This window comes from uncultured Actinomyces sp. (assembly GCF_963526355.1).
GTDB lineage: Bacteria > Actinomycetota > Actinomycetes > Actinomycetales > Actinomycetaceae > Actinomyces.
The window spans coordinates 1-45,221 of the sequence record NZ_CAUROW010000018.1; the positions used below are offsets into that span (position 1 = coordinate 1).

At 69.9% G+C, this 45,221-nt stretch carries 39 protein-coding genes; 19 read left to right on the plus strand and 20 right to left on the minus strand.

The features are described 5' to 3' along the window. Nucleotides 1-1,334: MalY/PatB family protein (locus RWR81_RS05920; protein ID WP_314455845.1), on the minus strand; the 1,334-nt coding region annotated here is incomplete at its 3' end. Nucleotides 1,335-1,767: 433 nt separating this feature from the next. Continuing rightward, on the minus strand, nucleotides 1,768-2,406 hold the full coding sequence (locus tag RWR81_RS05925) for a hypothetical protein (RefSeq protein WP_314455847.1): 639 nt from the start codon (nucleotides 2,404-2,406) through the stop codon (nucleotides 1,768-1,770). Between the two features lie 292 nt (nucleotides 2,407-2,698). Here RWR81_RS05925 and RWR81_RS05930 point away from each other — a divergent pair, with 292 nt between their 5' ends. After that, on the plus strand, nucleotides 2,699-3,703 hold the full coding sequence (locus RWR81_RS05930) for an alpha/beta hydrolase-fold protein (protein ID WP_314455849.1): 1,005 nt from the start codon (nucleotides 2,699-2,701) through the stop codon (nucleotides 3,701-3,703). A 147-nt stretch (nucleotides 3,704-3,850) separates the two neighbouring features. Here the strand turns inward: RWR81_RS05930 and RWR81_RS05935 are convergent, their stop codons facing one another. The 3 genes from RWR81_RS05935 to RWR81_RS05945 all read right to left on the minus strand — a co-directional run bounded on the left by RWR81_RS05935 (nucleotide 3,851) and on the right by RWR81_RS05945 (nucleotide 7,396). Continuing rightward, nucleotides 3,851-6,706 (minus strand): heavy metal translocating P-type ATPase, encoded by a 2,856-nt coding sequence (locus RWR81_RS05935; protein WP_314455852.1) that lies wholly within the window; start codon nucleotides 6,704-6,706, stop codon nucleotides 3,851-3,853. Nucleotides 6,707-6,760: 54 nt separating this feature from the next. Continuing rightward, nucleotides 6,761-7,030, minus strand: coding sequence for a heavy-metal-associated domain-containing protein (locus RWR81_RS05940; protein ID WP_314455854.1), 270 nt, complete (start codon nucleotides 7,028-7,030; stop codon nucleotides 6,761-6,763). 84 nt (nucleotides 7,031-7,114) lie between these two features. Further along, a complete protein-coding gene (locus RWR81_RS05945) occupies nucleotides 7,115-7,396 on the minus strand; it encodes a metal-sensitive transcriptional regulator (RefSeq protein WP_010612815.1) in 282 nt (93 codons plus the stop codon). A gap of 146 nt (nucleotides 7,397-7,542) precedes the next feature. Here RWR81_RS05945 and RWR81_RS05950 point away from each other — a divergent pair, with 146 nt between their 5' ends. Further along, nucleotides 7,543-8,574 (plus strand): hypothetical protein, encoded by a 1,032-nt coding sequence (locus RWR81_RS05950; protein ID WP_314455856.1) that lies wholly within the window; start codon nucleotides 7,543-7,545, stop codon nucleotides 8,572-8,574. A gap of 287 nt (nucleotides 8,575-8,861) precedes the next feature. Further along, complete coding sequence (locus RWR81_RS05955) at nucleotides 8,862-9,863, plus strand: IS481 family transposase (RefSeq protein WP_314455858.1); 1,002 nt, start codon at nucleotides 8,862-8,864, stop codon at nucleotides 9,861-9,863. On the opposite strand, the gene RWR81_RS05960 is transcribed toward RWR81_RS05955, so the two are convergent. Further along, nucleotides 9,860-10,618 (minus strand): response regulator transcription factor, encoded by a 759-nt coding sequence (locus RWR81_RS05960; RefSeq protein ID WP_314455860.1) that lies wholly within the window; start codon nucleotides 10,616-10,618, stop codon nucleotides 9,860-9,862. The genes RWR81_RS05955 and RWR81_RS05960 overlap by 4 nt on opposite strands. 265 nt (nucleotides 10,619-10,883) lie before the next feature. Between RWR81_RS05960 and RWR81_RS05965 the strand changes: the two genes are divergently transcribed. From RWR81_RS05965 to RWR81_RS06000, 8 genes are all read left to right on the plus strand, one after another. Continuing rightward, complete coding sequence (locus tag RWR81_RS05965; RefSeq protein ID WP_314455862.1) at nucleotides 10,884-12,239, plus strand: YcaO-like family protein; 1,356 nt, start codon at nucleotides 10,884-10,886, stop codon at nucleotides 12,237-12,239. Nucleotides 12,240-12,305: 66 nt separating this feature from the next. Beyond that, entirely contained in the window at nucleotides 12,306-13,034 is a 729-nt protein-coding gene (locus RWR81_RS05970; protein ID WP_314455864.1) for a cyclodehydratase, read from the plus strand. A 1-nt stretch (nucleotide 13,035) separates the two neighbouring features. Further along, a complete protein-coding gene (locus tag RWR81_RS05975) occupies nucleotides 13,036-14,835 on the plus strand; it encodes a TOMM precursor leader peptide-binding protein (protein ID WP_314455865.1) in 1,800 nt (599 codons plus the stop codon). Beyond that, on the plus strand, nucleotides 14,825-15,565 hold the full coding sequence (locus RWR81_RS05980; protein ID WP_314455867.1) for a hypothetical protein: 741 nt from the start codon (nucleotides 14,825-14,827) through the stop codon (nucleotides 15,563-15,565). The genes RWR81_RS05975 and RWR81_RS05980 overlap by 11 nt, the downstream gene beginning before the upstream one ends. Nucleotides 15,566-15,759: 194 nt before the next feature. Continuing rightward, a complete protein-coding gene (locus RWR81_RS05985) occupies nucleotides 15,760-15,936 on the plus strand; it encodes a thiocillin family RiPP (protein ID WP_314455869.1) in 177 nt (58 codons plus the stop codon). Nucleotides 15,937-16,138: 202 nt separating this feature from the next. After that, nucleotides 16,139-17,320 (plus strand): PqqD family protein, encoded by a 1,182-nt coding sequence (locus tag RWR81_RS05990; RefSeq protein WP_314455871.1) that lies wholly within the window; start codon nucleotides 16,139-16,141, stop codon nucleotides 17,318-17,320. Then, nucleotides 17,317-19,965: a lantibiotic dehydratase gene (locus RWR81_RS05995; protein ID WP_314455873.1), complete on the plus strand. Its 2,649-nt coding sequence runs from the start codon at nucleotides 17,317-17,319 to the stop codon at nucleotides 19,963-19,965. The genes RWR81_RS05990 and RWR81_RS05995 overlap by 4 nt, the downstream gene beginning before the upstream one ends. Then, the gene (locus RWR81_RS06000) at nucleotides 19,962-21,107 is read left to right on the plus strand and encodes a thiopeptide-type bacteriocin biosynthesis protein (protein WP_314455874.1); all 1,146 of its coding nucleotides are present in this window, start codon (nucleotides 19,962-19,964) and stop codon (nucleotides 21,105-21,107) included. The genes RWR81_RS05995 and RWR81_RS06000 overlap by 4 nt, the downstream gene beginning before the upstream one ends. A 56-nt stretch (nucleotides 21,108-21,163) precedes the next feature. On the opposite strand, the gene purB is transcribed toward RWR81_RS06000, so the two are convergent. Together purB and RWR81_RS06010 are read right to left on the minus strand one after the other, a co-directional pair. Next, nucleotides 21,164-22,609, minus strand: coding sequence for an adenylosuccinate lyase (gene purB, locus RWR81_RS06005; protein ID WP_314455915.1), 1,446 nt, complete (start codon nucleotides 22,607-22,609; stop codon nucleotides 21,164-21,166). A gap of 1,075 nt (nucleotides 22,610-23,684) precedes the next feature. Continuing rightward, nucleotides 23,685-24,149: a hypothetical protein gene (locus tag RWR81_RS06010; protein WP_314455917.1), complete on the minus strand. Its 465-nt coding sequence runs from the start codon at nucleotides 24,147-24,149 to the stop codon at nucleotides 23,685-23,687. 2 nt (nucleotides 24,150-24,151) lie between these two features. On the opposite strand from RWR81_RS06010, the gene RWR81_RS06015 reads away from it, so the two are divergent. Then, nucleotides 24,152-24,442 (plus strand): GNAT family N-acetyltransferase, encoded by a 291-nt coding sequence (locus RWR81_RS06015; RefSeq protein WP_314455876.1) that lies wholly within the window; start codon nucleotides 24,152-24,154, stop codon nucleotides 24,440-24,442. Nucleotides 24,443-24,740: 298 nt separating this feature from the next. Here RWR81_RS06015 and RWR81_RS06020 read toward each other — a convergent pair whose 3' ends face one another. After that, the gene (locus tag RWR81_RS06020; RefSeq protein WP_314455878.1) at nucleotides 24,741-25,154 is read right to left on the minus strand and encodes a MerR family transcriptional regulator; all 414 of its coding nucleotides are present in this window, start codon (nucleotides 25,152-25,154) and stop codon (nucleotides 24,741-24,743) included. A gap of 102 nt (nucleotides 25,155-25,256) precedes the next feature. Between RWR81_RS06020 and RWR81_RS06025 the strand changes: the two genes are divergently transcribed. After that, on the plus strand, nucleotides 25,257-26,492 hold the full coding sequence (locus RWR81_RS06025) for an MFS transporter (RefSeq protein ID WP_314455880.1): 1,236 nt from the start codon (nucleotides 25,257-25,259) through the stop codon (nucleotides 26,490-26,492). Here RWR81_RS06025 and RWR81_RS06030 read toward each other — a convergent pair. Together RWR81_RS06030 and RWR81_RS06035 are read right to left on the minus strand one after the other, a co-directional pair. Beyond that, nucleotides 26,481-27,239 (minus strand): SIP domain-containing protein, encoded by a 759-nt coding sequence (locus RWR81_RS06030; protein WP_314455882.1) that lies wholly within the window; start codon nucleotides 27,237-27,239, stop codon nucleotides 26,481-26,483. The two genes, RWR81_RS06025 and RWR81_RS06030, sit on opposite strands and share 12 nt — an antisense overlap. A gap of 141 nt (nucleotides 27,240-27,380) precedes the next feature. Next, on the minus strand, nucleotides 27,381-28,721 hold the full coding sequence (locus RWR81_RS06035) for a DUF418 domain-containing protein (protein ID WP_314455919.1): 1,341 nt from the start codon (nucleotides 28,719-28,721) through the stop codon (nucleotides 27,381-27,383). A 303-nt stretch (nucleotides 28,722-29,024) separates the two neighbouring features. On the opposite strand from RWR81_RS06035, the gene RWR81_RS06040 reads away from it, so the two are divergent. The 3 genes from RWR81_RS06040 (at nucleotide 29,025) to RWR81_RS06050 (ending at nucleotide 32,686) form a co-directional block, all read left to right on the plus strand. Next, entirely contained in the window at nucleotides 29,025-29,732 is a 708-nt protein-coding gene (locus RWR81_RS06040) for a class I SAM-dependent methyltransferase (protein ID WP_314455884.1), read from the plus strand. A 540-nt stretch (nucleotides 29,733-30,272) separates the two neighbouring features. Beyond that, nucleotides 30,273-30,500: a hypothetical protein gene (locus RWR81_RS06045; RefSeq protein ID WP_314455886.1), complete on the plus strand. Its 228-nt coding sequence runs from the start codon at nucleotides 30,273-30,275 to the stop codon at nucleotides 30,498-30,500. Between the two features lie 269 nt (nucleotides 30,501-30,769). Next, nucleotides 30,770-32,686, plus strand: coding sequence for a hypothetical protein (locus tag RWR81_RS06050; protein WP_399498110.1), 1,917 nt, complete (start codon nucleotides 30,770-30,772; stop codon nucleotides 32,684-32,686). Between the two features lie 117 nt (nucleotides 32,687-32,803). Here the strand turns inward: RWR81_RS06050 and RWR81_RS06055 are convergent, their stop codons facing one another. Next, nucleotides 32,804-33,211 carry a phage holin family protein gene (locus tag RWR81_RS06055; protein ID WP_314455890.1) on the minus strand — a complete coding sequence of 136 codons (408 nt, stop codon included), beginning with the start codon at nucleotides 33,209-33,211 and terminating at the stop codon, nucleotides 32,804-32,806. 47 nt (nucleotides 33,212-33,258) lie between these two features. Here RWR81_RS06055 and hisC point away from each other — a divergent pair, with 47 nt between their 5' ends. Further along, nucleotides 33,259-34,503 carry a histidinol-phosphate transaminase gene (hisC, locus tag RWR81_RS06060; RefSeq protein WP_314455894.1) on the plus strand — a complete coding sequence of 415 codons (1,245 nt, stop codon included), beginning with the start codon at nucleotides 33,259-33,261 and terminating at the stop codon, nucleotides 34,501-34,503. A gap of 162 nt (nucleotides 34,504-34,665) precedes the next feature. Here the strand turns inward: hisC and RWR81_RS06065 are convergent, their stop codons facing one another. The 5 genes from RWR81_RS06065 to RWR81_RS06085 form a co-directional block, all read right to left on the minus strand. Next, complete coding sequence (locus tag RWR81_RS06065; protein ID WP_314455896.1) at nucleotides 34,666-35,823, minus strand: YwiC-like family protein; 1,158 nt, start codon at nucleotides 35,821-35,823, stop codon at nucleotides 34,666-34,668. Between the two features lie 158 nt (nucleotides 35,824-35,981). Continuing rightward, nucleotides 35,982-36,632 carry a hypothetical protein gene (locus tag RWR81_RS06070; protein WP_314455898.1) on the minus strand — a complete coding sequence of 217 codons (651 nt, stop codon included), beginning with the start codon at nucleotides 36,630-36,632 and terminating at the stop codon, nucleotides 35,982-35,984. Between the two features lie 296 nt (nucleotides 36,633-36,928). Beyond that, nucleotides 36,929-38,611 carry a phosphoglucomutase (alpha-D-glucose-1,6-bisphosphate-dependent) gene (gene pgm, locus RWR81_RS06075; RefSeq protein WP_314455900.1) on the minus strand — a complete coding sequence of 561 codons (1,683 nt, stop codon included), beginning with the start codon at nucleotides 38,609-38,611 and terminating at the stop codon, nucleotides 36,929-36,931. A gap of 266 nt (nucleotides 38,612-38,877) precedes the next feature. Next, a complete protein-coding gene (locus tag RWR81_RS06080; protein ID WP_314455902.1) occupies nucleotides 38,878-39,864 on the minus strand; it encodes a hypothetical protein in 987 nt (328 codons plus the stop codon). 168 nt (nucleotides 39,865-40,032) lie between these two features. After that, nucleotides 40,033-40,791, minus strand: coding sequence for a hypothetical protein (locus RWR81_RS06085; RefSeq protein ID WP_314455904.1), 759 nt, complete (start codon nucleotides 40,789-40,791; stop codon nucleotides 40,033-40,035). A 165-nt stretch (nucleotides 40,792-40,956) separates the two neighbouring features. On the opposite strand from RWR81_RS06085, the gene RWR81_RS06090 reads away from it, so the two are divergent. After that, nucleotides 40,957-41,355 (plus strand): RidA family protein, encoded by a 399-nt coding sequence (locus RWR81_RS06090; protein ID WP_314455905.1) that lies wholly within the window; start codon nucleotides 40,957-40,959, stop codon nucleotides 41,353-41,355. A gap of 154 nt (nucleotides 41,356-41,509) precedes the next feature. Then, on the plus strand, nucleotides 41,510-42,406 hold the full coding sequence (locus tag RWR81_RS06095) for a DUF5926 family protein (RefSeq protein WP_314455907.1): 897 nt from the start codon (nucleotides 41,510-41,512) through the stop codon (nucleotides 42,404-42,406). Nucleotides 42,407-42,516: 110 nt separating this feature from the next. Here the strand turns inward: RWR81_RS06095 and RWR81_RS06100 are convergent, their stop codons facing one another. From RWR81_RS06100 to RWR81_RS06110, 3 genes are read right to left on the minus strand one after another with little or no spacing between them, the layout of a single operon-like run. Next, entirely contained in the window at nucleotides 42,517-43,272 is a 756-nt protein-coding gene (locus RWR81_RS06100) for a DNA alkylation repair protein (RefSeq protein ID WP_314455909.1), read from the minus strand. Nucleotides 43,273-43,275: 3 nt separating this feature from the next. Next, a complete protein-coding gene (locus RWR81_RS06105; RefSeq protein ID WP_314455911.1) occupies nucleotides 43,276-43,887 on the minus strand; it encodes an NAD(P)H-dependent oxidoreductase in 612 nt (203 codons plus the stop codon). Continuing rightward, nucleotides 43,887-44,444, minus strand: a complete 558-nt coding sequence (locus tag RWR81_RS06110; protein ID WP_314455913.1) for a TetR/AcrR family transcriptional regulator — start codon at nucleotides 44,442-44,444, stop codon at nucleotides 43,887-43,889. Before RWR81_RS06110 ends, RWR81_RS06105 begins: the two co-directional genes overlap by 1 nt. Nucleotides 44,445-45,221 lie beyond the last annotated feature (777 nt).

Genomic DNA, 45,221 nt, shown 5'->3' on the forward strand with positions numbered 1-45,221 from the left:
GCCTCCAGCCGGTCCAGGGCGGCGTCGAGGGTGACGCGGGGGCAGGCGACGTTGATGCGGGTGAACCCCTCGCCGCCGGCGCCGAAGATCCGACCGTCGTCGAGCCAGAGGCCGGCCTCGTGCAGCATGACGTCGTCGAGCTCGTCGGGCGTGAGCCCGGCGGCCTGAAGGAGGCCCGAACAGTCCAGCCACAGCAGGTAGGTGCCCTCACAGGGCGCCGCCTCGATCCCCTCGATCCGCTCCAGGCGCGCCTCGACGTGCGCCCGGGCGGCCGCGATGTGCTCGCGCAGGGCGTCCAGCCAGGCATCGCCGCCCTCGTAGGCGGCCCGGCAGGCCGTCAGGCCCAGGACATTGGGCTGGGAGTAGCCGGTGGTGGCCAGCTCGCGGCGGAAGGCCTCGCGCAGGTGGGCATCGGTGATGAGGATGTTGGCGACCTGCAGGCCCGCCAGGTTGAAGGACTTCGACGGCGAGGTGCAGGTGATCGTGCGCGCGGCGGTCGCCTCGCCCAGGGAGGCGAAGGGTGTCGTCGTGAAGCCCGGCAGAGCCAGGTCGGCGTGGATCTCATCGGCCACGACAACGACGCCGTGGCGGGCCGCGACCTCGTCCAGGGCGGCGAGCTCGTCCCGGCTCCAGACCCGACCCACCGGGTTGTGCGGGTTGCACAGGAGCAGCAGGCGCGAGCCGGTCGCCTCGATCGTGGCCTCCAGGGCGGCCAGGTCACGGCGGTAGACGCCGTCGGCGTCACGCACCAGCGGGACGGCGGCCACGGTGCGCCCGTTGTCCTCGACGACCTCGCGGAAGGGGTAGTAGACGGGCTCCTCGATGAGGACCGCCTTGCCCGGTGCGGTCAGCGCACGCACCGCCAGGGCCAGGGCCGGGACGACGCCGGGGGTCACGGTGTTCCACTCGGCCTCCACCCGCCAGCCGTAGCGGCGGGAGAACCAGCCGGTCAGGGCCGCGTTGTAGGCGTCGTCGGGCTCGGAGTAGCCGAAGATGCCGTGGCGGGTGCGCCACAGCAGGGCGTTGGTGACGGTCGGTGCGGTGGCGTGGTCCATGTCCGCCACCCACAGGGGCAAGACATCCTCGGGACGGCCGCGCTCGGCGGCGAAGTCCCACTTGAGGCTGGCCGTGCCGCGGCGGTCGGGGACGACGTCGAAGGAGGCGGTCTCGACGGCGGGTGTGGTGGAGAAGGGGGAGCGGCCGGCCGAGGCGTAGGTCGCCACGGGGGAGGAGGTGGATGTGGGGGTCTGTGGAGGTTGGAGGCTCGGGTGGATCGGATGGGTGGAACCGGTGGAGTCGCTGGAGCTGCTGACGGGGGTGAGGTGGGCGTGCATGACTGAGATCCTCTCGGGTCCCCGGGCGCGGCCATGCGTGCCAGCGCAGGGTGCGTGGACGCAGCGTGTCGGCGCGGTGCCCCGGGGTGGCCGGCGCGCGGGCCGGCCGAGGTGGCGGATTGCTGGAGGGATGAACACGGGGCCTGTGGGGCCTCCGCGGAGTGCGACGAGTCGGTTTCAAGCGGCTCGGACTCTCACCGTTACGTGTCGGACAGCGACGGCTGGCGCTGTCAGCGCATGCACATTCGACCCTCGCCAAGGGGACGCACCATCATCGTGCGGGCCTGAGGCAGAGGAGTCATCATGGCGTCGAGCATAGCGGCAGTACCGCCAGGGGCGCCACCCCGCCTCGCCCCGACCGACCGGTGAAAGATCGAGGTTGATGTTGTCTCGGACCGCCGCACAGGCGCGGGCGGACTCCGTGCGGAAAGAGTCAGTCGAGGATTTCTCCGGATCCCGGTATGGGGGAGTCCGGGTCGATCTCGAAGGCTTCGGCGCTCGACGCGATCAGCTGTTCAATGAGTCCTCTGGATCCTCCGATGTAGAAGGAGTCATGGTAAATAGGGCATGCCGCGGTGAAGGTGCCGTTGGTCGCATATATGAGTAGGGGGCTGCTACTGCGTAATCCTTGCTGTCTGGCGTGCCGGTTGAGCCAGGATAGGGGCTTCTGGATAAGGGTCGCATGCGTGGGTCTCGCGTCTGGCACGGTCAGTGGCTCGATGGCGGTACGTAGGAGGCCGAGCAGGTCCGGTGGCAGAGCTGGAATGGGAGGCTGCTCCTGAGGCTCTTCTGCGTAGCCCCTCCACAGGGCGAACCAGCACAGTGGGTCTTGTTCCTGCGCCAGAGCATGCGTCAGGAGCTCGGTCGTCTCGGGGTTGAGGCACGCGTAGGGAGGGTCGATGTCCTCGCCGACAAGGTGTCTGATATCCGCCCACGAGGTCTTCGCGGTCAGGCGCGCGCTCGAGATGAGCGTCGACCACGGCATCGCCCGGCCGGAGTCGTCGATGATCGGAAGAAGGAGGCGTGCAGCCGACTCATGTCGACTCCCCACTATGTCGCGAACCGACGTCATGGCGTCGAGCGTAGCGGCGGTGCCGCTACGTGCGCCACCACGCCCGCGAGTCGGCGGACCGGGTTGGTGGGCCGCCGCGTCCGGTCTCGCGAGGCACAGTGAGGATTCCTCGAAAAAGATCTGACCCATATTTTATACCGATAAGTAACGGTAGCATTTGCCGTGGTGGTGGTCGTGAGCGTCATAGCGGGTTTACGACCGCCGTCGCCGCAGCCATGATCCGGTGGAGGCGGTCTGAGAGAGGGCATCCCCTCCTTTGTCAGCACTGACCCAGCAAGGAGCTGTACATCCCATGAATCAGAGACCTGACCTACCGATGACCGAGGCCTCGGCCCGCCCCGCGGGTGGCCGGGCGATCAATCGACGCAGCATGCTCAAGGGGGTCGGCGGGATCGCCGCCCTCACCGCCGTGGGCGCCGGCGGCTCCCTGGCCGCGTCGGCCCCCGCCCAGGCCGCGGGCCTGAGCGTGGTGGAGCACAGTGACGGCGGCCGCATGCAGTACTACCGGTTCTCCACGCCATCCATCGGCTGGAACCCGGCCGTCAACGTGCTCCTGCCCGACGGCTACAACGCCTCACGCCGCTACCCGGTGCTCTACCTGCTTCATGGAGGGGGTCTCAATGCTGACTTCAGGGCCTTCGACAATGAGGGTATTCGGGACGTGACCGCGGGGCGTGAGCTCATCGTCGTCATGCCCGACGGCGGGAAGGCCGGCTGGTACTCCAACCCGGTGTCCTCGAACGTGGGGCCGCGCAACTGGGAGACCTTCCACATGAGTGAGCTCATCCCCTGGGTCGACGCCACGTTCAGCACCATTGCGGAGTTCTCGGGGCGGGCCGTCTCCGGTTTCTCGATGGGCGGTTTCGGGGCTCTGAAGTACACCGCCAAGTACTACGGCCACTTCGCCTCCGTCTCCAGCCACTCGGGACCCGCAGACCTGCGCGGGCCGGACGGCGGCATGGTCACTCACTGGGCGAACCTGTCCTCCTCATTGGCCGAGCTCGGGGGCGGCATGGTCTACGGCGCCCCGTGGGACCAGGCGCGGGTGAGCGCAGACAACCCGATGGAGAACATCGAACGCTATCGGGGCAAGCGCATCTTCCTCGTCTCCGGTACGACTTTCTTTGATCTCAATGAGAAACATGTCCTGCCGACCCAGAGGACCTTCGGTGGGGCCCTGGAGGCCGCCGGCATTCCCCACGAGCGCTATGAGGAGTCGGGCGGCCACTTCGTGCGCCGGGAACGACTGCAGCAGGACATCGACGGCGTCATCGCCCACCTGACCAAGGCGGGTTGAGGGATGCCCCGTGGCTCCGTGGACCCCTGAGGGTGGCGGTCGTACCTTATGGCTCGTTGTTGAGGGGTAGGGGGACGAACGCGCAGGCGCTCGACCACATGGGACTCAGCCGGGAGCCGGCATGCCCTCGCCGCTCCCGGCCCCCGGTCAGCCGGCGCGGCGCAGGCGCAGTGAGTTGGTGACGACGATGACGCTGGAGGCGGCCATAGCAGCCCCGGCGATCATCGGATTGAGCAACCCGGCGGCCGCCAGGGGGATCGCGGCGACGTTGTAGGCGAAGGCCCAGAACAGGTTCTGGCGGATGATCCGCAGGGTCGCCCGCGACACCCGCACCGCCGCCACCGCCGCATCCAGGTCCGGGCGCACCAGGGTGATGTCGGCGGCCTCAATGGCCACGTCCGCCCCCGATCCCATGGCCAAACCCAGCCCCTGGGTGCCGGCCTGAGCCAGGGCGGCGGCGTCGTTGACTCCGTCGCCCACCATGCCCACGACCGCGCCCTCGGCCTGCAGCGCGGCGATGACGTCGCGCTTGTCGGCGGGCAGCACCTCGGCGCGCACGTCAACGGCGTCGATACCCACCTGGGCCGCTACGTGCTCGGCGGCCCGGGTATTGTCCCCGGTCAGCAGCACCGGGCGGATCCCCAGCTCGCGCAGTGCGGTCACGGCCGCACGTGAGGAGGGGCGCACCGTATCGCGCACCACGATGACCGCCACCGCGCGCAGCGGCTGCGTGCCCTCGGTGCCGGAGCTGTCGGCGGCGCTGTCCCCGACGGCGTCAGCACCAGCGGCACGATCCGTGCCAGTAGCACCGGTGGCGCCGTCAGCACTCGGGGCCGCATTGATGACCGCACCGACCGCGACGACGACGGCGGTCGCACCGGAGTCCTGAGCCTCCTCCACGGTGGCACTGAGAGCCTCGGGAACCTCCGCGCCCATCTCACCGGCGAGCCAGCCCGGTCTGCCCACCGCCACCCGGCGGCCCTCCACGGTTCCCGACACACCCCGGCCCTCGTGGTTGGAGAAGCCAGCAGGTGCCGGCAGGTCGCCCAGGCGCTCGCGGGCCGCCGTCGTGATCGCCGCGGCCACCGGGTGCTCCGAGGCCGACTCGACCGCGCCCGCCAGGCGCAGCGCCTCGTCCCCCAACGGGACTGTGCTCATGTCGGCACCTGCGCCTCCGCCGGTGCTGACATCAGCCGTATCCGGGGCATGCGACGACGTCGGATCCGCACTGCCTGCAGCTGTGCCGTCCAGGAGTGCGCCCGCTGTCCCCGCGATCTGCGCGTTCTGATTGAAGGGCGGGTCCTGGAATCCGTCGACCTCACGGCAGGCCTCGGTATCCAGGCTCATGCGGCCCTGGGTGACTGTGCCGGTCTTGTCCATGACCATCGTGTCCAACGCCCGCGTCGACTCCAGCACCTCGGGGCCCTTGATGACCACGCCGAGCTGGGCGGCCCGGCCCGAGCCGACCAGCAGCGCCGTCGGCGTGGCCAGCCCCAGCGCGCAGGGACAGGCGATGACGAGCACGGCCACCGCCGCGGTGAAGGCCGCCTGCGGACTGTTGCCGGTGAGTAACCAGCCTGCCAGCGTCGCGGCCGACAGCACCAGGACAATGGGCACGAACACCCCCGAGATCCGGTCGGCCAGCCGCTGAACCGGGGCCTTGCCCGCCTGTGCGGCCGTGACCATCCGCCCGATCCGGGCCAGCGTCGTCCCCTCGCCCACGGCCGTGGCCCGCACCAGCAACGCGCCGGAGGTGTTGACGGTCGCCCCAGTGACGGTCTGTCCGGCCTCGACCTCGGTGGGTACGGACTCCCCGGTGAGCAGCGAGGCGTCCACGGCCGAGCGGCCCTCGACGACGACGCCGTCGGCGGCGACCTTCTCGCCGGGCCGCACGAGGAACAGGTCCCCGGCCGCCAGGTCCTCGATGCTGATGCGCTCCTCGGTGCGGGTGGCCTCCGCGCGCGGCGAGCCGTCCTCAGTGAGGACGTCGACGGCGTCGCGGCTGCCCGACGGCGAGGTGAGGACGACTCGGGTCACCTCCTTGGCACCCAGTTCCAGCAGGGCGCGCAGGGCGTCGCCGGAACGGTACTTGGCGCGCGCCTCCGCGTAGCGGCCCGCCAGGAGGAAGGTGGTCACCCAGGCGGCCGACTCGAAGTACATGTGGGCGGCATGCCCCTGGGAGCGGGGCAGCAGCTCCATGCTCATCCGCATGCCGATGTGCCCGGCCCCGCCGAGCACCAGCGCCCACAGGCTCCAGCCGGTCGCGGCGATCACCCCGAGGGACACGAGCGTGTCCATCGTGAAGGCCCCGTGGCGCAGCGCCCGGAAGGCCGCCTTGTGGAAGGGCCAGGCCCCCCAGACCGCCACCGGCAGCGCCATGAGCGCCACCGTCCACTGCCAGCCCGGCAGCTGGAGGGCCGGCACCATGGAGATCGCCATGATCGGCACCGACAGGATGAGGCAGTAGATGAGCCGCAGCCGCAGGTCGGCGGCCCGCTCCATATGCGAGGCGCCCAGGGACTTTGCCCCGCTCCCGGAGGCGGAGCGGGGGGAGGTGCCGGCAGGGCTGGCGGGGGCGCCGGGGCGCGTGGCCGGTGTCGCGGCCATGGACAGCGTCGCGCGGCCGCCTGTGCCCTTGGTGCCGCGTCCACCCCCGGCCGAACCGGGAACGGACGGTCCCGACGCCTGAGCCGCCGGCGTCGTTGACTCAGGCTCCCCGGCCGGTGACGCCTCCGATTGCGCCGACTCATCTGGTGAGGCGGTGTCCAGCAGGGCGCCGGTGTAGCCGGCGCGGGCGACCGTGGCCAGGAGGTCATCGACGCTCACCGCGCTCGGGGCGGTGATGCGGGCCGACTCGGTGGCGAGGTTGACCGAGGCGCTCACGCCGTCGAGCTTGTTCAGCTTCTTCTCCACCCGGGCCACGCAGCTGGCGCAGGTCATGCCCCCGATGGAGAGGTTGACGGTGCGCAGCTGCCCGCCGGATTCCTGGCTGGTCGTACTCATGGGAGCCTCCTTGTCTGTTGCAGACGCCGGGCGTCGACGTTGGGGCGTCCGGGCTCAGCGCTCGCGGTCGTCGCGCTCGACGGCGTCGAGGGTGTAGTCCCCGGCCTCGTCGATGGCCTCGGCCAGGGCGGCGTCGTCGAGGCGGATGTCGGAGAGCACGGTGACGGTGGACTGCCCGCCCTTGTTGAGCAGGACGGAGACGTCCTTGACGCCGTCGAGCGTCTCGAGCTCCTCGGTGACGTGGGCGACGCAGTGGCCGCAGGTGAGTCCGGAGACCTTGAGGGTGGTGGTGCGGTCGATACCGTCGGCGGTGAACTCAGTCATCTCTCACTCCTTGGGAAGTGTGTGCGGAAAATGGGTGGATCGGAACGGGAACCAGGTGGTCCGCCGCGAAGCGGGCCGTGGTGCTCAGGACCGCACGAGCCGGGCGATGGCGTCGGAGGCCTCGCGGATCTTGGCGGTGCCCTCCTCGTCGCCGGCCTGGGCGGCGTGCAGGACGCAGTGGCTCATGTGGTCCTCCAGCAGGCCGAGGCTGACGGCCTGGAGGGCCTTGGTGGCGGCGGAGATCTGGGTGAGGACGTCGATGCAGTAGATGTCCTCCTCAACCATGCGGGAGATGCCCCGAACCTGCCCCTCGATGCGGCGCAGGCGCTTGAGGTAGTCCTCCTTGGATCCGGTGTAGCCGGCCATGTCTCCTCCGTTGTCTCGGTCGGCATGGACCATACCCCTAGGGGGTAGGGGTGTCAAATACCCCTGAGGGGTATGTGGTTGCTGGTGCTCGTTCGGATGGGCGCGGATCCGGGACATGGCAGAGAGGGACGTGGGATGCTCGTGCCATGACCGCCGTTGCCCATGCCTCCCCCGGCCCCGCCGACTCCGACGCGGCGCCCCGGACACCAGATGACCCCGATCTCCACCTCGCCCGGGACCCCAGGGCGGGCGCTGGGCGCCTCATGGTGCTGGCCGGCAACCGGCCCGACCTGCGCGGTGTCATTGTGGACAACCCGGGCTGCTCCCCGGAGCTGCGTGCCTGGGTGAGCCGCATGGGGGGAGCTTCCGCCGGCCCTGGTGGCGGTCACGGTGGGCGTGGCGGACCTGAGGCCGCGGTGGCTCGGACGGGCGGCTCTGGCGGCGTCGACGACGCGGATGATGCGGTGTCGCTGGCGCCCACGGGATGGGAGCCCTCCGACATCGGCCTGGGTGAGGACCCCTTCGGCTCCGTCCTGGGTGACCCGCTCATGGGCTCGCCACTCTTCGAGGATGGCGCTCCCGATGACGCCCTCGACGGTGCAGGCGACGTCCGCACCGGTGGTGGCGCAGACGCCGACCGTGAGGCCACCCGACCCGGGGGAGGCGCCCAGCAGCGGTCGTCGAGCCGGCGTGCGACCAGGTCGCGCACTGCCGCCGCCCACAATGCCCCCCGGACGGCCACGGCCCGGACCTCGTCGTCGCGCACCTCATCCCCGCGTACGACAGCGCCGCGTATGGCGCCAGGCCCGCAGGTGTCAGCCCCGGCGTCGGCCGGCCGCCATGTCCAGCTCGGGTACCAGGTGCCGGGGCCCGGTCGGCCCGCCGGGCCCGTTGCCTGGGGTTACGGGGACTATCGTCGCGGCTCTCGCCCCGGGCCTCAGAACAGCCCCGGAGCGCCGGGCGGTGCCCCCGGCTACGGTAGCGTGCCGCCGGCTGCGCCGGCCAAGCCGCCCGCGTCTCCCGCCGCCCCCGACGGGACGGAGAGCGGCGGCGTCTCGCCCTCCCCTCGGTCCGGCGGTGGGTCGACCCCGTCCTCGGACCCCGGCTCGGGCGTGGTCGTCAAGGTGATGGCCTGGGGCCTCTTCCTCCTCTTCATCCTCATACGGATGCTCTCCTGAAGGGGGAGGGCTGGATGCTGGATCGTGTGGCGACAGAAGGGTTGTCGGGGCGATCCCTGGGCCGTGGCGAGATGCTCGGTCCGCCGCGGACGCACCTGAGGCCTCGACGACTGACGCCTCAGGTGCGGTCCACGAACCCTCACGCGTGTCCACGAGCCCTCTGGGCACGCTCGAACGCCACAGGCCTAGCTGTACTTCCTTGGGAGGTTGTGAACAGGGCTGAGGTTGCGTGAAGGCCTCCGGCAGGATGTGGGTTGACACACTCGCATCACTGACCGGAGGCCCTCATGACCCACGCTAACGCACCGCTGACCCCTGAAGGGCGCCGTCGTCTTGCTCATCTGGTGGTGGAAGAAGGCTGGCCCATGCGCCGGGCGGCCGAACGTTTCCAGGTCTCGCCGGCCACCGCCAGCCGGTGGGTGGGCCGGTACCGGGCCGGCCAGCCCATGGAGGACCGTTCCTGCCGTCCCCACCACAGCCCAGGGCGGCTGGCAAGGCGCACTGAGCGGCGCGTCATCGCCTTGAGGCTCAACCGCCGGTGGGGACCCCACCGCATCGCCTACCACCTGGGCCTGGCGCGCTCCACTGTGGGACGCATCCTGGCCCGGTACAACATGCCCCGCCTGACCGAGGTGGATCAGGCCACCGGGCTGGCGGTGCGCCGCCCGCCGCCGGTGCGCTATGAGAAGACCAGTCCCGGGGAGCTGGTCCATCTCGACATCAAGAAGCTCGGCCGCATCCCCGACGGCGGGGGCTGGCGCGCTCACGGACGGGGCTCAGCGCCCGCTCTGGCCGCGGACCGCACCAAGACCCGCACCCGCCGTCGGGGCAGCCCGGTCGGAGGCTATCGGTACATCCACCACGCGATAGACGACTACTCGCGCCTGGTCTACTCCGAGATCCTGGATGATGAGCGCAAGGAGACCGCTGCCGGGTTCTTTCAGCGCGCCAACGCGTTCTTTAAGGACCTGGGCATCACCGTTCAGGCCGTCATGACCGATAACGGGGCCTGCTACCGCTCACGGGCCTTTAACCAGGTCCTGTCCGCAACCGGCGTCAAGCACCGCTACACCCGCCCCTACCGGCCCCAGACCAACGGCAAGGTCGAGCGCTTTAACCGCACTCTGACCCGCGAGTGGGCCTACGCCCACACCTACACCAGCCAGACCCAGCGCGAGGCCGCCTACCAGACCTGGCTCCACCACTACAACCACCACCGACCCCACACCGCCCTGAGCGGCCAAACCCCCGCCAGCCGCGTTCACAACCTCACGGGGAAGTACACCTAGCGCTCGTGTTCGGCGCCTCGGACCTCTGAGGGGCTGGGGCTCGAACTCGGGGTCGGGCCGCCGGGGGCGTCGGTGAGCGGGATCGTGAAGGGGCTGTTGGAGGCGTAACCGTGCTTGAAGGCCCACACCACCATCTCCAGACGCGACGTCGTACCCGTCTTGTGGAACAGGCCGGTGATGTGCGACTTGACCGTCGCCTCGGCGATGGTCAGCAGTGAAGCGATCTTGCGGTTCGAGGCCCCCTCGCACAGCAGGTGGAGCACATCGCGCTCCCTCTCCGAGAGGCTGACGCTCCCATCCGCTCCGCGCACGGAGGCCAGTGCGTAGTCGATGAGGCGCGTCGTCGGTGTGGGGGCCACGACCTTCGCCCCGGAGCGGACCGTGCGCACCGCTGCGATGATCTCCTCAGCCGGGGCGCTCTTGAGCAGGAAGCCGCTGGCTCCCGCCCCCAGCCCCTGAAGGAGGTCCTCGTCGGTGTCGATGGTGGTCAGCAGGATGACCCGGGTCGACGGCGAGACCCCGATCACCTCCCTGGTCATTTCCACACCGTTCATGCTTTCCATATGGATGTCGGTGATGAGGACGTCGACCTGATGTGACTGAAGAAATCTCAGGGCCTCGTGGGGCGAGCGTGTGGCGAGGAGGACGGTGATGTCCTCAACGTCGGAGAAATAGGACTCCAGGTGAGCCAGGGCCATCGCGTCGTCGTCGACCAGAGCGACGCCGACGCAGTCGGGAGAAATCTGGGAAGACATGTGTCTCCTTGGGCAGATGTGTGCCGACCGCAGTAGTTGGGGGCGCGGCCTGCTGGGAACAGTGCACAAACTACCTGAGAAAAGACGCCAACCGTGTAAACGCCACGAAACGCGTGTTGACAAAAGGTCGAGTGAGCCCATCCGAACAGTGGGACCGGCGGTAGATCAAAGACCGATGCGAAGGCCTGGACTCTTCAGGCAGGCTCTTCGCCAACGGCACTTCCCCCAAGTGTGCCTCCTCTGTCGTTCCCAGGAAGGAGGGTCCGTGTACCGTTCTGCGCTTATTGAGGGCGTGACACCATCATTGGCTCGCGCTGCGTCCCTCGAGTCGCCCTTCGGCCTGGTTTCCCGTTCCACCGAGCTGCCCCAAGCGGCCGGAGAGCCGGTCTTTGCGATCTGGACCGGTCTTCTGGGTGATCCCTCTGAGGCGCTGAGGTCACAGCGCAGCTGGAGTCACCGTGCCGAGGCGGGCAACTTCGACGGGGCCGGCGGGGCCATCGACGCCGATCGCGCCAGACACATCGCGATCGTGGAGACGATGGAACGCTACTCCAGCTGCTCATGGACGGAGGAGGAGCTGGTGTGGGACACCCCCGCCGGTCTCGGCGAGGCCGCGATCGGACCGGAGCGCTGGCCGGCGTGCTCGACCACCGAGCTGGCGGACCCCGACTGCGGGCTCATCGCATCGGACCCCCGCATCCCGATGCGATGGGTGCGTGGTTGGTCCCTGACCCGGGGCCGGGGGGTCTTCGTCCCAGCGGTGCTGACATACCTCAACTTCCCGGTGCGCACCCCCTCCGAGCATTTCGTCAATCCCATTTCCACCGGCACTGCCGCGCACTCCGACCTGCGTGAGGCGGTCCTGGGCGGCCTGCTCGAGGTCATCGAGCGCGACTCCATCGCCCTGACCTGGCTGCAGCGCCTGCGCCTGCCGGCGATCGCCGTCGACCCCGCCACCCTGGGTGAGGCGGCCGCCGAGTACCACCGGGTCGGCACCTCCACCGAGTTGGAGACCCACCTGTTCGACGCCACCACCGACTACGGCGTCCCCACCCTCTACGCCGTCCAGACCTCCCAGGTCGACCCCGAGCTGGCCCAGGTGGTGGCCGCCACCTGCGACATCGACCCGCAGCGGGCGCTGGCCAAGATCCACCGCGAGCTCGCCTCCCTGCGCATCGCCCTGCGCAGCCACGCCCGCGGCCCGCGCGCCCAGGAGATCAAGGGGCAGGACCTCACCGTGGTCGGCGGTGCCCTGGCGGACGCCGAGCTGTCCATGCGCCACGTCTTCGACTTCCTCCTGGAAGGCGAGAGGCCCGTTCACGCCCTGGACGACATCGGAACCCTCGGGCTGCCGTCGGCCGACACCGACCCGCTCGCGCGAGTCGTCACCAACCTGGAGCGGGCCGGCGCCGAGGCGATCGTCGTCGACATCACCACCGACGAGGCCCGCCAGGTCGGCATGCACGTCATCAAGGCCCTCATCCCCGAGGCCATGCCCCTGTCCTTCAGCCACCACGCCCGCTACCTGGCCACGCCCCGACTCTACGAGGCGCCCCGGGCGATGGGCCTGACCGTTCACGACGAGGCGGGGATCAACCCCGTCCGCCAGCCCTTCGCCTGAGTCATGTCCCCGACACCACCAGCGGCACCAACGCCTTCGACCACGCCCCAGGAGCCCAGAAGCGCCATGAGCACGACAACGCCCGCACCGGCCGTGCAGCCGATCCCGCAGACCCCCTCGGGGCCGGTGACGGTCTACCTGCCCCAGGGCGAGTTCGCGCGTGCCGTCGTGCGGCGGCTCGCCGGGGAGGGGGACGTCGTCCTACCGGTCGACCACGGGCTTGTCAGTGCCTACGTCCCCTACGCCGACCGTGCCGTCCTCGTGGCCGACCCCGATCAGGCCGGCCTGCGTGAGGACCTCGACGCCCTGTCCTTCACCCGGTCCATGCCCTCCCTCGCCCTGGAGCTCTACCCCACCGAGCTGCGCTGCGGCCCGCTCGTGGTCCCCGGGAGCAGCGCCTGCTACCGCTGCTACGACCGGCGTCGCCGCCAGCACGGATACCGCCCGCCGTCCCCTGAGGCCGCTGCCGAGTTCGGTCCGCTGGAGCAGGCGTACGCCCATCACCACGTGGTCCTGGGGGCCGGACTCGTCTCGCTGGCACTCCAGACCCTCGACCGCCGGGTCCCGACGGTCGGGGCCGGCGGTGTCGACGACGTCGGAAGCGCCGTCGGCGAGGAGCCCTGGGACATCGGTGGCCAGGTGTGGACCATCGACCTCGTCTCAGGGGTCACCACCTGTGCGAGGACCGTGGCCGTGGACCGCTGCGAGACCTGCTCGGGCCGCTACGCGGGCGGACGCGACGGCCTGCCCGCGCTCGCGGCCCTCCTGCCCGAGCGCCGTGAGGAGATGATCTGAGATGGCCGGGAACGCCGGAGAATCGGTGATGCGCGCCGGTGATGTCGGCCGTGCCGCTCGCCGCGACCTGCAGTTCCGCATCCCCCGCAGGCCCGTGGTCCGCCTGGGGCTGCGCGCCCGGCCCGACGAGGGCGGCTGGGTGGTCGACGGCGCCCGCAAGAACCAGGTCCTGGGCGGGGCCTTCGCCCGCGAGCACATGGGGCCCCTGCTTGAGGCCTGCGACGGCACCCGCACTCTCGACGAGATCGGCGAGACCACCGGAATCGGGGCGCAGGCCGCCTTCGAGGCCGTATCCCTGCTGTGGACCGGTGGCATCGTCGAGGAGGGCGACACCGAGCCCGCCCCCGGCGACCCGGCCCCTGAACTGGCCCGGTTCCTCTCACGCCTGGGCGACTCCACCGGTGTCAACGACTCCTGGCAGGACGCCGCCCGCCGCCTGGCAGCCGCGCGCGTCGCCGTCGTCGGGGACAATGAGCTGGCCGGTGAGATGGTCGCTGCCCTGGAGCCCACGCTGCCCGAGGTGCGTCTCGACGGCGCACCCCGCCGGGGGGACACGCTCACCGTCCTCATCGAGACTCTTGATTCCGCCGAACGCTCCAAGGAGGTGGCGAGCCGGTGCCGCGAGGCCGGCATTCCGCTGCTGCGGGTTCGCGCCGAGCAGGAGGCTGTCACGGTCGGTCCCTACGTCGACGAGAGCTTCTCGCCCTGCCTGGCCTGCGCCGGCGCCGACGAGCCCGAACTCGGTCCCCGCCCCGACGCCGCCCGCCGCGACATCGTCATCGGCCTGGCCGCCCGGGCCGTGGCCGCCCTCATCGCCCGCACCACCGTCACCCACCTGCCCGGGGACTCCCGGCGCACGGACCTGGCCACCTTCACCTACTCCGACCATCCGGTCGTCTCCCGCCCCGGCTGCCCCCTATGCTCGGTCGCCGGTCGGGGAGAGTCCCCGGTGCCGGTGGCGCCGTCGGCCCCCGCCGGGGCCCGCTACGAGCAGTCCGTGGCCATCCCGCCTGCGGCCTTCGTGGACTCCAAGGGTCATCAGCAGCACTACAAGCCCTCCAATCTGCGCCTCCAGCGCGAGTTCCGCGACTGGCCGGTCTGCCCGCGCACGCCGCTGCCGCCCGCAGACCTGGGACGCCTGGAGCAGCCCTGGCCCGTCGTGCACCCACTCGCCGACAACGGCTCCGAGCCCGACATCGTCGCCCGCCCCACCCTGGGTGAGCTCGCCACGATCCTGGCGCTGTCGGTCGGCGTGCGTGAGCCGCTCGGCGCCGAGCCCACCGGGCAGGAGCGGGCCGATGCCGCCCAGACCCCGCCGAGTGCCAAGCTGCGCCGCTGGACGGCCGCCGGCGGCAACATCGGCTCGGTGACCGCCTACGTCATTGTCCCGTCGGCCGGGGAGGGAGGAGAGGAACCAGGCAGGCAGCAGCCGGCTCCGGGCACCTACGTCTACATCGAGCGCGACCACGCCCTGGCCCTCATCGGGCCGGCCCCCTCGGGGGCGGATTCGGGGGAAGACGCGGAGACGGGCCTCCTGCCCGACGGCGTCGGCGTCCGGATCGTCCTGACCGGCAACGTGGACAAGGTGGCCCGCAAGTACTTCTCCTTCGCCCTGCGGATCGCGGTCCAGGACTGCGGCTGCTCCTTCGAGGTCATCCGCCTCGTCGCCGACGCCCTGGGAGTGCCCCTGCGTGCTCGGGCCCGCTGGGACGAGCAGCTCATCGCCCGGGAGCTGGGCACTGACCCGGGCCGCGAACCGGCCTGCATCGTCGTCGACCTGGGAGGCAGCCGTGCGCACTGACTTCGAGACGTTACGCGAGCTCATTGCCGGCTTCTCGGCCGGATCGGCCACGCGCCCGGGGGAGCCGACCTCTGACGGCCTGGCAGCGCGCCGCCCGCGCCCGCCGCTGGCCTGCCAGGTGCCGGATGCGCTCGTCCCCGGCCTGCAGGCGGCCTACCCCCACGATCTGCGCCAGACTCTCGAGCGTCGTTCGTCATCGACCGCCTACGGTGCCGAGCCGCTTGAGGCCGAGCCCCTCCTGGCGATGGTTCGTGACGCCCTGGCGGACGACGCGCGCACCTGGGGTGAGGACGCGGCGGCCTGCCCCCTGGAGCCCTTCGTCCTCCTCCTGCGCCCGCGTGGGGCCGAACCGGGCATCTACCGGGTGCGGCTCGACGGCGTCGACCTCGTCCGGCCCCTGCCGGAGACGGAGATCATCGAGGGAATGACGGTGCAGAAGGAATTCGCCCGTGCCGGCGCCATCGTCTCGGTGGCCGCCAACCTCGATCAGGCCGACACGTGGGGCGGGGCTGCCGGCTACCGCTTCACCATGAGCCGCAGCGCGGCCCTCATCTACTCGCTGCACCTGCGCGCCGTCGCCAGTGGGCTGGTGGGGACGGTCTTCGCCGGCTTCGCCACCTCGGCGGTGCGCCACCTGCTGGACTCCGACGGCGTCAGCCGCCACCAGATGTTCGCCGTCACCATCGCCGGCCCGGCCGCCGAGTTCGAGGCGGGATCGACAACCGTTTAGCCCCGGGCCTGACCTGCACGACCACCGGCCCAACCGCGGCCGGACGAACCCAGAACCGCATACCGCACTGGACGAACCCACAGACCGCCCCGTTCGCGGGGTGTGGGGCCCGGCCCCGGCAGGCCGGACCCCCAGGGCCCGATCGGGTCCTGCTCCTGCCCACACGACGTATGAGAGAAGGAGGTGAACAGCATATGACGAACAGCTCGATCGATCTTACCCTCGCCGACAGTGACTTCGGCGTCGAGGAGCTCCCCGAGGGCAACGCCCTGGGTTGCGCCTTCTGCGGAGCCAGCGCGTCCTGCCCGGCCAGCGCCGCCTCGGCCTCGTGCCCGGCCTGCGCGGCCAGCGCGTCGACGACGTCCTGCTGACGACACGACGGTGGCGGGCAGGGGGCCACGGTCCCCTGCCCGCCACTAACAGCCTGCTGCGTGGGTCCGCGTCGGAGGCGCGGTCCTCGCGGCCGTCGACGGTGCGAAGCGCCTCATCCCACTGCCGCAACAGGTCCCAGCGGTACCCCGGCACCCCCACGAACCGACTTGAGGGAGTCACGACCCCACGATGAGCACGGCGATGAGCCCCACGAGCAGTGAAACGAGCCCCATCCCGCGTCTGCGCCGCGGCGTGAGTCTGATCGTCGGAATGGACGACCAGCCGATGCTGTTCGACTCCGACTCGGGCAAGTACCACCGGCTCGGGGCGGCCGCCGCCTTCATCGTCAACCAGTTCGACGGGGTGCGCTCCCTGCCGACCATCATCGAGCAGCTGCCGCAGGACATCGACGAGGCGGGCGCGAGGCGCATCACGAGCCTGGTCGGCAACCTGCGTGACAAGAGCCTCCTGGCGGGCAGTGAGCCCACCCCTGCGGCCCCAGTGGCCCCCACCCGCGTCAGGCGCAGCCACGGGCGGCACACCGCCCAGCCCCGCCAGCCGCGTCACCTCAAGGTCGAGCAGCCCCGACGCAGCGGAGGCTGGTGGCTGCCGCGCATTATCATCGCCCGCAAGTACCACCTGGTCGTCGCCCCGATCGTCTCCCTGCTCCAGCACCTCCCGGCCCGGGCGCTCGGCTGGGTCTTCCTGGCGTTGGCCGCCTGCGGCTACACGGCCGGGGTCATGGCCCTGACCTCCTTGGCCGGAGGGCCCCGCCCCAGCGCGACCGTGGTGGTGACGGCAGTGGCCATTCAGCTGGTGAGCATCCTGGCGCACGAGTCCTGGCACGCCATCGTCGCCGGCTACCTGGGCACCCCCATCCGCGGGCTGGGGGTGGCGCTCATGTTCTGGGTCATCCCGATCGCCTACGTCGACCGCACCGACTCCTACCGGGTGCGCTCCCGGCTCGGGCTGACCATGCTGGCCCTGGCCGGCATCTTCTCCGACGGCGTCGTGTGCGGCCTGGAGGCGGCCGTCGCCTGGGCCTCCGCGGGGATGGTGCGTCAGGTGGCCCTGACCCTGTGCGCCTTCCAGCTCACGATGCTGGTCACCAACCTCAATCCCCTCACCCAGTCCGACGGCGTCGCCGCGGCCGAGGCGGCCACCGGTTCGGTCAACCTGCGCGGGCGCTCCATGCTCGTCCTGCGCTGCGTCGTCACGCGCCGGCCACTGCCGCCGGCCCTGGCCGGGATGCGGCTCGCGGTGCGCTGGGGCTACTTCGTCTACGGACTTCTGTGCGCTCTTCTCGGGCTCCTGGCCTTCGCGATGAGCGTTGTATGGATAGGCTATTGGATATACATCCTCGTGAAAGGTTTCCTCCTATGACGCAGCCGGTCCTTTCCCGTGCCGGTGCCTCCCCATCCCGACAGCCACAGCCGCACTCCGCATCCGCCGTGACCCCCGGGGAGGCCGCTTCATCCGCTCCGCCCTCCGCGGCTCCCGAGCCAGTGGCAGTACCCGCCCCAGCGTCTCCGCCCCTGGCCCACCCGGCCGTGGCGCTGCCGACCCTCGTGCGTCTGGGCGGGCTCCCGGTGCGGGCCGTTCCCGAGACCACCGCCGCCGTGACCGGCATCCTGGAGTACCTGCGCCGGCTCGACGAGGTGCTCGACGGCGCCGCGAACCAGTTGCTCGACCCGCTCTACGAGCTCATCCCCGCCCTGGCCAAGACCGAGCGGCGCCTGGTCCTGCGCGCCAAGCGCCGGGTCTTCCAGGGCCGGGCCACCGGCCTGTCCGCCGAAGTCCTCCAGGGCCTGCCGGGTGAGGTCGGCGCTCTGCTGGAGCGCTGGGACGCCCTGGTCGCCCGCAAGGAGGAGACCCGTGGGCGCCTGGCCGTCGTCGTCGACGCCGACCTGGACCGCAGCCGCGAGCTGCTGGCGGCCGGTCTCGACGAACCCGGTTACCAGGAGGCCCTGGCGATCGCCGCCCCGGCCCTCGTGTCCACCCTGGCCTCCCGCGGCCGCAGGCTCGAGGATCCCCGCGTCCTGCGCACCCTCTACACCCTGGCCACCCGGGCGGCCCTCAAGGCCAGCCCCTTCTCGGGACTGACCACCGTCAACGAGGCGGGCCAGCCCTCCACCGGGCGCAGCCACTGCACGGTGGTGACCCACCTGGCCTACCGCATCCTGAGTGCCACCGCCCAGGACCTGGCGCTCGACGGCTCCCTCCACCTCGAACCCGCTCCCGTATGCAAGGCGGTCGTCGCCTCAGGCGGGAGCTCCGCCGGCGCCCACGACCACTACCAGCCCAGTGAGTCCACCGACTCCGAGGCCCAGGCGCTGACCATCGTCGGCGAGCACGAGTACGGCAACGGCATGGTCTTCCGCCAGGAGACCGTCCAGCCCGCCCGTTGGCTCCGGGAGGCCCACGACGCCCTGACCGGCGACGGCATGCACGCCGTGCTCAGTGTGCGTGAGGCCTGCGAGCGTGTGGGCGGTGCCGACCCGCGCCTACGCCTGGAGCGGCTGCTGGCCTCGGGCGCCGTCGTGCCGCGGGTGCCCTGGTGCCGCGGGGAGAACCCCTTCCCGCTGCTGGCCGCCTCGCTCTCACCGGACCAGCAGCGCCGGTGGGGCGAGGACCTGGCCTGGCTGGCCCGGCTCGACGACGCCGTCGGCGCCGCCGACGGGCCCACACGTGCTGAGCTCCTCAACCGCACGGTGCGCCTGGCCGAGCGCGTCTTCCCCGACGGCGAGCTCGGACTGCGCCCCAGCGGCTTCCTCTACGAGGACCGCGAGTCCGCGCGCGACTGGGCCGACCCCCTCGATGACGCCCCCTTCGCCCAGGACGTGCAGACCCTGGGTGAGCTCGCCGACCCCTGGGTGGCCCGCTCCCACATCTACGACCTCATGGTGACCCGGTTCGTCTCGCTGTTCGGCGACGGTGGGGTGTGCGAGGACCCGCTCGCCTTCTTCATGACCATCGCCCACGCCCCCGACGGTGATGAGGAGATGCTGCGTGCCGCCGGGCTCGACTACGCCGCCGGTCCCGATGCGGAGCGCACCACGCTGTCCGGCGGGGTCTCCGGATCACCGAGGCACCTGGGCGCCTTCCTCCAGCCGGTGGCCCCCGACGCGCAGACCTACGCCGCCGGTGGGGGACTGACCGTCGTCAACGCCTTCACCAACGCCAACGGCTCCCTCCAGGCCCGCTTCCACCGGCTCCTGGGCTCCGGCTACCGGGATCGCCTGGCCGCGCAGATCCGCACCGCCTGGGGCACTGAGCGGGTCCTGGAGATCCAGGCCAGCACCGAGTGCAACACCGGCCAGGCCGTCTCCTGCGGGGTCCTGCCGCCGCTGGGCCTGCCCGGTGAGCCGGGCGCGCCGGACGCGGTTCCCCTCAGCTCCCTGCGGCTCGTCCACGACCCGGCCACGGGCACCCTGTTCCTGGCCGACGACGCCGGGCCTGTGGGGCTGGCCTACCTGGGCCTGACCCCCCAGTACCTCCTGGGCGGCTACCTGTCCTGGCTGGTGCTGCTGAGCGACCCGTGGTCCCGGCTGCCCCCGTTCGCGGACCACTGGACCAGCCGGCGTCGGGACCTGAACGGCCCCCTGCCCGACGAGGTCATGCACTCCGAGCGGGCCGTGACCGGCCGCCTGGTGACCCGCCGCGAGTCCTGGACCTTCCCGGCGGCGCAGATCACCCCGCTCATGGAGCGCGACCTGACGACGATCCTGCTGCACATGGACGACCTGCGCAAGCAGTGGGGTATGCCGACGGAGGTGTTCGTCCACCAGCACATGCCCTCCCAGGGCGCCACCTTCGACCAGCACAAGCCCCGCTATGTGGACCTCACATCGCCGGTCTCGCTGCTGGCGCTGCGGGGTTGGATCGATCCCGACGCCGCCCACATCAGCTTCGTCGAGGCACTCCCGGCCCGCGGCCAGGCCCTGGGGCTCACTCAGGACGGCGAGCCGACGGTGGCCGAGTACCTGGTGGGGCTCCAGTGGCCCAAGAACCTGGAAGGCATGGCATGAACCCGCGCGACGACGCCCAGTCCAACCGGCGCGAGCAGCGCAACCAGCCGGGCCGGCTCACCCGCTCCCGTCGGTTGCGCCGACTCGGCGGGCGCTCCGGGACGGCCGAGCAGCCCAGGCAGTCCGGTCAGGGCGGTGCTGCCCCGCAGGTCGAAGCCTCGATTCCGGGGATCCGGCCCCTGGAGACGGCGGCCGCCGACTTCAGCAGTCTGCGCGCCCAGCGCAGCCCGGCACACCAACGGGGATCGGCGCTGGGCAACCGGGCCGAGGACGTCGGTTGGCTGTACGCGCGGATCTACTGCGCCGGCGGGGACGACACCGACGCCCTGCTGCCCGAGATCGCCCAGTGGTTGGGCCGGGTCCGTGGCCAGTGGGACATCCGCTCGGCTCACTTCCTGCGCTTCGTCGACCTGCGCGGGCACCACGTCCGGTTGCGGCTCAAGGCCGTTCAGGGCGTCCTGGACGAGGCCTACGAGAGCATGCGCGAGCTCGATGCCGTCGCCCGGAGGGCGGAGGTGCGCACGGTCGAGCGTCTCGTCCTCGACCCGATGACCGGGGCAGTCGGTGCCGGCAGGCCCGGGATCGCCTTCGGTGTCTACGGTCCCGAGTACGCCAAGTACGGGGGCGTGGCCGGCGTCGAGGAGGCCGAGCGCCACTTCTACGTCTCCAGCCGTTGGTGCCTGGACCACCAGGTCTGGCAGATCCCCAGACCGGTGCCTCGAGCGGCCCTGGCGGCGCGGTTCCTGGCGCTGGCGGCCCGTTGCGCGCCGTTGCCGGAGGCCGAGCTGCTCTCCGCGCATCTGCGGTTGTGGGGCTCGCGCCTGCCCGCGCACCTGCGTGACGGCAGCGCCTTGGGGCCGATCGTCCAGCAGCTGCTGGAGGTCATCGAGTTCCAGTTCGATGAGATCCCGTCCTGGAGCCAGGCGGCTGCTGCTGTTGGCGAGCTGGCCGACGACGCCGGGCGCGCCATCGAGGTCATGGGGACGGGGAGCGGCGGGCGCCGAGCCCTGGACCTGCTGCACATCGATGTCAACCGGCTCGGGCTCAACCCGGCCGAGGAGTGTGTCGCCGGGCTGTGCGCCCGTCAGCTCCTGGCCGGGGGCGCCGTACCCCCGGCTCAGTCCTCCGCCGCCGTCGGATAGCCGCCCGCTGCCCAGCCGGCGGCTCCGGGCCAGTGCCGGACCCGCTCGCGGGGCGGTCAGTCGTCCAGGTGGGAGACGAGCTCGGCGGCCAGGCCCGTGTAGGTGGCGGGCGTCAGGGCAAGCAGCCGTGCCTCGACGTCGTCGGGCATGCCTAGTTCGGAGATGAACTCGCGCATGCCCTCAGGCGTGACCTTCTTGCCGCGGGTGAGTTCCTTGAGGCGCTCGTAGGGGTCGGCCATGCCGGTGGCCCCGGCGACGGCGGCCGCCCGCATGGCCTGCTGGACGGGCTCGCCGAGCACCTCCCAGGTCGCATCCAGGTCCTCCTCCAGGCGGGCGCGGTCGACGTCGAGCCCGGCCAGGCCGCGGCGGATGTTGTCGACGGCCAGCAGCGAGTGCCCCAGGGCCACACCCACGTTGCGCTGCGTGGTGGAGTCGGTGAGGTCGCGCTGGAGGCGGGAGGTGACGAGCGTGGCGGCCAGCGTGTCCAGCAGCGAGCAGGAGATCTCCAGGTTGGCCTCGCCGTTCTCGAAGCGGATCGGGTTGACCTTGTGCGGCATGGTCGACGAGCCGGTGGAGCCCTGCGCGCTCAGGCGCTGGTGGAAGTAGCCCAGCGAGATGTAGGTCCACACGTCCGTGGCCAGGTTGTGGGCGATCCGGTTGAAGCGGGCGACGTCGGCGTAGAGCTCGGCCTGCCAGTCATGGGACTCGATCTGGGTGGTCAGTGGGTTCCAGGTCAGGCCCAGGTGCTCGACGAAGCCGCGCCCCACGGCCTGCCAGTCGGCGCCGGGCACGGAGACGACGTGCGCGCCGAAGGTGCCGGTGGCGCCGTTGATCTTGCCTAGGTACTCGGTGGCCTCGACGCGGCGCGCCTGACGGCGCAGCCGGTGGGCCAGGACCGCCAGCTCCTTGCCAAGTGTGGTGGGGGTGGCCGGCTGGCCGTGCGTGCGGGCCAGCATGGCGGCGTCGGCGTACTCGTGGGCCATGGCGGCCAGGTCCTCGACCAGTCCGTGAGCTGCCGGCAGCCACACCTGCTCGATGGCGGTCCGGATCGTCAGGGCGTAGGAGAGGTTGTTGATGTCCTCGCTGGTGCAGAAGATGTGGACGATCTCGCCGACCGTGGGCAGCACGGTGGGGCCGCCGTCGGCGCCGACGACGCCGGGGGCCTGGGCGGCCTCGGCCAGGCGCCGCTTGAGGAGGTACTCGACGGCCTTGACGTCGTGGCGGGTCTCGGCCTCGATGGCGCCGAGCTCGGCGATCTCCTGGGCCCCGAACTCCTCGACGACGCCGCGCAGGTAGGCCTTCTCCACCTCGCTCAAACGAGGGGCGCCGGGCAGGACGCCGTTGTCGGTCAGGTGGATGAGCCACTCGACCTCGACCTGCAGGCGGGCCCGATTGAGGGCGGCCTCGGAGAGGTGATTGACCAGTGGGGCGGCGACGGCGCGGTAGCGGCCGTCCAGAGGACCCAGGGCAATGGTGGGGGAGACGGTGGAGAGGTCGACCATGCCGCTCATTGTGGCAGGTTGCCGCCGACCTCTGCGAGCGGGGTCTCCCGGGTCGTGACGAGGACGGGTGGCTCAGAGAACGCGGAGAACCTGCGTGGGGCTCGAAGCGGCCCTGTGCGCCCACACGTGGAGGGTTATTCACAGCCACGACGACCGCTTGCGTTTGCCCGGGTCAGGGACCGCTTGCCTCGCCCTGTGAATACGCCTCGTGGAGTTGAGAGGGCGCTGTCACCTCATTGTTTCCGCCTGCGCTTCCTTCCAGGTCCTATTCGCCAGAATAGGTGGAGGCTTCATTGAGGCGCCTTCGTATACGAACCGCTGCTTCATGTGAGTCGAGTTCCCCACTCGCTTGACGGGGCATCGGGACGTAGTTGGTCACCCATCCTCTGCCTGAGAGAGGCCGCATGATCCAACCCTCATCGACCATGGCGGCAGCCACGTCCTCAATAGTCGACCCAATTACTGGGCCACGGTCCTCAGTCACGCAGTCTTCTCTGTTGAAACGCCATTTGAGCATGTGACACAGCGTGCGTGCTGACTCTGTCTCATTCTTCGGCCCGTTCGTTCGGAATCGAAAAACTTGGATCGGGCGATCCCAAGCATTCGAGTCGTCGTAGTACTGCCGTTCGTCCGGTTTGCTCATGCCTCTATCGTCGCACGCGAGTCGTCACGATCTTCAGAAATGGGTGGGACCCATAGTTGGGCGCCAGTTTCTGCTGATTCTAGTCGGTGCGGTTGCCCGGGAAGGATGCGTCGGGGCCTATGTGCCGTTGTGCCATTAAGGACGTGGATCGAGGCCGGTACACATACTCAAGCAGGCGCGCAAGCACAGGCTTGTGCCTCGTCAGACCGTCGTGAAGCACGTGTCTCCTGCAAGTCGAGCACCTGTTGTGGCTTCCGAACCCGGTCCCTCACTCCGCCGTCGCTACATCGCGCACGGTGATTAGCAGGTTCTTCGCCCACGATGCCAAGCCCTCACCTTGGCGGTTTGAGAGATAAACGTCCCTAAGATGCTGCGGTGCGTCGTCAAAGGGAAAGTGTGCAGTTTCTATAAGAAGCGCAGAGCCTTTGCTTCTCAATATTTGTGTCCAGCGGACACCTCTGCGCGCAGGTTTCGGGACTGCTCTGCGAGCGGGGCGTCCTGGGCGGTGACGAGGACGGGCTGCGCCTCGGGGCGGCGCCGGCGATAGGCGGTCACGACGACGTACAGCAGGACACCGGCCGACGGCAGGTTGATGGCGGCAGCGGGCTCGCGGTTGTAGAGACCGTATCCGAGCAGGGCGATCGCGAGCCCCAGGCCGATGACGGCCAGTGCGAGGACCGAGGGGCCGGGGATGCGCTGGGAGGGCTCGGCCCGCTGGACGTGCTGGGCCTGGAGGAGGATGAGGCTGACCGTCAGCAGGCTCAGAGGCGTCAGGAAGGAGGTCTCCCAGCCGAACAGGCCGCCGCCGACCGTCAGGGCCAGGACAGTCGTGGCAAGCGTGAAGACGACTGGAGGGAGGAGCCGAGCTGCGCAGGATCCTCGTCGAGGAGCTGGCAGTCATGGAGGTCGTGGGTACGGGTCCGCGGGGCGCGCCCACGTCGGTGGCGGCCTACGTCTCTCAGTCCTACGGTGTCGTGCTGGAGTACATCGCCGTGGCTCCGGAGTTACGTGGCGACGGGATCGGGCGGGCGCTCGTTGATGCTCTTGCCAGTGTGTCGGGGCAGGTTATCGCCGAGACCGACGACGACGCCGTCGGCTTCTACCGTGCGCTCGACTTCGACATCGGTCCTGCGCCGTCGGACCCGCGTTGGCCGGGGCGCCGCCGCTACCGCTGTGTGCGGCGGTCCTGATCCCGAACGGCACACGTCGAGGACTGCGTTTCGCCCCGAGGACGTACTTCTCCTCCAAACGACGCGGCTCCGCTCCCAGCCATCTGGGGGAGAACGCAGTCCTCGCAGCGCAAGGACGTCCTCGATCGACGCCGTCGCAGGGCCCTGGTGACTGGAGCCGGCGGCTGATGAGTCTTATCGGGCGGAGGCCTTGCTCACGGCGACCTCATGTGCCGCCGGTCCCTCGGGTTGGGCTCTGGAACGTGGCCCAGCAGTGGCGGGGCGGGCAGGATGAGGGGGACGACGACGTCGGGTCCCTTCAGGACGCATCGTTGACCCGACCGGAGGTCAATCGCGGAACCTGGTCCTCGGTGCCGACGTGCCCGAGGCTGGAGGAGATCACGCTCTCAATGGCGTTCTGGGACTGTACGAGCGCGTCGACGGCGTGCGCGATGCGGTCGCGCTCGCGGCGGAGCTGCTCGATCAGCTCGGGGCATGTAGCGGCCAGACGGCCCGCCCTCTCGGCGAGGCAGGGGAGAGTGGTGCGAATTGTGTCGGTGCTGAGGCCCGCGTCGAGGAGGTATCGAATGCGGGCGATGACGGCGAGATCCTCCTCGGTGTAGTCGCGGTACCCGGAGATATTACGGTCCGGCGAGAGCAGGCCTTGCTCCTCGTAGTAGCGCAGCAGGCGCGATGAGACCGTGGCGCGACTGGCCGCCTCGGAGATGCGCAATTCCCGTCCCTTCCGCCCATGACCTTGGACCCAGTTGCTCTCTGTTGCCTTCTCATTGATGTCAGGGTTGATCGTATCAACATGAGTTTGAGGAACCGAGATGTGGGAAATGCGCGGGGACTGCAGTCGTGGCTGGTGCTGGGCGGATTCGTGCTGCTGGTGTTCTGCACCGGGACGGCCGAGTACCTGGTGGCCGGTGTGGTGTCGCACATCGCTGATGACCTGGGGGTATCGGTGGCTGCGGCTGGGCAGACGGTAACGGTCTATGCGCTGGGCGTCGCCCTCGGCGGTCCGATCATGACTGTGCTCACCGCCCGGCTGCCGCGTAAGGGCCTCGCGCTCGGCTTGAGCGCTCTGTTCCTCACAGGGGTGCTGATTACCGCGGTATCGCCCGGATTCACGGGAGTTCTGCTCGGTCGGGCGGTGTCGTCGCTGTCTCAGGCGACGTTGTTCGCGATCGGGCTGGTGACCGCCACGGACATCCTGGGGGATAAGCGCTCGGGGATGGCGATTGCGATCGTCTCCAGTGGGTTGACGGTGGCCACCGTTCTGGGCGTGCCCTTGGGCGTACTGCTGGGTGGGGGCCTGAGCTGGAGGTGGCCCTTCCTGATCCTCGCCGGCATCACACTGGTTGGTATGGGAATGCTGGCGGGTGCGATGCCCCGTGCCTGCGCTCCGGACTCGCATGCGAGCGATGAGATTCGCTCGCTGCTGCGATTGCCGGTCCTGCTGGCGATCGGGACCACGGTCGTCGGATTCGCCGGCGTGGCCACCGTGTTCACTTATCTCGTCCCGCTGCTCACTGACGTGACCGGACTCGCGTCGACCGCGGTGCCGTGGCTGCTGCTGGCCTACGGGGTGGGCGGATTCGCCGGGAACCTCGCCGCCGGACGTTTGACTGATATGTCGCTGCGGGCGACCCTGCTCGCAACCCTCTGCCTTCTCGCCGTCGTGCTCGGTCTGTTCCCCGTGGTTGCGTTGACAACCGCGCCGACCGTGATTCTGGTCCTGCTGCTCGGTGTGCTCTCGACTGCCACCGTGCCCCCGCTTCAGGCGCTGGTGCTCCAGCATGCCGGGGCCGCTCCGAGCCTGTCGCTGGCGGTCAATGTCGGAGCGTTCAACCTTGCCAACGCCATGGGGGCCGTTGTGGGTGGGATTGGCGTGTCCGCCAACCTGCTTCGATTCAACGGTGTCGCCGGGGCGATCTTCGCGGCGATGGGTGTCGGGATGGTGGCGCTGGTGATGCGTCGTCCGAACCGGGGCGACGGTGTCGACGTCGTCGTGGACGCGGAGGGGGAGCGGAACGACGCCGGCGACCACCCCGGCTCAGGCGTCTGAGGCGATGCCCATGGCGCGGCCGCGGATCCAGTAGGCCTGGTGCTGGATGCTGCGCCGGTTCATGCCCGAGGCGACCAGGTGGCGTCGTACCGTCTTGGTGACGCCGCTCTCCAGCGCGATCCAGACCCAGTCGAGTGCCAGGTCCCCGGTGTCGGCCCACAGGGCGTGGTCGACGGCGGCCAGCAGCTTGTCCTCGGACACCTCGGGATCCAGGCGGATCAGTTGATGGTCGCGCTCGGCCCGGGGAAGGTGGCCGGCCTCGGGGGCCAGCATGATGACCGTGACCGGGCTGCCCGCCGGGGCGGCATCCACGGCGTCGGCAAGTGCTGGTGCGGAGGCGGGGTCACCGACCAGAAGCATTCGGTCGCCGGGTGATGGTGGGCGGTAGCTGGTGCCGCCCATGACCTGGACGGCCACAGTGGCTCCCGGCCTCACCCGGCTCGACCACCGCGACGCCGGCCCGGTCGGCTCATGGTGCAGGAACAGGATCCTGGCGCTGGCCCGGGCGCGGTTGATGTGGGTGAGCGTGTAGGAGCGCTGGTACTCGCGATCGTTCTCCGGTACCCACATCCGCACCCAGGTGGTGGGCGGCAGCGAGTCGGCCTCGGTGCCCAGAAGGCTCGGGCACTGGACGGTCAGCTCTGTGTAGGGCGGGAGCTCACGCACCCCGGTGACCGTGAGCCTGTGCTCCGGCACGCGCAGCGCCTTGAGCACCGCGCCCTGCCAGCCCCGTCCTCCATGTGCCATTCGCCGACTCGCCTTCCGCCTGTTTGACATTCAACTCAGGGGAACCTTAGCCGGAAGCGGGATGGTGCGGTAGGGGCCGCCCGGCCCGCGGGGCACCGGCCCGCGGGTTCCAAGACCGGTGAGCAGCCGCCGCGGGCGCAATCATCCGGCCGGCACTGTCTCCGGGTGGGTGTCGGCGGGGGCGGCTATGGCACTGGCGGTCGGTGATGGTGGGGTTGGGTGGGGTCGTTTGCGTTCGCTGCGGGCCACGGCGGTGCGTAGCAGGGTCTCGAAGGGACCGGCGTGTCCGCCGCGCTCCAGGACCGTGCACAGCAGCACGGTCACCAGCCACACCGCCACAGCGATCCCGGCGGTCCGGGCCTCGCCCAGGTGAAGCTCGATGCCGGTCAGGGCGGGTAGGGCCAGGAAGACGGTGGCGAACAGGAAGCTCTGGGTCAGGTAGGCGGTCATGGAGCGGCGCCCCACGTTGGAGGCCAGACGACGCAGCCCCGTCAAATCGCCGCCCTCCCTGGGCCCACCGGCGTACAGGGCCAGCAGCGCCAACCAACCACAGGCGCTGACCAGCCCCGTCATCTCGTGAAGAGGCACGGTCCAAATGACCTGGGGCCCGCCCGTGGCAGCCACCGCGGTCCCGATGCCGCCCAGGGCCCCGATCCCCAGACCACCCACGCCGATGACGGCCAGGAGGCGGCGGTGCCGCTCGGGATGAGCGATGAGGTCGGTGTCGGCCAGACGAACCCCAAGGAACACCGTCGGAACCGCCATTGTCACCAGATCCGTACCCGTGCTCGCGGCCCAGACGACGATACCGTGGGAGATGTAGGACAGGAGCGTGACGGTCGAGCCGGCCGCCTCCTGGTTGGCCGCTGCCGCCGGGGTCGCGCCCGGGGAACCCATGAGACTGCCCAGGACAAAGGTGATGACGATGCTGGCGACGATGATGACGGCGCTCAGGATCGCGGCTCGTTTCCAGTGCTTGCGGGCGATCCACCCGGCGAAGACGACGGCGATCAGGCCGTAGAGGCCGATGATGTCGCCGGAGAAGAGCATGGCGTGGACGAATCCGAACAGGATCATCCACCAGCCGCGGCGCCGCACCAGGCGGCGGGCGTCCACAGTGGCCTGCTCACGGGCCCAGGCCTCCTCCTGCGGCGTCGGCTCACAACCCGCATCCACCCCCGGCAGGGACTGCAGATAGGCCCGAGTGCCACTGGCGATACGCCGGTTGATCATGGTGGCCAGCCCGAAGCCGAACAGCATCGCAAACAACGGGAAGGACCGCTGGTCGATGAACAGCGTACGCACCCACAGCCAGACCGTGTCGATGGTGTCAGCAGGAGGGGTGGAGGACCGCGCTAAGTCGACGTCGACCCAGCTGGGGACGTTGGCCAGGGCGATGAGCAGGAGCATGAAGCCACGGGCCACATCCGGGGCCGGATAACGCACGCCCCTGGAACCAGTGAAGGAGGTGATGAGTCTCATGCCCTCCACGCTAGGAAGCGCCTCACAGTCCGCGCCTCCCCCGAACAGCTTGCTCACCAGCACCACTCTCCGCCTAAAAGGCGAGAAGAAGCCCCAGCGCCTCCTCCCACAGGACCAGAACCCCTCATTCTGGAGCCGGTTGCGAAAATCGCCGGATTCGGGCGCGCTCGCAACGAATCCGATATAGCCGTGCCCTTGGAGCTGTCCCTAGCTTTCGCAACAGGCCCTGTGGCTGGGAGGAAGCTGACGGGATCCGGCCACCGGGCAAGCCTTCGGTTGAGCCGGCGCCGGTAGGCTCGTGCCATGACACAGCCCCACCAGCAGCGCTCCGGCCCGCAGTCCGATGCGGGGATGCGAGCCACTGGTTCCCAGACCGACGTCGGCGATCGGGCCTCCCGCTGGGAGGAGCGCTACGCCTCGGTCGAGCGGCTCTGGTCGGGCCGCCCCAACGACTGGCTGCCCGAGCTCGCCACCGACTGGGAGCCCGGAACCGCCCTGGAGATCGGCTGCGGCGAGGGCGCCGACGTCCTGTGGCTGGCCGAGCACGGCTGGCAGGTGACCGGGCTGGACCTGTCCGCCACCGCCGTCGGGCGTCTGAACCGCGAGGCCGAGCGCCGTGGGGTCGCCTCACGCGCGACCGGCGTGGTGCACGACGTCGGAGACGGACTGCCGGAGGGCTCCTTCGACCTGGTGACGAGCTTCTACGTTCATGGCGGACCCGAGGAGGGATCCCTCGACCTCGTGGCCCTCCTGTCCGACGCCGCGGCGCACGTGGCCCCCGGCGGCCGCCTGCTCACGGCCGTGCACGCCGTCAACCCGCCCTGGCACACCCATCACGCCCGGACCTACACGGCCGATGAGCTGGTTGTGGGCCTGGCCGGGGAGACGGCCGGCTGGGAGGTGGTCGTCGCCGAGGAGCGCCGGCGCCAGGTGACGGGACCTGACGGCCAGGAGGGGTGGCGGGCCGACGCCGTCGTGTGCCTGCGCAGGCCGCAGCCCCCGTCGTCTTGACGCAAGGTGGGAACAGATCCGGAAAAGAGCCGGAAAAATTCGGGTGACCACCAGAATGTGGTGCACACTACGTAGAAATGGCGGTATGACGCCCATTTCTCAGCGTCTTCATAGGTGTTTCCGGGGGGTCCGCCCAGGATCGGCAGGTTACATAGTTACTGCCGCTGGACGGAATCGGTCACGAGGGTTGGGGAGCCCGATGACTGGCAGGTATCCGAGTTCGGAACGGGTTTTAGGGAGCCCGGACCGGGCGCTCCGGCGAAGGAGGCTCCGCCTCCCCGGCCTTATGGGAAGCCGGGTAGCAGGAGGATCTCGCGAGGCTTGGGCCCGCGGTCCGGGAGACCGGACCGCGGGCCGAGTCCTTTCCTGAGCAGACGCATGCGGGCCGGGCTGACTCAGGCCGCCGTCGGCTCGGCGAGGCCCTTTCCACGTCCTGACTATGCTCGATTCCCGGGGGCCACAGGCGCCGGTCCGCAGGTCTGGTCCACAGGGCGATCCGTTGGCACTGCGGCCGCCTCGGGGCCGCCCTACCGTCGAGTCATGTCTTTCTCGCTGTCTCTCTCCAGGACGGACTACGACACCGCGGTCACCCAGTTCCCCGCCGTGGTGCCCGCCAGCTGGGTGGGGGTGGACTCCGCCGCCTGCCAGACGGCGCTCGATCACGCCTCCGGACTCCTGGCGGCGCTGGCGACGCGCTACGACACGGCGCTCTGCGATGTCAGCATCGTTGAGGCCCGCAGCTCATCGAGTGGGATGAGCCCGTCATGAGCCCGGTACCCGCAGGCGGCCCCGACGGCCCCTATCCCGCCTCCGCGCAGAAACCGGCATCCTCGGGGTCATCATCGGACTCGTCGTCGGGCCCGACGTCGAACGCGCCATCACAGGGAGGGGGCGCGAATGGAGCGCCGGTGGGAAACACGGGTGTCCCCTACCCCGCCTGGGCGCAGAATCCCAATGCGAGCAAGGCGCCGGAGCCCGCACCGTCTACCGCCCCTGATGACGGTCCGTCCCCGGAGGGCGCCGGTCATTCCTGGACCATGTGGGGAGGGAACACCCCGGTGGTCGTGGCCGGCGGCAGTGTCTCGGTGAACACGGAGGACCTGGACTCCCTGTCCTCCAGTCTCACCTCCGCGGCCGGCTCACTCGATGAGGCGAGGGCGCTCATCGCCAATGCGGTGACCGAGGTGAATATGGCACCGCCTCCACCGCCGCCCCCGATGTCCTCCCTTGAGCCGCGAAGCATTCTCAACCCGCAAGGAACCTGGGAGGACATCGACGGGCAGTGCGTCCCCGTCTCGAAATCCTCCTCCCCCTCCCCAGGCGGGAACGGGCCGTCCGACGGAGTGGACCCATATGTTCTTGATCTGGAGAAGGTCAAGGCCCTGACATCGCTGGACGCCTTGAGTGCCGGACCCGGGTCTTTGCAGGATGTTGCAGACACCCTGCGCGGCATCGCCGCCGACGTCACCGCCTGCGCTCAGGCCCACACGCTGGCAGAAGGAGGTGCCACCCCCGGTCCCGGCCTCGTGGGGCCCGTGGATATCAGGGCCTTCGACGGCGGCCTGGTTCAGCAGGCGCTGGGATTCACCTTCGCCACCGCGTTCCCCAGCACCGCCAACCTGGCGGTGCTGGCGACGACGCCCGGTAGCCCGCTCTACACGATCCTCAAGGACAACGAGGACGGCCAGGCCGTCGTAGAGGCGCTTCACGTCCTGCTCGCCGACCCGGCCACCGCCCGGTGGGTCCAGGACGACGCGGTCCGGATCGTCCTGCTGACCCTGTGGCTTCAAAAGGCCAAGACCGGTCGGGAGGCGGCCACGGTCGAGACCTACCTCCAGCAGGTCTCCGAACGCCTCGATCCCTGGGTGACCCAGCATCTCCCCGGCCAGGTGTCCGTGGGGACGCAGACCGTGGACACCACGACCCTCACGCCCATGCAGCGCGTCACCAAGTACCTGGGGATCAGTTCCGCGGCGCTGGGCGCCGGAGTCTACGGAATTCAGAGCGGCATCATGGTCACTCCGTTGGGCGGCAGCGGGAGCACCGTGCTTCCGCCGGCCTCCAGCGACCCCCTGGGACTCGCCAGTCCGGTGCAGGCCGGAATGACCGGTAAGGGCAAGGAGTCCCGACCCTCGCAGAACATCTCCGAGACGATCCTCCACTGCCAGGAGCTACAGGCCTCCAGGGACTCCCTGGGGCAGGGGTACGAGGAGGCCGGCGTCATCTCCATCCAGAGGGTCGAGCACACCGACGGCCGCGTCTCGTGGGTCGTCTACGTCCCCGGCACCACCGACTGGACCGTCGGTGACGGCGAGCCGCAGGACCTGCTCACCAACCTCGAGGGCGTAGGCAGAACCCCCACGGTCATGGAGAGCGCCGTCGTCACCGCCATGCGCCAGGCCGGTGTCCAGTCCGGCGACGAGGTCGCCCTCTACGGCCACTCCCAGGGCGGCATCACCGTCTCCAATGTTGCGGCCGACCCCGAGGTCCACAGTCGCTACAACATCACCACGGTCCTCACTGCCGGATCCCCGACCGCGGGCGCCGACATTCCCGACGACGTCCATGCCCTGCACCTGGAGAACACCGGAGACGCCGTCCCCGGGCTCGACGCCGCCCCCACGCCCACGGGTCCCCGCCGGCAGGTCGCCATGATCGACACCCACCAGATGGATGTGGGCGACTACCCCCACGCCTCCAGCGTCTACGCGCAGACCACCCAGGGTCTGGAAGACAGGGCGCCCGAGCTGGGCGACTGGAGCCGGTCCTTCTCACGCGTCTCCGGCGCCGGAGAGCAGGGAGTGTCCACCACCGAGTACATCTTCGCTATCCAGCGCAACACCGACTCCAACGGGGTGTACACCGATGGCGCCGGCGAGCAGGCCAGGGTGCCGAGCTCGGCTCCGTCCTACGAGCTCCCGACCCCGGCCCCGCAGCCGTCCGGGGAGCACTAGGCCGTATTGGGGAAGCACGGATGATCCCGGGGGCATGGCCAAGCACTTGGTTCGTCGCGGACGCGCCTGAGGCGCCGACTACGGATGTTGCGGGTGCAGTATGTGGAGATGGCGGCGTCAGTCCTCGCAACGCATCAGCATCGCGGCAATGATCGAGGAGATCACCGAGATGATGATCGAGCCGACGATCGCCGTGCCGAAGGAAGAGACCCTCAGCCCCAGCGGCACCGAGCCGCCGGCGCCCAGCGCCCCGATGTGGTCGGTCAGCCAGCTCGCCAGTGAGAGCATCGCGCCATTGACCACCAGGGAGAACAGTCCGAAGGTGACGATGTAGAGCGGAAAGGCCAGGAACGTCGCCACGGGCTTGACCAACGAGTTCACCAGAGCCAGTACCAGTCCCAGAACCAGAAGGTTCAGCCACATCAGGCCGACCCCTGCACTCTTGGGCACACTCAGCCCGGACAGGAGGTGCGTTGCCAGCCACAGGCCGGCCGCGTTGCCGAGGGTTCGAGCCACGATCTCCATGGGCCCATTGTGCCTGTGCGGCCTGCGCCGGTGTCAGGATTGGGGCTATGACTTCCGCAGCGACTCCAGCGACCGGCGAACCCGACCCGGTGGCTCCAGTGGTTCCGGTGACCCGGGTGGCTCCTGATACTGGGGCGGCCGCGACGCCGACGGTGCCGACGACGTCTGACACGCCCGTCCGCGACGCCGACCCCCTGATCGCTGAGCCCCTTACGACGGTGCGGATCCGCCCCGACGTCGCCGCCCTGCCCGCCTACGTCCCCGGGGCCCGCCCCGACGCCGAAAGCCCGGTGGAGATCGCCAAGCTCTCCTCCAACGAGCTGCCCTTCCCCCCGCAGGAGTCGGTGGTCGAGGCCATCACCCGTGCCGTGGCCGGAGTCAACCGCTACCCCGAGATGACCGGCGAGACCCTGACCCAGGCGCTGGCCCGCCGGTGGGGTGTGGAGGCCGAGCAGGTCGTCGTCGGCAACGGGTCAGTGGCCCTCATTCAGCACCTCCTCGACACTGTCTGCCGGCCCGATGACGAGGTCATCATCCCCTGGCGCTCCTTCGAGGCTTACCCGATCTGTGTCGCCGTCGCCGGCGCCAGGGCCGTGCGCGTCGCGCTGACCCCCGACGCCCGCCACGACGTGCCCGCCATGCTGGCGGCCATCACTCCCCGCACCCGCGTGGTCATGGCCTGCACGCCCAACAACCCCACCGGGACGATCCTGACCGCCCATGAGCTGGCCGGTCTTGTGGCCGGAGTGCCGCGCGACGTCGTCGTCCTCATTGACGAGGCCTACCTCGACTTCGTCACCGACCCGCAGGCCGGTGACGCCCTCACCCTGTTGGCCGGTGCTCCCAACCTCGTGGTCTCGCGGACCTTCTCCAAGGCCCACGCCCTGGCCGGCATGCGTGTGGGCTACCTCGTGTGCGAGCCGGGCCTGGCCGCCGCCATCCGCTCCGTGGCCACGCCCTTCGGGGTCAACCTGCCCGCGCAGGCGGCTGCCGTCGCGGCGCTGGGGCAGGCCGAGCTGGCCCGCACCGCTGAGCGCTCGGCCACGGTCGCCGCCGAGCGCGACCGGGTCGTGGACGCCCTGCGCACCCAGGGCTGGCAGGTGCCCGAGGCTCAGGGCAACTTCTTCTGGCTCGGCGTGGGTGACGAGACGACAGCGCTGGCCGAGCACTTCCGCGCCGCCGGCATCCTCGTGCGTCCCTTCGCCGGTGAGGGTGTACGGGTCTCGATCGGGACGACGGCGGACAACGAGAGAGTCCTGGCAGCCGCGGCCACCTGGCGCGAAGCGCGCTGAGGATCACCGAGGTCCGACAGCCGAGCGGCTGATTCTGCCCCGCTGGCGATATCGGACAGTACATGCCTCCAGACGACGTCCGGGGTGGCCGTCGCTGTTGGATCGCGGTTGTCCCTGCGCGGCCGGTCGCACGGTCCGTACCCGAGTGGGCGGCCCTCGCTGTCAAACCGAGATGGTCACCAGGAAGGCCACGCACATGACGACTTCGACGATGCCCATCGTGCCCGGTCGCAGCGGACGGTGGCGCTTGCGCACCAGGCTCCACTGCCACAGCGGCATGACCAGTGACCGCACGGTCAACACCACCCACAGGGCGGCGTGCCCCCACGGCAGCATCCCCGACGATGCCAGCCAGATCGTCACCACTGCCACGGCCGTGTGGGCTGCTGCCGTTCCGGCCAGCAGCACGTAGTTGAAGCGCTCGCGGATCATGGACTTGATGTAGGGGACCGTCCCGCAGAAGTAGGCGGCGGTCATCGCCGTCACCAGCCACATCCACGGCCACCCCGTCAGTGCGCCGTTGGGGGAGACCCCCGGTAAGGGGTGGCTCGGCGTCCCCAGGCCCAGGAACCCGCCGTCGCCGCGCACCGCCAGGCTGTAGGTGACGGCCGCCATGAGGGAGGCGGCCGCCGTCGTCGACAGTCCCGAGAGCAGCGAGCGCTCGTGCCCGCGCCACACCTGGTGCAGCGCGATGGCGAACAGCGGCAGCAACGGTACTGCCCACTGGATGAGGTAAGGGGCCACGAGCAGGGTGATAAGAGCCAGGGAGGCCGTCCAGCCGGTGTAGACCAGGAGTGGCAGCATGATGAGGGCGCGCTTGCGGGCCGAACGGGTGCGCAGCCACTGGGACCAGCACCAATAGGTGAGGTAGCCGCCCCACCATGCCGGCAGGAACAGGAGGTTCACCCAACTGAAGCCGCCCACCACCCAGCCGACGACCGGTGGCAGCACCAGCATCGACCAGGCCCCGTGCTGGTTGGGGACCCAGGCCTTGCGGCCGGGTTGGCGCCGGATCTGTTCCTGAGTGGGGGGCTTGGGGCGCCCGGTCTGCCGGGGGCGGCCGGTGGCCAGCATGATGTCGTCCTGCGGGCCGGGCCGGGACTGCTGAAAAGGGGTGCGGTGCGGTGCGGCGGTGCCTCTTGATGTCGAGGAGGAGGCGCCGCCGGCCGAGCCGGCCGAATTGAGTGCGGGGCTCGCTGACTCAACGACCTCGGGGGATGCGGCCGATGCAGAGGACTCAGAGGCCCTTGCGGGGCCGGTGGACGCGGAGGAGTGCTCGACGTGATGCTTGGACGGCCTCGACGGGCGGGACTGGCTCACACCCGTCACCCTAGTCGCTCGCGTCTCTGTGCGGTTGGGGAACTTTTCTTCCGGCCGGGTACGTTTGACGCCGGTGGGTGCCGTCCCCGGCTGCCTTCTGCCCGAGCCCCTGCGCTTGAAAGATGCTCCGCTCGGTGGTGTTCGAGCGGTGTCTGGTTCTACCACCGCACTCCGGTGGGGTGGATGCCGTGGCGGGCGAGCTCGCGGCACATGGCGGGGGCGTCATCGGGCCAGGCGTCCTTCCAGGTCCAGCGGGCGACGTCGTAGCCGGCGCGGATGAGGGTGAGCTCGCGCTGACGCTCGTCCCAGACGGTGTGCTCGGCGTCCATGGCGCAGACCCCCTGGGTGAGCCCGCCCCACCGGGCCAGATCGACAACCGTGTCGGCCACGGACGAGGTGCGGGTGCCAGTATCGTCCAGGAGGCCACCCAGGCCGGGGCGGCGGTGACGTTGCAGCAGCGCCGTGTGTGAGCGGGCCTCGCTGAGTCGGAGGCACTGAACCCGCATCGGCACGCTGCCCACCAGTGGGAGCCCGAGCCACACGGCCGCCGATACGCCGAGCAGGACGATGTCTCCGCGGGTCTTGGCCAGCGCTGCCCGGATGAGAGTCAGGTGCCTCAGATCGGGCCTGGCCTCCTTCCATTCCTGCGCGGGCACGTAGGTTCCCGGGGCGATGCGGGTGAGCCTTGGGCCGGTGAACAGGCGGGACGCCCCGGCCATGACCGGGTCTGAGGTGAGAGGCAACGGCAGCGACGGGGCCGTGCTGGGCGCGTGGGCGGAATCGGTGCGTTCGGGTGCGGTGGTACTCATGCCCACCAGAGTGGGGGTGTTCGATGGAAGGCTGCGGTTGATGTCGTCGACCCTGTGGAGGGGGCATGCGCGAGGCGACCTGTGGACCCCGGCAAGTCGCTGCCAGCGGGGACTTTCCGCGCATACGGGGACATTCTCTTCCGGCCGGGGACGTTCCGCGCGTACGGGTGCAGGATTTCTGTCCCCGACGGCGTCGAGTGCCCCCGCCCGGAGTGACACGCCCCCGGCCGCGCAGAATGTCCCCGGCCGCGACAAGGTGCCGCGGCCGGGGAGGCACCGGTGGCCCGGTGCCTGCGTTAGCCGCCCAGGGCCGCGGAGACCACCTGCTTGGCCTCCTCCTGGACCTGCGCCAGGTGGTCGGCGCCCTTGAAGGACTCGGCGTAGATCTTGTAGACGTCCTCCGTGCCCGAGGGGCGCGCGGCGAACCAGGCGTCCTCGGTGGTGACCTTGAGCCCGCCGATGGCGGCGCCGTTGCCGGGCGCGTCGACCAGCCGGGCGGTGATCTCCTCGCCGGCCAGCTCGGTGGCGGTCACGTCCTCGGCGGCCAGGGCGGCGAGCTTGGCCTTCTCCTCCTTGGTGGCGGCCGCGTCGATGCGTGCGTAGGCGCTGGCCCCGAAGCGCTCGACCTGTTCCTCGTGCAGCTGGGAGGGGGACTTGCCGGTGACGGCGATGATCTCGCTGGCCAGCAGTGCCAGGATGATGCCGTCCTTGTCCGTGGTCCACACGGTGCCGTCCTTGCGCAGGAAGGAGGCTCCCGCGCTCTCCTCGCCGCCGAAGCCCACCGAGCCGTCGATGAGGCCGGGCACGAAGTGCTTGAAGCCCACCGGCACCTCCACCAGGCGCCGGCCCATGGCGGCCACGACCCGGTCGATGAGGCAGGAGGACACCAGGGTCTTGCCCACGGCGCAGCCCTCGGGCCAGCCGGGGCGGTGGGTGAAGAGGTACTCGATGGCCACGGCCAGGAAGTGGTTGGGGTTCATGAGCCCGCCGTCGGGGGTGACGATGCCGTGGCGGTCGGAGTCGGCGTCGTTCCCGGTGGCGACGTCGTAGGGGGTCCTGCCCTCGGCGTCGGGCGTCATCGTGGAGCGTAGGGAGGCCATGGCGTTGGGGGAGGAGCAGTCCATGCGGATCTTGCCGTCCCAGTCCAGGGTCATGAAGTGCCAGGCCGGGTCCACCTTGGGGTTGACCACCGTGAGCTCCAGGCCGTAGCGCTCGCCGATCGCGCCCCAGTAGTCGACTGACGCGCCGCCCAGCGGGTCGGCCCCGATACGCACGCCGGCCTCACGGATCGCGGCGAGGTCGATGACGTTCTCCAGGTCGGCGACGTAGGTCTCCAGGTAGTCGTGCTTGATGACGTAGGGGCCGTCGAGCGCCTCGGTGATCGGGACTCGGGGGACGTCCTGCCAGCCCGAGGCCAACAGCTCGTTGGCGCGGTCGGCGATCCAGCCGGTGGCATCCGAACCGGCCGGGCCGCCGGTGGGGGGGTTGTACTTGAAGCCGCCGTCGCGCGGCGGGTTGTGGGAGGGGGTCACCACGATGCCGTCGGCCAGGCCCGGCCCGGCGGTGTGCACGCCGGCATCGGTGCCGGCGCCGTTGGCCAGGAGGATGGAGTGCGAGACGGCCGGGGTCGGCGTGTAGGAGCCGCGCGCGTCGACGGCGGTCGTGACACCGGCGCCCGAGAGCACCTCGACGGCGGTGCGCCAGGCCGGCTCGGACAGGGCGTGGGTGTCACGACCCAGGTAGAGGGTGCCGTCGGTGCCCTGGGAGCGGCGGTACTCCACGATGGCGGCGGTCGTGGCCACGATGTGGGCCTCGTTGAAGGCGGTGTCCAGAGAGGAACCGCGGTGCCCGGAGGTGCCGAAGACGACCTTCTGGGTCGGGATGGTCGGGTCGGGGACGAGGTCGTAGTAGGCGGAGACGACCTCATCGACGTCGATGAGATCTTCGGGCTGTGCTGGCTGTCCTGCGCGTGCGTGCATGGGGCACAGTGTGTCACGTACCACTCATTGAATCAGCCTGTTTCGCTGTGCGAAACACTGGGCGCTGTCGGGGTCGGGTGCGGCGTCCGCGGGGACCTGGGTGCTCGACGGCCACGGTGTTGTGGGAGAGTCCTCCGCGAGGATCCATGGGGAAGTGCCGTAGGTCCCGGGTGACGAACCGGTGTCGAACCGGGGCGGGCTCGATGGGGCGACGCGCCGTTGTGTGCGACTCCGCCATCGGCCGATGCCGATGATGAGGGCTCGGGCTAATCGGGGAGGATGTCCATGATGTTGATGTTGACGCGGTTCGCCAGCCACAGCTCGGCCCGCCTGACCCGGCCCCCCATGACGAAGAGCGAGCCGCGTACCGCGTGCGGGACGTTCCTGAACAGCGTGTAGCCGTCTCCGCCGGCGTCGACCCCGATACGTTCCTGGCCCAGCAGGTGCAGGCGCGTCGTCGGACGGGTGGGATCGGCGGTCAGCGCCTGCCATGCCTCGGGGGGTATCCCCTGCGGCAGAATGCCGGCCATGTCGGTGGCGTACTCGCCGGGCTCCTGGCCCACCGGGGCGATGACGACGTCGAGGTGGCGGTCGTCGAAGATGGTGACTACCCGTTCCGTCTGGTCGGTGTCCACGCACAGGCGGGTCCACCCCATGGCCCCCTGGGCCTGTTCCTGCTCCGAGACGGTGATCCAGTGCAGCGAACCGGTGGCCTTTCCGAGTTCGATGACTGCCCGGGTGTCGCGCTTGATGAGCCGGGAGGAGGCGTTCAGCATGATGTTGGGGAGGCGCCGACCGTGGATATGGATGAGTTCGGTGACATCGAGCTCGGGCAGTCCTGAGGCGTTGACGGCCTCGGGCGCGAATCCGGCGTTCTTGAGCTGCTTGCGCTCGCGGAGCCCGGTGTGAAACCCCGTGCGCAGGACGTCGGTGCCCATGAGGACGCTTGCGGGACTGCGCCGATGGGGTCGCGAGGCGAAGGCCGTGGCGATGGTCCGGGCGAAGGTAGTGCCCGTTATCCGTGGCCCGGCATCAGCGCCGTCCGTCCGGGTGAGCCCGGACATGCCTGGAAGGCGGTTGACGCCGAGTCGCTGAGAGGCCTGGGCAGCCGTGCCGGCGGCGGCTCGGCCTGCGTCCGCTGCGGTCCGGGATGCCGAGTCGGCCGCCCTTGCGGCGCCGGAGGTCGCCTTTCCGGCGAGGTTGCGGGCCTGGGCGGCCAGGTCGCCGCGCGACGGGATACTGGGCAGCTTCACGGCAGTCCTTGAGGTGGGGATGAACGGGAGTGAACCGGCCGGAGGCATCCGGCCGCTCCGAGTCTAGAAGCCGGGCGGGCCGGAGGGCAGGGGCAGTCCGGCCCGGGCGTCCGTGCCGGACTCGACGAGGAGGCGCGCCGTCGTCGCACGACGGTGATAGGTGATCGCCTAGTAGTCATTCACCAGCCTGTGGTTGTTGACCCGGTATCGCAGCCACAGTTCCGCCCTCATGACCCTGCCGCTCATGACGAGGAGCGAGCCGCGGTACGGGTGACGGACGTCTTCGAACAGCGTGTAGGTGTCCTTGCCGAGGTCGACCCCGATGTTCTTCGCGCCCAGCAGGTGCAGGCGCGCCGTCGGACGGGTGGGATCGGCGGTCAGCGCCTGCCAGGCCTGGGGAGGTATTCCCTGTGGCAGGAGACGGGCCATGTCGGCGGCGTACTCGTTGGGCTCCCGGCCCAGCGAGGCGATGACGACGTCGAGGTGGTTGTCGTAGAGGGAGAATCCGAAATCTTTCTGGTCGGTGTCCACGCACAGGCGGGTCCATCCCACGGCGCCCTGGGCCTGCTCCTGCGCCGAGACGTCGGTCCAGTGCAGTGAGCCGACGGCCGAGCCGACATCAACGATGCTGCGTGTGTCGCCGCTGGCGAATATGGAGCCCGCGTTCTTGATGATGTTGGGAATGCGGCGGCCGTGGATATGGACGAGTTCGGCGACATCGAGCTCGGGCAGTCCCGAGGCGCCGATCACCTCCGGTGTGAACCCCCTGTTCTTGATCTGCTTGCGTTCGCGGCCACCGAAGCGCAAACCGGTACGCAGGATGCTGGTGCCCAGAAAGTAGCTCCCGGCGTCGCGAGGGTGGGGGCGTGAGGCGAGGGCCGTGATGATTGTTCGGGCGAAGGGGGTATAAGACGATTTTAGTTTCACGGCGGTCCTCAGGAAAGACTGAAAGTGAGCGGGGTGGGCCGGCTCAGAGACAGTCGGCCGCCGCAAGTTTAGGAGCCGGGCGGACCGGAGGGTATGGGTAGTCTGGCCCGGGCGCCCGTGCCACCCATCGGGAACACGAACGCGCCCGAGCACTCAGGAGGAACCATGACCGTCAGCCGTATTGCCACCACCAGCGCCCCCGCCGCCGTCGGACCCTACTCCCAGGGGGTCTCGACCGGTCAGGAGGCCGGCTCGCTCGTCCTCGTCTCCGGACAGGTGCCGCTCGACCCGGCCACCGGAGCGCTCGTCGACGGAGATATCCAGGACCAGGCCGAGCAGGTCCTCAAGAATGTGGGTGCCATCCTGGCCGAGGCCGGGCTCGGGTACGACGACGTCGTCAAGACCACGGTCCTGCTCGCCGACATCGCTGACTTCGCCGCCGTCAACGAGGTTTACGCCCGCTACTTCACAGCCGACCCCCTCCCGGCTCGGGCCGCCTTCGGTGTTGCCGCTTTGCCGCTGGGCGCCGGCGTCGAGATCGAGGCCATCGCCGTCCGGCCCTGAGCCGGGGCGGGCTCGTTCTTGAGCCTCTGATCTGGGCGCGTCCGTCGGTCATCCACTCCGGTGCGGTGAGGACTGCAGCCGTGAACCGCGTCATGGGGCGCCGACGGGCCGTCGTCGGCCTGGGAGGGGGCGGGAGCCCGGTAGGCTGGCGACCATGTCGAAGAAGAAGCGCCGCGGGCGTCGTCCGGTCGGTACTGCCACGTCCACCAAGCCCCGCAAGCAGAGCATCGAGTTCGTCGCCCGCCCCTTCGCCGGCCTCCCGGCCGAGGAGGACCTGGTGGCGATGGCACAGATCATCCCGGCCGCCACGGCCACGGTGTGCCTGACCGAGGAGTACGGCGGCGGGCGGGTCCAGCTCGTCACGCTCCTGCCCGAGTACGTCCAGGGGATCAAGCGCGCCGACGGCGAGATCCTGGTGGCCATGCAGACCTCCATGCACTCCGGGGACGCCTCCCGGGACGTCGCCGCCGCCGTCCTGGCCACCATCGACCTGTCCGACGGTCAGGCGCTGCGCGCCGAAGGGCTGCCCGAACCCGGTCCGCGCCTCCAGGACATTCTTGACACCAGCGAGCCGCCGGTCGTCTCGGTGCGCGAGACCTTCGACTTCTGGGTCGATCCTCGGGGTGGGGTCGGTGATGCGAAGACCCGCCAGGCCATTGAGGACGCCATCGAGCATGCCAAGGACGAGATCACCCCGACCCGGCCCGTGCCGGGCGTTGAGCACGCCTACTGGTGCCGCCTGGGCACCAAGGAGTTCGTGCGCTGGGTTCGCGGGGAGGACGAGGACGAGTTCTTCAACGCCTTCGCCCGCATCCATGCCGCGCGCGAGTCCGACCTGGAGGAGGGGGCTCGCTTCGTCGGCGCATTCAGGGCCAACGGCCTGGCCATCCCCGTGTGGGAGCTCGTGCCCGGAACCGAGGCCGAGGAGCTCACCGAGCCGCTTCAGGCCATGGGTGGGCGCCTCGACGCCGCGCTGGCGGATGAGAGCCCGCTGAGCCCCGAGGTCCGCCGCGCCAGGGCCGGCATCATCTCTCGTCAGGTCAATCTCTGAGCCCGTCTCTCCCTATCTCTTTCATCGAGCCGGGCACTCTTCGCCGAGACCAGCAGGATCTCTGTCGGGCACCGCGAAGAATGTCCGGCTCAACGACCACCTGGCCGATGTCAACGCCCGATCGAGCGCAGTGCTCGCTTGATAATCCGTTCAGTGGCTGGACCGGGCGACTCCTCCCGCCACCGCTCGCAGAGCTCGATGGCCCAGGTGGGCTGTGTCTTGGAGGCGTCGTTGACCCAGTTCGCCACCGAGTCCTGCACATAGCGGGAGGAGTCGGCGCGCAGCGGCTCGAGCAGTGGAAGGCCTCGCTCGGGCTCCTTCTTGAGCACAGGGATGTGCCGTGCCCACACACCGCGCGGACGCAGCGCCTCGCCGGCGAAGCGCCGAATGCGCTCCGAGGGCTCTGAGGTCCATTGCCGCAGCGCGCGGATCGCCTCGTCGAGTTGGGGAACCATATGCGGGCGCACTGCCATCCATGACCACTCGCGTACTCCGAAGTGGGGGTCATCCGCGGCCGGTCGTGCCAGGGCCAGCAGCGTTTCGACGTCGGCGTCCTTCTCCTGAGAGGCCAGGGCGAAGACTGCCCAGCCCCGGACTGTGTCGGCCGGGTGGTCGGCGAGAGCCAGACAGGCGGAGCGACCAAGGTGTGTATACAGCGCCTCTCCCATGGCCTGCATACGGGCCAGGATGCCGAGCGAGTCGGCATGCCTGGCCGCGTCAACCAGATCCCCCGGTGCATCGGGCACCACCTGCGTCAGAAGTGTGGAGTGGGTGATGACCAGGATCTCTGCCAGTGTGCGGGACTCGACTTGTCCCGAGTTCAGGTCGGCTCGGCGCTCTGCGGTGATACTCGTGGTGGGACTCACACGTCACTTTAGCACGAGCTGGGTGACGCGGTTGAGGTGCTTGGCTCGCTGCTCCCGGCCGGCCTTGCTCACGCCTCCGAAGTTGACCCAGCTCCGTCCGCGCATGCCCATCTGCTTGATGGCTGCGCCCAGGAACGCCGAGCCGACGTAGTTGCCGCAGAATGCGCGCAGGTACCAGGTCGGGGAGGTTGACGTGGTGAGCACCAGCACCTGCTGGACGTGGGTGAGGAGCCCCTTCACCCCGGCCGAGGTCAGTTGGTAGGCCCAGTTCTGCTTCATCACCTTGTCAATGAATCCCTTGACGATGGCGGGCAGGGCGTCCCACCAGATCGGGCAGATGAAGATGATGCGCGTGGCCTCCTCGATGAGTCCCTGGTAGTGGCTGACCAGTGGGTCCAGCGTGCCGCCCTCGCTGAACAGGGCGAGCTCCTCGGTGGTGTAGCGGGGGTCGAAGCCGTCGGCGTAGAGGTCAACGACGTCGTAGGGCCGGCCCGCCCCGTCCAGGGCCGAGGTGGCTGTCTCGAGCACGGCATGGTTGAAGGAGCCGTCGTAGGGGTGGGCGTAGACGATGAGGGTGCGTCCGGTTGTCTTGGTGGGGGTGCTGTTGCTGGTCATCAGTTGTCTCCGATCGTGATGATGGCGCGCAGGGCGGCGCGGATGAAGGTGATGTCGGCGGTGGCGGCGCCGACGGCGATGAGCTGGGTGTAGCCCTGCAGGCAGGACCACACCAGGAGGTGAAGCGGTTCCGGGGTGGTTCCCCGCTGCGCGGCCAGGCGCTCCACCTCGCCGCGGGTGAGCGCCAGCAGCGGGTGCTCGTCCGGGTGTTCGAAGGCCGCAACGGCGGCGGGACTGACCTGGTTGAACTCGAAGAGTCGAGGGTGCTCGGCGGCCAGGTCCACCAGGAGGGACCCGATGCCGACGAGCGACTCGAGCGGGTCGTCCTGGACCAGGGAGCCGGCGCGCTCGCCCAGTGAGGTGGACAGCTGTCGCGCCGATGCCTCGAAGAGGCTGGTCTTGGATGGGAAGTGCTTGTAGCAGGCGGGTGTGCTCACCTTGCAGGCGCGGGCCACGCCGCCGAGCGTCACCTCGTTCCATCCGTGGGCGTCGATGAGGTCCAGGGTGGTGTCGATGAGTCGCTGGCGGGTGTCTGTGCTGCGTCGGTCTGTCTTCACATCAACTAGGTTAACGCCATTAACTTAGTTGTCAAGGGAGGCTGTGTCGAGGTGGGTACGGGTTGCATCATGTTCACCGCGAGTGACCACTATGTGGTCGACGTGAGATCGGGCGGATGTGGTGCGCAGAGGTTTGGGTGCCCCACTTGTTAACGTCACCAACGGCGCGATCGCAACAACGCCGGACGGTTGCTGATACCACTTCTGACCTGCGCGGATATCGGTGCGGGTGAACCCCTGGGCCAGGACCTTGACACCCCCGCGGCGGCGGCATTGAATCGTCTCAAGTCCATCACGGCACGACGAACGCCCCGCGCGGAATATCCCGGTGCGCGGCCTGAGAGGAGCACTGATGACGCGTACCGCTTGCGGCTCCGCACTGCGGTCGACGCCGATGCATGTCAGCCCCTCGTGCTCTCGTTGGCCTTCTGGCCGGCATCGTCGATGCCCGTCGACCGCCTTCCATCACCATCCGCCGGCATCCTGAATGCCGACGTCGGTCGGAGGGGCCGGAGAGCCGCAGGCCTCTGATTCTCACCGCCGACGAGGGGGCTGGCTCGGGCTCGTCGTTGAGTCTCGTCAGCCGGAATCCTGCCCAGTAACGCCTGACCGCCCCTGGCGGTGTGAGGCCGTCACTCAACTCATCCGATCCTGTTCGCCGTCAGATCCATGATGCCTATGGACCTTGAAGTCGGTTCCTGGCACCCTGGTAGGACGGCAGTGTCGCCGCCGGGCCCGCCCGCCATGCGGCGAGTGAAGCGAAAGGCCTGTTGTCAT

Bases quoted from the DNA above. Each gene is read 5' to 3' on its own strand.
- RWR81_RS06105 (WP_314455911.1), bottom strand. From the start codon at position 43,887: ATGACCAGCAACAGCACCCCCACCAAGACAACCGGACGCACCCTCATC.
- RWR81_RS05990 (WP_314455871.1), top strand. From the start codon at position 16,139: ATGAGCCCCACGAGCAGTGAAACGAGCCCCATCCCGCGTCTGCGCCGC.
- RWR81_RS06090 (WP_314455905.1), top strand. From the start codon at position 40,957: ATGACCGTCAGCCGTATTGCCACCACCAGCGCCCCCGCCGCCGTCGGA.
- RWR81_RS06015 (WP_314455876.1), top strand. From the start codon at position 24,152: ATGGAGGTCGTGGGTACGGGTCCGCGGGGCGCGCCCACGTCGGTGGCG.
- RWR81_RS05970 (WP_314455864.1), top strand. From the start codon at position 12,306: ATGAGCACGACAACGCCCGCACCGGCCGTGCAGCCGATCCCGCAGACC.
- purB (WP_314455915.1), bottom strand. From the start codon at position 22,609: ATGGTCGACCTCTCCACCGTCTCCCCCACCATTGCCCTGGGTCCTCTG.
- RWR81_RS05960 (WP_314455860.1), bottom strand. From the start codon at position 10,618: ATGTCTTCCCAGATTTCTCCCGACTGCGTCGGCGTCGCTCTGGTCGAC.
- RWR81_RS05930 (WP_314455849.1), top strand. From the start codon at position 2,699: ATGAATCAGAGACCTGACCTACCGATGACCGAGGCCTCGGCCCGCCCC.
- RWR81_RS05935 (WP_314455852.1), bottom strand. From the start codon at position 6,706: ATGAGTACGACCAGCCAGGAATCCGGCGGGCAGCTGCGCACCGTCAAC.
- RWR81_RS06095 (WP_314455907.1), top strand. From the start codon at position 41,510: ATGTCGAAGAAGAAGCGCCGCGGGCGTCGTCCGGTCGGTACTGCCACG.
- RWR81_RS06055 (WP_314455890.1), bottom strand. From the start codon at position 33,211: ATGGAGATCGTGGCTCGAACCCTCGGCAACGCGGCCGGCCTGTGGCTG.
- RWR81_RS05955 (WP_314455858.1), top strand. From the start codon at position 8,862: ATGACCCACGCTAACGCACCGCTGACCCCTGAAGGGCGCCGTCGTCTT.
- RWR81_RS05925 (WP_314455847.1), bottom strand. From the start codon at position 2,406: ATGACGTCGGTTCGCGACATAGTGGGGAGTCGACATGAGTCGGCTGCA.
- RWR81_RS05995 (WP_314455873.1), top strand. From the start codon at position 17,317: ATGACGCAGCCGGTCCTTTCCCGTGCCGGTGCCTCCCCATCCCGACAG.
- hisC (WP_314455894.1), top strand. From the start codon at position 33,259: ATGACTTCCGCAGCGACTCCAGCGACCGGCGAACCCGACCCGGTGGCT.
- RWR81_RS05940 (WP_314455854.1), bottom strand. From the start codon at position 7,030: ATGACTGAGTTCACCGCCGACGGTATCGACCGCACCACCACCCTCAAG.
- RWR81_RS05975 (WP_314455865.1), top strand. From the start codon at position 13,036: ATGGCCGGGAACGCCGGAGAATCGGTGATGCGCGCCGGTGATGTCGGC.
- RWR81_RS06050 (WP_399498110.1), top strand. From the start codon at position 30,770: ATGTGGGGAGGGAACACCCCGGTGGTCGTGGCCGGCGGCAGTGTCTCG.
- RWR81_RS06030 (WP_314455882.1), bottom strand. From the start codon at position 27,239: ATGGCACATGGAGGACGGGGCTGGCAGGGCGCGGTGCTCAAGGCGCTG.
- RWR81_RS05985 (WP_314455869.1), top strand. From the start codon at position 15,760: ATGACGAACAGCTCGATCGATCTTACCCTCGCCGACAGTGACTTCGGC.
- RWR81_RS06070 (WP_314455898.1), bottom strand. From the start codon at position 36,632: ATGAGTACCACCGCACCCGAACGCACCGATTCCGCCCACGCGCCCAGC.
- RWR81_RS06035 (WP_314455919.1), bottom strand. From the start codon at position 28,721: ATGAGACTCATCACCTCCTTCACTGGTTCCAGGGGCGTGCGTTATCCG.
- RWR81_RS06000 (WP_314455874.1), top strand. From the start codon at position 19,962: ATGAACCCGCGCGACGACGCCCAGTCCAACCGGCGCGAGCAGCGCAAC.
- RWR81_RS05945 (WP_010612815.1), bottom strand. From the start codon at position 7,396: ATGGCCGGCTACACCGGATCCAAGGAGGACTACCTCAAGCGCCTGCGC.
- RWR81_RS05950 (WP_314455856.1), top strand. From the start codon at position 7,543: ATGACCGCCGTTGCCCATGCCTCCCCCGGCCCCGCCGACTCCGACGCG.
- RWR81_RS06045 (WP_314455886.1), top strand. From the start codon at position 30,273: ATGTCTTTCTCGCTGTCTCTCTCCAGGACGGACTACGACACCGCGGTC.
- RWR81_RS06040 (WP_314455884.1), top strand. From the start codon at position 29,025: ATGACACAGCCCCACCAGCAGCGCTCCGGCCCGCAGTCCGATGCGGGG.
- pgm (WP_314455900.1), bottom strand. From the start codon at position 38,611: ATGCACGCACGCGCAGGACAGCCAGCACAGCCCGAAGATCTCATCGAC.